Source organism: Glaesserella sp. (genome assembly GCF_041814905.1).
Taxonomy (GTDB): Bacteria; Pseudomonadota; Gammaproteobacteria; order Enterobacterales; family Pasteurellaceae; genus Glaesserella.
In genome coordinates this window covers 1-48,740 of sequence record NZ_JBGXYA010000027.1, presented here as the reverse complement: position 1 = coordinate 48,740, position 48,740 = coordinate 1, and the positions used below count along the sequence as shown (strand labels likewise).

The 48,740-nt window shown below is 41.3% G+C and carries 45 protein-coding genes and 5 tRNA genes; 27 read left to right on the top strand and 23 right to left on the bottom strand.

From position 1 onward, the window contains the following. Positions 1-234: 234 nt before the first annotated feature. The 8 genes from ACEYJ7_RS04420 (at position 235) to ACEYJ7_RS04385 (ending at position 9,603) form a co-directional block, all read left to right on the top strand. The gene (locus ACEYJ7_RS04420) at positions 235-2,739 is read left to right on the top strand and encodes a class I adenylate cyclase (RefSeq protein WP_373777856.1); all 2,505 of its coding nucleotides are present in this window, start codon (positions 235-237) and stop codon (positions 2,737-2,739) included. A gap of 131 nt (positions 2,740-2,870) precedes the next feature. Then, positions 2,871-4,787: a heme lyase CcmF/NrfE family subunit gene (locus ACEYJ7_RS04415; protein WP_373777855.1), complete on the top strand. Its 1,917-nt coding sequence runs from the start codon at positions 2,871-2,873 to the stop codon at positions 4,785-4,787. Beyond that, positions 4,784-5,317 carry a redoxin family protein gene (locus tag ACEYJ7_RS04410; RefSeq protein ID WP_373777854.1) on the top strand — a complete coding sequence of 178 codons (534 nt, stop codon included), beginning with the start codon at positions 4,784-4,786 and terminating at the stop codon, positions 5,315-5,317. The genes ACEYJ7_RS04415 and ACEYJ7_RS04410 overlap by 4 nt, the downstream gene beginning before the upstream one ends. Beyond that, a complete protein-coding gene (gene nrfF, locus ACEYJ7_RS04405; RefSeq protein ID WP_373777852.1) occupies positions 5,317-5,727 on the top strand; it encodes a heme lyase NrfEFG subunit NrfF in 411 nt (136 codons plus the stop codon). The genes ACEYJ7_RS04410 and nrfF overlap by 1 nt, the downstream gene beginning before the upstream one ends. Further along, a complete protein-coding gene (locus ACEYJ7_RS04400; protein WP_373777851.1) occupies positions 5,702-6,457 on the top strand; it encodes a tetratricopeptide repeat protein in 756 nt (251 codons plus the stop codon). The genes nrfF and ACEYJ7_RS04400 overlap by 26 nt, the downstream gene beginning before the upstream one ends. A gap of 89 nt (positions 6,458-6,546) precedes the next feature. Further along, positions 6,547-7,491 carry an N-acetyl-gamma-glutamyl-phosphate reductase gene (gene argC / locus ACEYJ7_RS04395; RefSeq protein WP_373777849.1) on the top strand — a complete coding sequence of 315 codons (945 nt, stop codon included), beginning with the start codon at positions 6,547-6,549 and terminating at the stop codon, positions 7,489-7,491. A 9-nt stretch (positions 7,492-7,500) separates the two neighbouring features. After that, a complete protein-coding gene (argB, locus tag ACEYJ7_RS04390; RefSeq protein WP_373777848.1) occupies positions 7,501-8,355 on the top strand; it encodes an acetylglutamate kinase in 855 nt (284 codons plus the stop codon). Between the two features lie 63 nt (positions 8,356-8,418). Next, positions 8,419-9,603: an aspartate aminotransferase family protein gene (locus ACEYJ7_RS04385; RefSeq protein WP_373777846.1), complete on the top strand. Its 1,185-nt coding sequence runs from the start codon at positions 8,419-8,421 to the stop codon at positions 9,601-9,603. 55 nt (positions 9,604-9,658) lie between these two features. On the opposite strand, the gene ACEYJ7_RS04380 is transcribed toward ACEYJ7_RS04385, so the two are convergent. From ACEYJ7_RS04380 to gltX, 21 genes are all read right to left on the bottom strand, one after another. Next, entirely contained in the window at positions 9,659-10,888 is a 1,230-nt protein-coding gene (locus ACEYJ7_RS04380; protein WP_373777845.1) for a uracil-xanthine permease family protein, read from the bottom strand. A gap of 617 nt (positions 10,889-11,505) precedes the next feature. Continuing rightward, a complete protein-coding gene (locus tag ACEYJ7_RS04375; RefSeq protein WP_373777844.1) occupies positions 11,506-11,955 on the bottom strand; it encodes a terminase in 450 nt (149 codons plus the stop codon). After that, positions 11,949-12,533 (bottom strand): Panacea domain-containing protein, encoded by a 585-nt coding sequence (locus ACEYJ7_RS04370; RefSeq protein ID WP_373777843.1) that lies wholly within the window; start codon positions 12,531-12,533, stop codon positions 11,949-11,951. The genes ACEYJ7_RS04375 and ACEYJ7_RS04370 overlap by 7 nt, the downstream gene beginning before the upstream one ends. Positions 12,534-13,206: 673 nt before the next feature. After that, positions 13,207-15,396, bottom strand: coding sequence for a DUF927 domain-containing protein (locus ACEYJ7_RS04365; RefSeq protein ID WP_373777841.1), 2,190 nt, complete (start codon positions 15,394-15,396; stop codon positions 13,207-13,209). After that, positions 15,380-15,787: a hypothetical protein gene (locus ACEYJ7_RS04360; protein WP_373777840.1), complete on the bottom strand. Its 408-nt coding sequence runs from the start codon at positions 15,785-15,787 to the stop codon at positions 15,380-15,382. Before ACEYJ7_RS04360 ends, ACEYJ7_RS04365 begins: the two co-directional genes overlap by 17 nt. Continuing rightward, the gene (locus tag ACEYJ7_RS04355; RefSeq protein ID WP_373777839.1) at positions 15,784-16,119 is read right to left on the bottom strand and encodes a hypothetical protein; all 336 of its coding nucleotides are present in this window, start codon (positions 16,117-16,119) and stop codon (positions 15,784-15,786) included. Before ACEYJ7_RS04355 ends, ACEYJ7_RS04360 begins: the two co-directional genes overlap by 4 nt. Continuing rightward, positions 16,112-16,420 carry a hypothetical protein gene (locus ACEYJ7_RS04350; protein WP_373777838.1) on the bottom strand — a complete coding sequence of 103 codons (309 nt, stop codon included), beginning with the start codon at positions 16,418-16,420 and terminating at the stop codon, positions 16,112-16,114. Before ACEYJ7_RS04350 ends, ACEYJ7_RS04355 begins: the two co-directional genes overlap by 8 nt. Then, positions 16,413-16,685 (bottom strand): hypothetical protein, encoded by a 273-nt coding sequence (locus tag ACEYJ7_RS04345; RefSeq protein ID WP_373777837.1) that lies wholly within the window; start codon positions 16,683-16,685, stop codon positions 16,413-16,415. Before ACEYJ7_RS04345 ends, ACEYJ7_RS04350 begins: the two co-directional genes overlap by 8 nt. Then, a complete protein-coding gene (locus ACEYJ7_RS04340; RefSeq protein WP_373777835.1) occupies positions 16,678-17,262 on the bottom strand; it encodes a host cell division inhibitor Icd-like protein in 585 nt (194 codons plus the stop codon). Before ACEYJ7_RS04340 ends, ACEYJ7_RS04345 begins: the two co-directional genes overlap by 8 nt. 47 nt (positions 17,263-17,309) lie before the next feature. After that, on the bottom strand, positions 17,310-17,987 hold the full coding sequence (locus ACEYJ7_RS04335; protein WP_373777833.1) for a Rha family transcriptional regulator: 678 nt from the start codon (positions 17,985-17,987) through the stop codon (positions 17,310-17,312). A 66-nt stretch (positions 17,988-18,053) separates the two neighbouring features. Next, positions 18,054-18,467: a terminase small subunit gene (locus tag ACEYJ7_RS04330; protein WP_373777832.1), complete on the bottom strand. Its 414-nt coding sequence runs from the start codon at positions 18,465-18,467 to the stop codon at positions 18,054-18,056. Further along, complete coding sequence (locus tag ACEYJ7_RS04325) at positions 18,455-18,928, bottom strand: hypothetical protein (protein WP_373777831.1); 474 nt, start codon at positions 18,926-18,928, stop codon at positions 18,455-18,457. The genes ACEYJ7_RS04330 and ACEYJ7_RS04325 overlap by 13 nt, the downstream gene beginning before the upstream one ends. After that, positions 18,918-19,220 (bottom strand): hypothetical protein, encoded by a 303-nt coding sequence (locus ACEYJ7_RS04320; protein ID WP_373777829.1) that lies wholly within the window; start codon positions 19,218-19,220, stop codon positions 18,918-18,920. Before ACEYJ7_RS04320 ends, ACEYJ7_RS04325 begins: the two co-directional genes overlap by 11 nt. After that, positions 19,217-19,558 carry a hypothetical protein gene (locus tag ACEYJ7_RS04315; RefSeq protein WP_373777828.1) on the bottom strand — a complete coding sequence of 114 codons (342 nt, stop codon included), beginning with the start codon at positions 19,556-19,558 and terminating at the stop codon, positions 19,217-19,219. The genes ACEYJ7_RS04320 and ACEYJ7_RS04315 overlap by 4 nt, the downstream gene beginning before the upstream one ends. 16 nt (positions 19,559-19,574) lie before the next feature. Further along, complete coding sequence (locus tag ACEYJ7_RS04310) at positions 19,575-19,781, bottom strand: helix-turn-helix transcriptional regulator (protein WP_373777827.1); 207 nt, start codon at positions 19,779-19,781, stop codon at positions 19,575-19,577. A 264-nt stretch (positions 19,782-20,045) separates the two neighbouring features. Next, positions 20,046-22,649 (bottom strand): hypothetical protein, encoded by a 2,604-nt coding sequence (locus ACEYJ7_RS04305; RefSeq protein ID WP_373777826.1) that lies wholly within the window; start codon positions 22,647-22,649, stop codon positions 20,046-20,048. 70 nt (positions 22,650-22,719) lie between these two features. Beyond that, entirely contained in the window at positions 22,720-23,127 is a 408-nt protein-coding gene (locus tag ACEYJ7_RS04300) for a hypothetical protein (protein WP_373777824.1), read from the bottom strand. 308 nt (positions 23,128-23,435) lie between these two features. Continuing rightward, on the bottom strand, positions 23,436-24,581 hold the full coding sequence (locus tag ACEYJ7_RS04295; RefSeq protein ID WP_373777823.1) for a hypothetical protein: 1,146 nt from the start codon (positions 24,579-24,581) through the stop codon (positions 23,436-23,438). A 253-nt stretch (positions 24,582-24,834) separates the two neighbouring features. Further along, positions 24,835-26,046: a tyrosine-type recombinase/integrase gene (locus tag ACEYJ7_RS04290; RefSeq protein ID WP_373777821.1), complete on the bottom strand. Its 1,212-nt coding sequence runs from the start codon at positions 26,044-26,046 to the stop codon at positions 24,835-24,837. Between the two features lie 245 nt (positions 26,047-26,291). Beyond that, positions 26,292-26,367 (bottom strand) — tRNA-Ala (locus ACEYJ7_RS04285). 81 nt (positions 26,368-26,448) lie between these two features. Next, positions 26,449-27,888, bottom strand: a complete 1,440-nt coding sequence (gltX, locus tag ACEYJ7_RS04280) for a glutamate--tRNA ligase (protein ID WP_373777820.1) — start codon at positions 27,886-27,888, stop codon at positions 26,449-26,451. Positions 27,889-28,066: 178 nt separating this feature from the next. Here gltX and ACEYJ7_RS04275 point away from each other — a divergent pair. From ACEYJ7_RS04275 to pilW, 6 genes are all read left to right on the top strand, one after another. After that, a tRNA-Val gene (locus ACEYJ7_RS04275) sits at positions 28,067-28,142 on the top strand. A 43-nt stretch (positions 28,143-28,185) separates the two neighbouring features. Beyond that, positions 28,186-28,261, top strand: a tRNA-Val gene (locus tag ACEYJ7_RS04270). 40 nt (positions 28,262-28,301) lie between these two features. Next, positions 28,302-28,377 (top strand) — tRNA-Val (locus ACEYJ7_RS04265). 34 nt (positions 28,378-28,411) lie between these two features. After that, positions 28,412-28,487, top strand: a tRNA-Val gene (locus ACEYJ7_RS04260). 229 nt (positions 28,488-28,716) lie between these two features. Beyond that, positions 28,717-29,886, top strand: coding sequence for a bifunctional tRNA (adenosine(37)-C2)-methyltransferase TrmG/ribosomal RNA large subunit methyltransferase RlmN (locus ACEYJ7_RS04255; RefSeq protein ID WP_373777819.1), 1,170 nt, complete (start codon positions 28,717-28,719; stop codon positions 29,884-29,886). Between the two features lie 57 nt (positions 29,887-29,943). Then, complete coding sequence (pilW, locus tag ACEYJ7_RS04250) at positions 29,944-30,507, top strand: type IV pilus biogenesis/stability protein PilW (RefSeq protein ID WP_373777818.1); 564 nt, start codon at positions 29,944-29,946, stop codon at positions 30,505-30,507. Positions 30,508-30,569: 62 nt separating this feature from the next. On the opposite strand, the gene plsY is transcribed toward pilW, so the two are convergent. After that, positions 30,570-31,187: a glycerol-3-phosphate 1-O-acyltransferase PlsY gene (gene plsY / locus ACEYJ7_RS04245; RefSeq protein ID WP_373777816.1), complete on the bottom strand. Its 618-nt coding sequence runs from the start codon at positions 31,185-31,187 to the stop codon at positions 30,570-30,572. An 80-nt stretch (positions 31,188-31,267) separates the two neighbouring features. Between plsY and folB the strand changes: the two genes are divergently transcribed. The 11 genes from folB to pepT all read left to right on the top strand — a co-directional run bounded on the left by folB (position 31,268) and on the right by pepT (position 43,691). Next, positions 31,268-31,624: a dihydroneopterin aldolase gene (gene folB, locus ACEYJ7_RS04240; protein WP_373777815.1), complete on the top strand. Its 357-nt coding sequence runs from the start codon at positions 31,268-31,270 to the stop codon at positions 31,622-31,624. Between the two features lie 17 nt (positions 31,625-31,641). Beyond that, positions 31,642-33,630, top strand: a complete 1,989-nt coding sequence (locus ACEYJ7_RS04235; protein WP_373777814.1) for an SEL1-like repeat protein — start codon at positions 31,642-31,644, stop codon at positions 33,628-33,630. A 16-nt stretch (positions 33,631-33,646) separates the two neighbouring features. Next, a complete protein-coding gene (cdd, locus tag ACEYJ7_RS04230; protein WP_373777812.1) occupies positions 33,647-34,531 on the top strand; it encodes a cytidine deaminase in 885 nt (294 codons plus the stop codon). Positions 34,532-34,718: 187 nt separating this feature from the next. Continuing rightward, the gene (gene arcA / locus ACEYJ7_RS04225) at positions 34,719-35,438 is read left to right on the top strand and encodes a two-component system response regulator ArcA (protein ID WP_373777811.1); all 720 of its coding nucleotides are present in this window, start codon (positions 34,719-34,721) and stop codon (positions 35,436-35,438) included. Between the two features lie 193 nt (positions 35,439-35,631). After that, positions 35,632-36,975, top strand: a complete 1,344-nt coding sequence (gene dnaA / locus ACEYJ7_RS04220; RefSeq protein ID WP_373777810.1) for a chromosomal replication initiator protein DnaA — start codon at positions 35,632-35,634, stop codon at positions 36,973-36,975. 9 nt (positions 36,976-36,984) lie between these two features. Further along, on the top strand, positions 36,985-38,085 hold the full coding sequence (gene dnaN, locus ACEYJ7_RS04215; protein ID WP_373777809.1) for a DNA polymerase III subunit beta: 1,101 nt from the start codon (positions 36,985-36,987) through the stop codon (positions 38,083-38,085). 52 nt (positions 38,086-38,137) lie between these two features. After that, entirely contained in the window at positions 38,138-39,223 is a 1,086-nt protein-coding gene (gene recF / locus ACEYJ7_RS04210; protein ID WP_373777808.1) for a DNA replication/repair protein RecF, read from the top strand. A gap of 258 nt (positions 39,224-39,481) precedes the next feature. Then, entirely contained in the window at positions 39,482-40,468 is a 987-nt protein-coding gene (locus tag ACEYJ7_RS04205; protein WP_373777807.1) for a FecCD family ABC transporter permease, read from the top strand. After that, positions 40,468-41,256, top strand: a complete 789-nt coding sequence (locus tag ACEYJ7_RS04200; protein ID WP_373777806.1) for an ABC transporter ATP-binding protein — start codon at positions 40,468-40,470, stop codon at positions 41,254-41,256. Before ACEYJ7_RS04205 ends, ACEYJ7_RS04200 begins: the two co-directional genes overlap by 1 nt. Before the next feature lie 9 nt (positions 41,257-41,265). Beyond that, complete coding sequence (locus tag ACEYJ7_RS04195) at positions 41,266-42,294, top strand: ABC transporter substrate-binding protein (protein ID WP_373777805.1); 1,029 nt, start codon at positions 41,266-41,268, stop codon at positions 42,292-42,294. 143 nt (positions 42,295-42,437) lie between these two features. Then, complete coding sequence (gene pepT / locus ACEYJ7_RS04190) at positions 42,438-43,691, top strand: peptidase T (RefSeq protein WP_373777804.1); 1,254 nt, start codon at positions 42,438-42,440, stop codon at positions 43,689-43,691. 74 nt (positions 43,692-43,765) lie between these two features. On the opposite strand, the gene ACEYJ7_RS04185 is transcribed toward pepT, so the two are convergent. Beyond that, positions 43,766-44,836: an MFS transporter gene (locus tag ACEYJ7_RS04185; RefSeq protein ID WP_373777803.1), complete on the bottom strand. Its 1,071-nt coding sequence runs from the start codon at positions 44,834-44,836 to the stop codon at positions 43,766-43,768. A 67-nt stretch (positions 44,837-44,903) separates the two neighbouring features. Here ACEYJ7_RS04185 and ACEYJ7_RS04180 point away from each other — a divergent pair, with 67 nt between their 5' ends. Both ACEYJ7_RS04180 and mfd read left to right on the top strand, forming a co-directional pair. Beyond that, positions 44,904-45,368, top strand: a complete 465-nt coding sequence (locus ACEYJ7_RS04180) for a nuclear transport factor 2 family protein (protein ID WP_373766879.1) — start codon at positions 44,904-44,906, stop codon at positions 45,366-45,368. A 103-nt stretch (positions 45,369-45,471) separates the two neighbouring features. Then, the coding region (mfd, locus tag ACEYJ7_RS04175) for a transcription-repair coupling factor (RefSeq protein WP_373777802.1) at positions 45,472-48,740 on the top strand (3,269 nt) is incomplete at its 3' end.

Here is a 48,740-nt window from a genome sequence, read left to right as displayed (position 1 = left end):
GTGAGAGTAGGGCACCATCAGGGTTTTAATACGAGAGAAACCGCAAGTTAGAGATAGCTTGCGGTTTTTTTTATTTTGCGGAAGCAATGAACAGAAGAATAAGGCTGACAAGCGGTCGGTTTGGGGGAATATTTTGCAAATCTATTTTTGATTTTAAGGGTTGGTTGTCCATACTTTACTTTTTTGCTTAAAATGTTACATTGATCACATTTTTGTATTAGAGAATGGTTACAGATGAAAGAGCTAACATTAGTAAGCACAGATAAAGAGATAGCCCTATCGTCTCATTTTTTAGGACGATTGGAATTCGCTAAATCGCGTGTTGATGCGTTAGAAAGTTTTCGCATTCAAAGTGCGTTAAGAAATTGTTCAGAACCGTTCCAACATGTTTTTTCGTTACTTCCATTACTTGTTCAATGTAACCATCCTTTATTGCCTGCCTATGTGGAAAATGCACCCTATGGTATTGCGTATTTTGAATTGACTTCGGCTCAGCAGCAGTATTTGAATACGTTATCAAATAATTTCTCTATGGATAATCAAGATCCTGCTTTTGATGGAATGTATTTAATGGGAAGTATTGGTTCCATTACTCAAACCAGTCTTTCCGATTTGGACTTATGGCTTTGTTACTCAAAAACTTTTAGTAGCGAACAAAAACAATCTATTGAAAATAAGTTAGCAAAAATTAAACTATGGGCAGGGCAACTGGGAATAGAAGTCAATTTCTATTTAATGAATTCGGATGCCTTTAAAGCTCATCAATATAACAGCGGCGTTACCGAAGAACATAATGGATCTGCCCAACATTTTTTATTATTAGATGAATTTTACCGTTCTGCGATTCGTCTTGCCGGCAAGCGAATATTGTGGACTCATATTGCAGATGACCAACAAGATTACCAATTCATCATTCAACAAGCAAAGGAACGTGGTGAATTAGATCTCTCTGAATGGATCGATTTCGGCGATTTCAGTTCATTACCGCTCGGCGAATACTTCGGAGCAAGTCTTTGGCAGCTTTATAAAGGTATTGAAAGCCCGTATAAATCGGCAATTAAAATCATGCTGTTGGAAACTTACGCAGAAACTTATCCCGAAACAAATCTTATCTCTAAAAAATTTAAAACGATATTACTCGCAGCTCATTCGGTGAGCTACCATTTTGATCCTTATCTTGCAATGTTGGAAAAGGTAACGACTTACCTTGAAAAGCGCAAAGAATTCGGAAGATTGGATCGCTTGCGTAACTGTTTTTATATTAAGGCCAGTGATGGTCAAAATGATATTCATCGCAAACAGGTATTGAACGAACTGGTTGCCGGTTGGGGATGGAGTGCTAAAGAAATTGAAATTTTAGATAATCGGAAAAATTGGAAAATTAAGCAAGCGATGCTTCACCAGCAGATGATTGTAGAACAATTATTACAAAGTTATCGCAACTTGATTCATTTTGCCCGTAAGTTTCATATTGATCCCAGCATTATGCCGCAAGATACAGATATTTTGATGCGTAAACTGTATTCCGTATTTGAGGAACAGCCGGGAAAAATTTTGTTAATTAATGAAAATATCGCAACGAAGTTGGCTGAAAGCGAAGTGACTTTTATTGAAGTCGGGCAAGGATTATCAACCAAAGCGGGCTGGTATATGATTAACCATGCGCCGTTAAGTTCTTATGATTCGACCTCGCGTCATGTGCAATATCAGAAAGAGTTGGGGAATTTAGTCGCTTGGGCTTATTTTAATGGCATTATTACTGCAAGTACCCATATTCATCTAGTGAGCCAAACGGTAAGTTTGGTGACGCTACGCCAATTTATCACGGATTTGAGATTATCTTTTCCGGTTAAAGCGCCGGCAATGCGTAGTGATGATCTCTATCATCCGCATGAAATCCGAAATTTAATTGTCGCAATAAATCTGACGCAAGATCCAACTCGAAATATTCCGCCCTATTCTAAAGAACAAATTGCTCAGGTTGATCTTTTCAATTTAAGCTCTTCAGAACCGGGGGTGATTGGTAGTATTAATATCATTTATCGTAATATGTGGAATGAAGTTCTCACGAAGCATTTTGAAGGTAATGATGCGCTTTTAAAAGCGTTAAAGTTTATTTCAAATAAAATTTATCGCAGTTCTGCGCCGCCTCATTCAGTGAATATTTTTAGTTACAGCGGACAATTACGTAACGAACTACAGAAAATTGTGATGGGGTTAGTCAATCGTTGTATTACGGTGCAGACAGGGTCAATCTATCAACGTCAGCAGCTGCAAACGTTTAATATAGCCGGCAAACAGTGGCAATTAGTATTTGACGGGCATCTGGCCTTAAAAGAAATCCAAGCGGTTGAGCAACAGGAAGATAAAGAAGGTTGTTGCGTCACAAAAATCAATACATTGAATGTGGCGATTCCGAAAGAGATATACAGCTTTGCGAGTGAAGGCTTTTTACAGTTCTTCTTTGAAGATAATGAGGATGACAGCTTCAATGTTTATGTTTTAGATAAACAAAATCATTCGGAATGTTACCGTTATTGCTGCGGAGAAAAGGAAGCTAAAGTCAAACAAATCAGTAAGTTATATTCGGAAGAAATTAGCCATAGAGCGGAAAAATCCTTTGAGAGTTTTAATTTCCCTCAGTTTTATCAACTGCTGAAATCGGAAGATACTGTATCTATTGTGCCGTTTCAAAGTAAAAGACATCGTGATTATATCGAGCAACAAGCCGCCGGATAACCAATATGTTATATCGCGTTCAGTAATCGGGTGTTTTAATCGAATCAGGTCGTCCAATAATATTTCGTCCTTTTTTTATTCATTACAAGCGGTTAGAATGACGCCGTTTTTTACAAAAATGTGGATGGATTATGTACCCTGAATTGGGCTATTTTTCGTTGATTTTACTCGTCGCGACTTGTGCGGTTCAAATCGGATTTTCCTTGTGGGGGGAATGGCGTAAGCAGCCGCAATGGCTGGAACTGAACGGCTTATTTACAGGCGTACAGTGCGTATTGGCATTGATTTCATTTGGTTGTCTGGCTCAAGCCTTTATTACTGATGATTTTAGTGTGAAATATGTTGCCGCACATTCTAATAGTCAATTACCCGTTTTTTTCAAATTTGCGGCCACTTGGGGTGGGCATGAAGGCTCAATGCTATTTTGGATGACCGCACTTGCATTATGGTCCGGTGTTTTTTGCATTTTTTCGGGCAAAACTGACCGCTTGTTTGCCAATCGGACCCTTGCTTTTCTTTCTCTGATTCTTTTTGGTTTTGCACTTTTTATTTTATGGGTATCCAATCCGTTTGAACGTTTGTTTCCGGCCGTACCGGAAGGCAGAGATCTCAACCCGATGTTGCAAGATATCGGTTTAATTTTTCATCCTCCGCTACTTTATCTCGGTTATGTCGGTTTTGCGGTGAGCTTTGCGATGGTCAGTGCCACCTTATTGGACGGTGTATTTGATTACGCGGTTGCACGTTGGATTCGCCCGTGGACAATGATTGCCTGGGGTTTCTTAACTGCCGGAATTCTTTTGGGCGCATGGTGGGCTTATTATGAACTCGGTTGGGGTGGCTGGTGGTTTTGGGATCCGGTTGAAAACGCTTCACTTATGCCGTGGCTGTTAGGAACGGCATTACTACACAGTTTAATTGTCAGTGAACAACGTGGTATTTTCAGCTACTGGACGATTTTATTGGCAATTTTTGCCTTTGCATTAAGTCTTCTTGGTACTTTTATTGTTCGTTCCGGCGTATTGACTTCCGTCCATGCTTTTGCTGTTGATGCTGATCGCGGTATTGCTTTATTATTGCTGTTTTTTGCGCTCAGCTTTATCTCTTTGGCATTATTCGCATTGCGGGTTAATTTATGGCAAGGAGACGTCCGTTTTAAACTGTTTTCTAAAGAAACGGCTTTTTTACTGATTAACGGATTATTCAGCCTTGCTTGTTGTGTTGTGATTTTAGGCACATTTTACCCGATGATTTTTACTGCGATGGCGTGGGGATCGATTTCTGTCGGTGCACCTTATTTCAATAGTGTATTTACGCCGTTAGTTTTACTGTTAATGGCAATAATGGGTTTTGCAACAGTATTGCGATGGAAGCGGTTACCTCCTCATACGCAAAAAATTCAGCTTATTTTATTGCCTGTCGCGGTGTTGCTAAGCGTCTTGACGGCTTGGATTGAAGTTTCAAGTCGTAGCTCACCCCATAACATTCAATTTTTACCCACGCTATTTATAAGCCTGGCGTTCTGGATTATCTTGACTCATTTTCCTTATGACAAAGCGATGTGGAGCCTACGTTCGCTGGCTATGCGTTTGGCACATATCGGCTTTGCCGTTGCTGTTTGTGGCGTGATGATGAGCAGTTACTATGCGAATGAAATTGGTGTTCGCTTAAAGCCAAACGAAAATACTGAACTGGCGGGATTTCGGTTTAACTACGATTCTCTCCATCACCAAATCGGGCAGAATTACACGACTGAAAAAGCGTTATTTCATCTTTATGACGCTAGCGGGGATTATTTAGCGACCATTTCCCCGGAACGTCGCTATTATGATATTCGCACGATGACGATGTCCGAAGTAGGGCTGTATCATCACGGTTTGGATGATGTTTATATCGTAATGGGAGACAGATATCCGAACGATGAATATGCTTTCCGCTTACACTATAAACCCTATGTCGGGGCATTATGGTTTGGTGGGCTTATGATGGTGATGGCTTCGATTTTGGCTATATTCGGATATCGAAAACGTAAAAAGGCATCAATATGAAAAAAACGCTCCTTTTCTTACCGCTTGTATTATTACTTGTCGTTGTTTTATTTTTGGTTTTGCAGCTTAAAGATCCTGACGCCATTTCTCCCAGTGAAGATTGGCGAGGTAAACCGTTACCGGAGTTCAGTGCCAAACATTTGTCGGATAATCATGCTGTGTTGACGAAAGACAGTTTGCCGAAAGAACCGTTTATTCTCAATGTTTGGGCAAGTTGGTGTACTTGGTGTATTAAAGAATTCCCTATTTTGCTTGATATGCAGCAAAAAGGCGTACCGATTGTGGGCTTGACTTACGCAGATCGCCCCGATGATGCGCGCAATGCGTTAAGTCGTTGGGGAAACCCGTTTCTTTTTACTATAGATGATTATGATCGTGCATTTTTAATTGGCATGCTGAAAGTAAATTCTGCACCTATCAGCTATTTGATTGATAAACATGGTGTGGTGCGTTACCAGCAAAAAGGTTACCACCCGAATTTTGAGCAGGAATTTATGCCGCGTCTGTTAGAATTGCGTAAGGAAAAATAATGAAGAAATATTTTGCTTTGGTACTGTTATGCTTTGCATGTTTTGTGCGGGCTGAAATGGTTGATACTTTCCAATTTCATTCTGAGGCGGATCGCTTACGAGCGATAGCATTGGCAAAATCACTACGCTGTCTGCAATGTCAAAACCAAAATTTGGTAGAGTCTAATGCGACACAAGCTTATAAAATCCGCCTTGAGGTCTATGAAATGGTGAATCAAGGTAAAAGTAATGAAGAAATTATTACAATAATGACTGATCGCTTCGGCGATTTTGTAAATTATAAACCACCGTTTAATCCGCAAACGTGGATATTATGGGGAACGCCTTTTGTGTTGTTGCTTGTAATGTTGGGCGCGGTATGGTGGCGGGTAAAAAGGAGAAAACATGACTCATCGAGATCAATTAAATAAAGAACATCATCAACAAGCGGTCAGTTTCGCCGAAAATTTTGCAGATAAAGAAAAGCAAGAATTTTTGGAGGAAACCAATTTTCGCGATGCTTTTGAACAAATGCAGTTAGCTAGACGCCAGAAACGAGAGCAAAGAATGAAACCGTTTGCTTTGGGTGTAGCTGCATTAGCCACCATTTTTTTAGCAAGTAGTATTTATTATTGGCAAAGCGGGCGTTATCAGCAAGCAAAGCAGGATCAGGAAGCTTCCGCGCAGTATCAGCAACAGCAGGCAGAAGCAGACAGAGCACAGTATATTATCAGCTTACAAAATCAACTGCGTGAAAATCCGAACAACGGGGAAGCGTGGTATGAATTAGGTAGAACATACTCTTTAAGTAATGATTTTGAGTCTGCGTTAGTTTGTTTTCGTAATGCTCATGCCGTATTGGGAGATAAACCGGCTATTTTCGGTGCAATGGCAACCGCAGATTATTACCGCAACAAGCAAGTGATGACACCGCAAGCGGGAGAATGGATTGAACAAGCCTTAAAGTTAGATCCGAAAGAGAGTTCAAGTATATTGTTGTTAGCATCCGATGCGTTTTTACACAATAACTATCTACTTGCGATCCACTATTGGAAGTTTGTACTCAGCAGTGAAAACCCGGCGATAGATCGTAAAGCCATTATTCAGCATATTGAAATGGCAGAACAGTTGTCAAAGGGTGGGAATATTAATTCAAAATAATTGCATAATTATTCAAATTTAGTTGTCATCTGTGTAAAATCTGCATAAACTAGTTGGTAATACCCTATTCAAAATAACAGGAATTGCACATGACACAATATAAAATTTTCGTGGACGGTGCGGTCGGTACAACCGGTTTGCGTATCCATGAACGTTTATCTGATCAAGCGGATATTCAATTGCTGACTTTGCCAGAGGAACAGCGTAAAGATCTCCATGCCCGCCTTGCCAAAATCAGCGAGGCGGATCTCACTTTTCTCTGTTTGCCCGATGAGGCGTCGAAAGAGATTATTGCTCTCGCACCGAAAAACGTGCGTATTTGTGATACCTCAACAGCTCATCGCGTTAATCCTGATTGGGTTTATGGTTTCGGAGAGCTTTCAGGGCAAAAAGAGAAAATTGCTCAGGCAAATCGTGTTGCCGTTCCGGGTTGCCACGCAACGGGATTTATCGCACTCATCAGACCGCTTGTCGAAATGGGCATCTTAGCCGCGGATTACGCGCTCAGTTGCCATTCTTTGACCGGTTATTCGGGCGGTGGTAAGACAATGATTGCCGAATATCAGGATATAAATCGCCCTTACTCTTTTAATTCACCGCGTGTGTACGGTTTAACGTTAAATCATAAACATTTGCCGGAAATGATGGCTTTAACCGGTATTCAGCACCCACCTATTTTCACTCCGGTCGTTGCTGATTTTTATAGCGGAATGTTAGTTACGGTGCCTGTTAGTTTTAGCGCAATTACTGAAAAATACCGCTCAGGAGAGGCGATTGCTCAGTGCTTAACCGACTATTATCAAGGAAGTCAGCTTATTTCCGTTCATCCGTATGCAACCATACCGAACGATAATATGTTGGCGGCGAATGGTTTGTCGGGTAAAGATAATCTTGAAATTTTCGTCTATAGCAACGCGTCACAATTATTACTTGCTGCCCGTTTTGATAACCTTGGAAAAGGTGCGTCCGGTGCAGCTGTACAGTGTATGAATATTATGCTTGGTAGAGAAGAAACTACAGGGTTAGCGATTTAAGGAATAAATATGCAACAACAAGATATAGGCATCTTCGCTGAATTACTCAGCGATGCCACCCACAAACTTGCCAAGTTCAAAGACAAAATTATCGTTGTTAAATACGGTGGTAATGCGATGGTTAACGAAGAACTCAAGCAAGCGGTGATGCAAGATATACTACTGTTGAACCAAATAGGCTTGAAGGTGGTATTAGTGCATGGGGGGGGACCTGAGATTTCCCAGGGGTTGAAACTGATTGGTAAAGAAAGCCGATTTATCAACGGGCTACGTGTAACGGATAAAGAAACTATCGATATTGTGCTACAAATGCTTGCGGGTAAAGTGAATAAAAGTTTGGTCGCTTTGCTAAACGGCAAAGGCATTGGTTTATGCGGAATTGATGCAGGTTTGTTGCAATGTGAAAAACTTAAAGGCGAGGTCGATCTCGGTTTTGTCGGTGAGATCGTGAATGTTGATACCAAAGTCTTGGAATTAGCATTAAACGCAGATTTGATCCCGGTAATTTCAACGGTCGGCGTAGATAATAACGGGGTTGTATATAATATCAATGCCGATACGGCAGCAAGTGAAATTGCGATTGCGTTGAAGGCGGCGAAGTTAGTCAGTATGACTGACATTGCCGGTTTACTGCGAGACCGCTTTGATGAAAGTACACTGATTGATAATGTAAAGGTCAGTGATGTGCAAGGTTTAATTGATCAAGGCATTATCGCAGGCGGTATGATTCCGAAGATCGCATGTTGTACCGATTTTATCAATGCAGGCGGAGAAGAAGCATCCATTATTGACGGGCGTATCGCCCATGCAATTTTAATTGAGATGCTAACGGATAAAGGCAACGGTACTTTGTTTTATCAATAAATTCAAATCACGGACGAATACGTTCCATTCGAGCATTACAATTTTATATACAGGATAACAACAATGAATAGCCAGCAAATAAAACAACTTGATCATGACTATCTCGCGCAAACCTACGGGCGTTTTGATTTGGCGCTTTCGCACGGTAGAGGTTGCGATGTATGGGACTTTGAAGGCAATCAATATCTTGATTTCGGTAGCGGGATCGGCACAAACAGCTTAGGGTGGGCGGATGATACTTGGCTTAAAGCCGTTACCGAGCAAGCAGGGAAATTACAGCATAGCTCTAACTTATATTATACCGAGCCATCCGTCGTTCTTGCCCGAAAATTAGTGGCTACAAGCGGTCTGAAACGCGTATTTTTTTGCAATTCAGGGGCTGAAGCGAACGAAGGGGCAATCAAAACCGTACGTAAATACAGCTTTGATAAATACGGTGAAGGACGTTCAACGGTTATTTCTCTACAAAATTCTTTTCACGGTCGGACTATTTCAACATTAGCGGCAACAGGGCAAGAAGTATTCCATAAATTCTTCTTCCCATTCACTCAAGGTTTTGAATTTCTTCCTGCCAACAATATTCAGGTGCTGGCTAAGCGTTTGGAACAAAATAATGTTTGTGCAGTTATTGTTGAAATTGTACAAGGCGAAGGCGGAGTTTGTGCGTTAGATGCGGATTATTTAAACGCAATACAGCAGATCTGCCAGCAAAAAGATGTGTTGTTCGTTATTGATGAAGTCCAGACCGGCATTGGGCGTACCGGTTCTATGTTTGCTTATCAACAATTTGGATTGACGCCGGATATTATCACGCTGGCTAAAGGTTTGGGCGGAGGTTTGCCTATCGGAGCATTTGTACTCGGTGAAAAATGCCAAAATACTTTAGGTAAAAGTGATCATGGTTCGACTTTCGGCGCTAATCCGGTTTGTTGTGCTGCTGCCAATGCAGTATTAGACCGTTTCACGCCTGAATTTTTAGCGGATATTCAAGCTAAAGGAGAAAAATTGCGTCAAGCCTTGTTAACTTTGCCGAAGGTGAAATCTGTCAGCGGTTTGGGCTTAATGCTCGGGATAGAATTTGAAGACGGGGTAATCGCAGGAGATATTGCAGCCGAAGGAATTAAAAAAGGTATTTTAACCTTAACGGCAAAGCATAAATTACGTCTTTTACCACCGTTAATCATTTCTAATCAACAAATTGAGAAAGGTATTTCTGTATTAAGGGAAATATTGGAAGCGCAGGCATAAATAGTAAAAATGGCACGGTTATCGTGCCATTTTGCTAAGTATCTGAATTAATTCATTATTGATTTTCTTTTTCTACCGGCTCTTTTGGCAATATTAAGTTTAATAAAATAGCGACAATCGCACACAAACTGATGCCTTTGAGTGAGAATTCACCCACATTAATCAGCATTCCGCCGATACCGAAAGTCATGACTACCGAGACGATACATAAATTACGCGGAACGCTCATGTCCACTTTTGCGCGGATTAAGGTGCTCATTCCCACCGCGGCAATGGAACCGAACACCAACATCATAATACCGCCCATCACCACCGCCGGAATGGTTTGTAAGAATGCGCCTACTTTACCGCAGAAAGAAATTGCAATCGCCCAACAAGCTGCCCAAGTCATAATTCTCGGATTAAAGTTCTTGGTGAGCATAACGGCTCCGGTTACTTCGGCATAAGTCGTATTTGGCGGACCACCCACCATTGCTGCGGCAGAAGTCGCCAAACCGTCACCGAGTAGAGTGCGATGTAAACCCGGTTTATTCAGGAAGTTTTTGCCTGTAACCGAGCTGATCGCCATAATACCACCAACATGTTCAACCGCCGGAGCAAGAGCAATCGGCAGTAAATAAAGAATCGCTTCCAATTTAAATTCCGGAGCGGTGAGATTCGGCATACTGAACCATTCAGCATCGTATACCGGTTGGAAATTCACTAATCCAAAGAATAGCGACACAATGTAGCCCACTACAATGGCAAACATGATCGGAACTAATTTCATTATTCCCTTCGCAAAAACCGCCACGATGAGCGTTGTGATAAGGGTAATCATGGAAACCGTAACAGCTGTAGAATAAGGAATTTCGGTACCTTTGCCGATCGCCATATCTACGCCGATCGGAGCTAATCCTAATCCGATAATAATGATGACCGGACCAACAACCACAGGCGGGAATAGGCGGTCTAAGATTGCTACACCTTTGAGTTTTACCAATGCGGATAAGGCAAAGTAGATTAACCCGCTACAGACGATCCCACCCATTGTAACCGGGATTCCCCACGTTTGTACGCCGTATTGGATCGGAGCAATAAACGCAAAAGAAGACGCAAGGAAGATAGGTACTTGTCCTTTAGTACAGATTTGGAAGATTAAGGTGCCGATACCGGCGGTAAGCAGTGCCGTATTAGGATCGAGCCCTGTAATTAACGGCATGAGAACCAAAGCACCAAATGCGACGAAAAGCATTTGTAAACCGACGAAGGCTTGCTTCGGTGTGCTGATATTTTCTGTTGTCATTTTTCAACTCTCTTATTTTTTGATAGTCGCCGGGCTACCTTAGCGATAACCCGGACGCGCATTATATAGAAAAACGAAAAGAATTTCAGAAATATTTGTAATAAAAAAGCCTCGAATCATAAGATTCAAGGCTTTGAAATTGGGATAATCTCAATCGAACTCGTTATATAACACATTGATGTATAAAGGGTAGGGTAATTACATTTTAATTTTGTATAACTAAACGTATAACTAAAACCAAAAGTCATGTATAGAATAGGTTGTTATTTAATCAAATTTCTAATGGCTTAATACTGTCATATTTTGCAGTAATATTTTTCAATTCATCACTTACATAGGGTTGTTTTTAAAATTGGCGGATCAGGTGAAGAAAGTTCACTTTTTACTATGGTGATATAACTATGCTTCGGTGTTATCTCCTATTTTGTATAAAACCCTCCTAATTCTGGAGTCCATAAAAAAGAGAAGTTGTCAGTAAATAACTACTTTCTATTCAATCCTCGCGCGCGCGTACTGCTCCAGAAAGTCCGCCAAAATATGTAGCATAAAAGGGGAGGTTATCAGCAAATACTAAAAAGCTACCTATTCCATTTGGAAGTAGATAGCTTTGAATGTTATTAGGGTTTACTAAATATATCTAAACACGCGCCTTGAGAGATTGCGCCTCTTAAAAATCTTAAATACTTACGCTCTGTCATTCTTGATTTAAATGCGCCTTCTAAAATCCTTTGATAAAGTTCGTTATTGATAATTTCTTTTTTAATGAATCGCTTTTCGCTTATTCCTTTCTCGATACTAAAAAGGCTCTCTATTCGCATTTCTTTATAGTAAATATAGCTCTCTCGTATAATAAAAGGATGTTCTCCAACACTTAATACACACGTTTCATCATAAGGTCTATCGGGGTTGATTGAAGAACAATTCACGAGTAAAAGCATGTCGCTACGATTATATTCATAATCAATACATGGATCAGTTAGAATGAAAAATAAATGCTTTAATTCATCGCTACTTCCTTTAAAAGTAGGGAGTAGAAGCGTGATTTTTCTCTCTATTTTGCCTACCATTCACTGGCCCTAAAAAGATTGTTAATGCGCTCTTTTTCTGCGTGCTCGTCAAAAATAGCTTTGATGTGTGCTTTACTTTTACCTAAGTGTGTTAATAGTTTATCTAAAGTGATAGGCTTTGCTTTACCTTTTGGATCTTCCCATTCTGGAACATATCTAGGGTCATGTGTTAGCTCTACCAATTCAAAACGATCAAAGTGTCCGTATTTATTGAAAATTCGCTCTAGAATATCTGTGTCGCTAAATGAAAGCTCGCTCCAAAAGTATTCATCATTTTCATCTACTTGTTTAGCAATGCTTACTTGATGATTTTCTTTATCGCTAACCCATTCTTCCCATATTGTCGGGATATGGTTTAACGTTTCACCTCGTATTAAATCAAGCGTTTTTGATAATACCGGTCCATAAGGTAGAGAATAATAAGTATCCCCACTAATAGCGCAATCTCTTTCTAACCAACTCAAACGATCCGCCAAATAAAGCAACTTCATTAGCTTAATATGGTGCATTGTTCCACCGGCTTTATATAGCAAATAAGCGCTTGCTTGTGCTGTTTTTAGTTCATTAAATTTGAGCATATAACCGCCTATAACTTGAGATAGTGATAGATTATATCAAATAGATTAGCTTATACAATCATAACCCCTTGTATCTCACCATAACAAAAACAATAAAAGCTACCTAAGCTAGAATAGATAGCTTCATGAAGTTTATTAGCTTTGTCACTTGTTAAAAGTAATGTAGCATAAACAGAGAGATTTTCAGCCAAAAACAAAAATCTACCTATCCGCCACTTTTACGGTTTCAAAAAATTTTTTTTATATTTAGTAAAAAACAGTAGTCCAATTCGTCCAATTAGTCCAATCCTTTAAAATCAAATACTTAAGAGGCGTTTTTTGGACTAATTGAGTAGTCCAATGTAGTCCAAAATTAGTCCAAAACTAACCCAAAACTCTTTCTGTTCATTTTTTGAGTAGTCCAAAACACCCCAAAATTAGTCCAAAACACCCTAAAAATAGTCCAAAAAAAGAAAAATTAGTCCAATAAATTTTATGTAATATATTGATATATAAAGATATTATTTTTTAAATAGGTATTTTGGACTAATTGGACTACTAAAAAACTACGCGTATGGAAAAAAATTTTTTTGCAAAGATAAAAAAAGAGCTAACCATTTCTGGAAAGCTCTCAAATTATCAATGTAGCATACAATTTACATTTGTTTTCTAATGTTATGGTTTGTTATGGTTTTTATGCTTCATCACTTTCAACAAGTGGGAAAGCTAGATAACATCTATTGCGTTTAAGGTCTATTCTGTGCGGTATTCTTACTAAGTATCTATAGCCATTTTCGCCTTTAGATAGCATTCCTTTGTCTGAAAGGATTTTACAAGCCTGTTCCTTTGGGTGTCCTTTTATCGCTTCCTCAAAAGCTAATGGGTAAACATAAAAGCATTCTTTAGGGTTACTGTCAGTAATAGGCATTCGATAACCTGCAATATTACTTATCGTCTGCCTTTGTCTTTCGTCAAAGGGATAACGAATAAACCGCCCCTCAGCATTCGCTAATAGCCACCCGTTCACCTGCTCAATGATTTGCTTTTCTTCTTGGCTATGTAGTCCGAAGATATTCACCCATTCATTAAAGCAGTGTAGCAAGGCTTCACTATTGGCGGATTCATTCCAACCTGTAAGAAAACTCGCCAACTGTAAGGCGGTTTCGAGAATAGCAAAACGGCTCGCCACTCGTTGAACCTGTGGACTTGCGTCACTTGGTAAGCGATTAATCCACTTGGTTTTCATTTGGCTGTGAACATTGATTAGCGTTTTCTGATTGTCCGCCACCGTCAGCCATTTAATCCACGCCCTTCCAACCGCTCCGTAATGTTGTTTGCTCGCATAGTTCAAATGGTCAGCGTGTGCCTTACCGTCAGGGAATGAATGATAGACTTTAGCCCTAGTAATCGGCACATTCAGCAAACGGACTAATTGCCCCGCATTTGTCTTAATGCCACCCGTAGACAAATAGCCCTCGAGGTCAATTTCACCGGTAGAAAACGCCATAATCCGCCACCGCTGAAGCTCTCTATTACCACCGTCTTTCGCTCCCTGTATTTTGCCCACGCCATTAAATAAAGCGTAGGCGGTTTGCTCGATATGCTTGCGGTTTGAGCCTTGTCCGATTTCATCAAGGGGCATAAAGTTATCATTTCTTGCGGAAGCCTCATTGATTAAACCTAACCCCGTCGCATTCCATGATAAGCGGATTTTGTCGGGGTGTCCGTATAGACTGCTGGCAATGTTAGCGGTGGTGGTTTTGCCGGCGGTTGAGCCACCGAATAGATGAACCCCAAAACTCTCCGCCTCAATGATGTTCATTATCGGGGCGGATAAAGCACAAGCCACGCCTAACATCATAGAGGGATTGCCTAGCACGTTATCGGCGATTTCTTGCTTCCAGCTCTCTAACGTGCCTTTGGTGTCGTATCCGCTCGCGGTGGCGGATTGCCGGTTAAATAGTACGGGTGTTTCAGGTTCGCCCAACACTTCGCCATTTGGCAAAATATACGCCCCGTTATGCCACCCTGTAGCGTTGGTAATGTGCCATAGGGTACGTTTCCCGCTACTTTGCAAATAGTCCGCTAGTTCATTGCGTAGGTAGGTACGAGTAGTTAAGCGTAGCCCTTTGGCTTTGAGCTGTCGCCACCCTTCGCGCTCGCCTAAATCCCCCAAGGATAACGCCTCTTTGACTGGTTGCGATTTGCCCTCAGGTGTCCATTCAAGCACAAGGTAATGCTCGGCCTCACTCTGACCTATGCCCACTACTGCGATTTCATCAGAAAGCCATTCTGTGCGTTCTGAGAGCAGTTCGCCTGTGTCCTTGTCGTATTTCGGGGTAATGCGATAAAGCCCTTCTACGCCGTTTTCTGTGCGTTTTTCGATATAGGGTTTATGTTTATCTATGTCAGCATTAACATCATCGCTAGCGGTCATTTCCGCCACGTTTTCCGCCATTGCTTCACCTTGTCGGATGCGCTCAATATATCCGCTTAAATCTTCAAGGTGTTGCTCGGCTTCGTCAATGTAGTGAATGGCTTTAGCCTGTGTATTGTTAGCAAGGTTTAAGCAAAGTTTAGCCATAATCTCGCCGCTTACATCTTCGCTGTGATTAGCTCGCTGTAGCGTGATAGTTTGAGCCGGTTCAGGTGCAATTCGGTATTGATGAACGTTTTTCAATATATCCGCAGTAAGCACAATCGGGGGCGATTTCTCACCCTGTGGTAACACTTCATCAAGTGTTATTTCGTCCTGTGTGCGTTCAGCTTGGCGGACTTTGGCAAAATCCCACGCTTGAGCGCCGATAATGATATAAGCATTCTCCGCATTAGGTTTTTGCAGTTTCATATTTGGGGCGTTTGTTAGCTTAGTGAATGTTTTCATTTTCACCCCCTGTTAAGCCCATTTCTGCCATTTGGCTAGCTCTGTTACATTGAGCAATGATTTGATGAAATTGACTAACAACAAAATTAATCACTATGTTTTGTAATAACGTTTTCTGTACTTCTTCAGCGCTCATATCTTCTTGATTTGCCATACTTGGCGAAAGCTCTAGCAACACTTTTGTAATGCAATGTAGTTCACCGCAAAAACGGTGTGATAGCTCAGGCTTTATCATTGCTACACCGGCTAATAGCTCTCCGAATGCATCAAAAGCAACATCACATCTCGGAAATATCGGCTCTTCTGTGCCGTCTAGCATATTCTGATAAGCAATTGCGATAGCGCCTTTTTCGGCTTCGCTGAAGTTATCCCAGTTTAATTTGTCGTTCATACATTCCCCCTTAGCAACTGCTCATCTTGCCGGTTTAATGTTTCATAGGATTGCGCTGTAAAAGCGTATTTAGCTTGCTGTTTTTGCAAAACCTCGTCCGCTTTATCAATCAGGCGATTAATTCTATAAACATGGTTTTGCAATACCTCTAACTGCTCTGATTGTTCGCCTAAATGCCACTGAATAACGCTTAGAGCGTGTTTTAATAGCTCACCTGTGTAAGCAGTCGGATTCTCCGCCATTGCGTTAATTTGGGCGTTTATGCGTGCGCAATCGACGTTCATTCGGTCTAATAGCGACAATGGGATTTTGATATGCTGAATGCTACTCATCGCCCAGCCCTCCTATGTGAACCATTTCAACGGTTTTGTATTGTGCCTTGAGAGCGTGATAGGCTAGGTCTGCCTGTGTTTTGGCTTGGTATATGCCGCATTTAACCAGCTCGCCTTTGTCGTTGAAGCAGTTGATTTGATACTGGTAAACCTTAGCAATGCGGAAATCAATATAAACATTCTGCGGATCGGCTTTTCGTGATTGCATTTCCGCCACCGCTTGTCCGTGCTTGTCAAACGTGCCTAATCGTACGCCTTTGCCGTTGGCGGTGTAGCCTGTAAGTTGGTATGGGTTATTCATTTTCACCCCCATTTTTAAAGCTCACATATACGCCGCCTTTACTGTTTTCCTCGATTTCTTTAAGGAAATGATTGGCCGCTCTTAAGGCTGTTCTAATGGTTTCATGATTAGTGAGAAAATCGTCACTTTCTCCGCTAAAACCTTCCAAATAATCATTTGAAATAAGCGTTAGGATTGACTGCGCATAGTCTGTATAACGTTGGATATTGCCTACTTTGCCTTGTTCTAACGCGTAGTGGGTTGGAACTTCGTTTTGATTACGCATAAATACCTCCTTTTACTTGGTTACAAGCGGTCTGATTTGCTCGGAATTTTGCGATAGGACGATCAAGCAACAAACGATAATCCGCAGATAGCTGTAAGCGTGCCTGCTCTTCGCTGTCGGCTTGAACGTATAAGGTTTCTTGGTTGTAGGTGTGCTTAGTGCGGTTTAAGCATAGGAATTTGTAGATCATAGCTAATAGCTCCGTGTAAATGATTTCAGGAACTACCGCAAGTTTCCACGCTTGGCGGTAGAACGTATCGGGGTGGAAAACTACCATACACGGAAAGTAGCCAACGATTAAACGTTGCCCGATACGCTCTACCATAGAGAAAATAATGCTCAAGGCATTTTCTTTAGGTGTGCGTATGCTACGAACAAAAAAAGCACGGTTAAAAGGCGTGCTATTGTCCGCCGTGTATAAATCATTCGAGTTTCCACGCTCGGTTGTAGATTTTGCTACAACGTGAGCAGAATAAACCTCGCTTAGAATTTTGAAAAATGAAATATTTTCATTAAGATTGATTTTTGAATGAAATAGGGTAATATCTCTATTGACGTTAATAAGACTGTTTTTCATAAGTATGTTCTCATTGCCCCTTAGTGTTTCTGCTAAGGGGTTTTGTTTTATGCCGCCATTGGTAGATGGCGATTGCGTAAGAAATACAAGGCAGATTGTTCTAACTTGGCTTTTCGTTCGTGATAGCTCATTCCTAACTTAATCATCACCGCATTTTCTGAAAGTAAATCATCTAGTAGGGTGAGCTGTGTTTCAGTGAGATGTTGGCGGATTTCGTCATCCGGTGAATAGCCGTTATTCTCTAACCATTTCTTACGAGATGAACCTAAAACCACGATATACACGAGATTATTTTCTCGGCTGTAAATGTGTTCGTCCTTTTTGCCTGTGCTTTCAAGGTGCAATTTAATTGCTTCATTCATTCGGTGCTGGTCGTGTGATGCTTTCCGTTTGGCTTCAATCCATTTGTTCATTGAATTAAATTGCTTGATGTATGCTTCCTTGAATTGCATTGCTTTCCTGCCCGTAAAACCCATCACTAACAACGTGAAGCCGTCTTGGGTCATTAGGTACATTGGACGCTTTTCGCCTTTTTCGTCGATATATTTAACGGGCTTAAAATTGAGCCGGTTAAATTCATCTGAACAATTCAATCCTTTAATAATTCGTAGTAGGTTTTTATGTTGTTTACCAAAGTATTCCGCTACTTTTAGCGTATCCGTCATAGATACGGTTTCTTTGTGGAATACCTTTGGGAATACTGCGTTTAATAGTTCTGTTGTCATTGTGTTGTTCCTTAAATGACAGGTTTTGTAAGGTTCTAGGGTTTTTCTCATTTTTGAGTAAAACCACTAAGCTGTACTTTCATTCGGTGCGACCAATTCAATAATAGTAGGGCGAAGTGAGCCGTCAGAGCTTGTATGATCTATGGTTTGTTTATCTAACCCAAGTAACTTTGCTTTGCCCATTGTGGCTGATACTGCGACGCTTAATTGCCCTCGCTCTAAAGCCTTTTCTCTTGCTAGCTCTAGCTCATCTAGTAAATCATCTACGGTTAGTTTGTGTCGCTCTATGTGTTCTGCTTGTAGCTCCTCAATCCTTGCCGTGATCTTGCCGTTATCCATTAGCTCTTTTGCTTTGCGGTGAATCGTTTCGGGTTTCATTCCGTCCGCTTGATAAGCCTTGCGATAGGCTTCGCTTGCGTTGCCCGTTTCTACAAAATACTGAGCAAAGTTTTCTTGTTTGGGTCTGTCTAGTGCCGGCATAGCTCCCCCTTGATGCGTTTTTCCATAAAGAGCATATCTACTTGTTCTCGATTATCCTTAGCCATCATTTCCAACGTGATTTCATTACCCGTATAGTGTTCAATCAATGGATTGACGCCGTCACCATATTGAGAACACTCGTAGAAATATCTGATACTGGCCGCCACTTCATCATCAATCAATAACGGGGTTTTGGTGGTTTGTTGTTGATAAGCAATAATCGCTAGAGCTTCTTTAAATGCCGTAGCTCCCGCCATTTCAATAATGATTTGATCGCCCATTTCTAACCACAAAATACCGATATAAAACAGCTTGCCGTTGTCGTCCTCTTGTTGCTCAATGCGGATATAGGGGAAATCTAAACTGCTTAAGGTTGCTTTGATCGGTGCTTTCATTAGCTCGCCAATTCCAGCAGGTGATAGGTCATATTTAAGTTTGTTTTCGTGTGCGTTATTTGTCATGGTGTTGCTCCTTAACTGAAATTTTGTGCAAAGTATTAAACTTCTTCCGTAGTAGTGATAACTGAATTGCCAGGCTATCGCTTAGCATTGCTTCAAATTCTCTCTCTAACGCTCCTATTCGCTCATATAACACGATTAGCAATTCATCTAAGGGATAGGCTTCATTATCTGAATACAAGCTCTTAAACGTGAATAGAGGCGTTTTAGAGCCGTTTTCAATGTAATGCTTGATTGCCATATCCATTACAAGCGGGTTCGTTTTGGCGATTACGCATTTAATTACTGCGGTCATGCTTCCGCCTTAAACTGTGATAGATAGTGTTGCGTTTCGTATTCGGTCAGCATTGGTAAACCGCATTTGATACGCTCACCATTTAGCAAGGTGATAGCTTTTAAAGCTTCTTTTGCATTGGGTAAGCGGTAAATCGTGTAAGTACCTGTTCCGTATTGGTTTGGTCTTTCGGTTTTGTGAATGGCGATATTGTGTAGCCTTGGTAATTCCGTCACCTCATTACGCCCGCTATTGATGAAGTATTGAAAATCAATCTCTCGCCCGCTTATGCCGTGAGGGTGTTCAAGTAGGGCGGTGATAGATTTCGCTTTTCGGGTTGGGTAGATAAGCTGTTTCATAAGCACGCTCCTTGCCTTACTGTTGGAATGAAGATAACCACGCTTTTACATCGCTCTCTTTCCAACGAGAAGAACGCCCCCATTTCTCAGGCTGTGCTAGTTTGCCGTTTTTAATATGGCGATAAATGAAAGCGTGTGATACTCCGCTTAATGCTTTTAATTCCGCCATTGAGTAGCGTTTCTCTACGGCTTCGGTTGTGGTTTGGTTTTGGATTTGTTCCATATAAATACCCCTGTTATGTTGGTTTACGGTTGGAAATGTAGGGGTATTAAATCGCTATCGGCTTTGGATGTATGGGAAGTTCTCAAAACAAAATGGGAAGTGAATTTGGGAAGTTCGCTCAAGCCTTGTAGCTGTTTGGTTTTATATGTTTTGAGAAGTTATAAAATAATTGGGAAGTAATTTATAAAGAGCTACAAGCGGTCTGATTTGCTTGGAATTTTGCAAAAAAAAGCGCAATTTAATGCGCTTTTATTCGTATGGATACTAAGATAACCCGTAATTGAATTGCATTGCTTTCATGCTGGTTTCTATGCCTCCGGTTAAATCTTTTGCTGTACCATTTAACGTATTGGATGATGAATTAACATGGATTCCGCCATTAAATACCATATCTACCTTGTTGTTATGGATAGGTTGAGCATATACGAGATTTGCCATGTTTTTTGTAGCAAAGGACGCCGCATTTGCAAATTTTGTATCCACCAAGGGTTTTGAGATGGAATTTGAAGCGAATTTCAGCAGATCGATAATTTTCTGATTGGCGGGTTGTTTTTTCATATTTTCTTTCAATATCCGTTCTTCCTCGGAGGATAAAGGCACATCATTTCTAATCTCTTGTTTAGCCCGCTCTTCTCTCGCTTCTTTAATGCCTAGAGAGTTAGCTTCTCTATAATGCCGGTTAAATCTATCTCTTTGATACTCCCAAAACTGATAAGCATCTTTCCCCTCACCGCCATTTGCATCCATATTTTTTCTAGTATCTTCCGAAAATGCCTGTTTTCCGTGAATTGCAAGCACAAAGCCGGCGCCCATATTGTGAGCCATATAGAGATTTTCACCGGATACATCAATTCCGTTTGTTGTGAGAGTGCTTGCGTTCTTTCTAGCAAGTAGTGCGGTTGCTAGGGTATTTATACGATTGTCTTTTCTTGGATCGTGTTCAGTTCCTTTGTTTGCTTTGGTTACAGGTATCATGCCAATTTCTTTTCCCTCTTTCATTTTGGCAAGCCAGTTCCACGTTCCTACCGTAAATTGCCCTACGCCTGTTGCTCCTGTCGGGGAAATGTTCCCATACCACCCGTCTTCCATTTTTACAAGCCCTCTTAATGTGCTTTCATCGATAGAATAGCGTTTTGAAGCCTCTTTGATATAGCCATCAATTTCTTTTCCAAAACCCGTGAATTTTTGTTTTGATTTTGGCGGTTCTTTCCCTCTAGCAACCTCTACCGTACCAATTACACGATTTGTAATGCCTTCGGTCACATCTGATAAATACTCGGATAATTTTGTTTTTAAATCCCCAAGCCCTTCACCCATTAAGGCAAATGCACCTTTTTTTCCAAAAAATCTTCCTTCCCCTATTGCTTTGAAGATTTCCGACAATCTATCGAACAATGGCATTACAAAACTAACAATATCATTCGCTAGGTTTTTAAAGCCCTCTCGGATTGAATCAATAGATACTTTCCCATCTTTTAAAAAGCCCTTTAGACTTAGCCAAGTCTGCCCACCTTTGACAAAACTATCCCAATCTTTATAGCCGGTCAGTAAGAATAAAAGTGAGCTTGCAATATTGCGTAAAGAAAAATCAGATTCAGAAAGCCATTTATTAAAGTCTTTCCAGTCAAAAAGCGATTTTCCGCCGCTAGCCCATTTTCTATAGTCATCATAGAGAAGCCCTACCGCGCCAATTAAACCGCCGAAAAGCAATAGGCTAGGCAACATTGAGGCTGTAAGAGAAAGAACAGCGCCAACGCTCGCTAACACTGCGGGAACAAGTAGAGTAGTAAAGACTGTGCTTACGCCTGTAATGACTTTTTTCAATAAATCTTCGTTGTTTACTATCTTATCAACAAATTTTGAAATTAAATCCGTTATCTTAATCAATACGGGGGCAAGCAGATTTCCAATACGTAGCTTTAATGCGCTAAATTGTTGATTTAAGATTGCGGTCGCTTTGATTAGTTTATTGGAGTTCTCAACATCCTTTTCACTAGAACGATAAATCGCATTTTGTCTGTTGATTTCATCCTGTAAACTTTTGCGCCCTTTGACTAATACGTTAAAGGTTTCATCATCAATCCCCATTCCTTGAGCAATCGCAAGGGCAGTTCCACGATCCATAGAGCTAAATTTGTCCGCAAGATCTAACATGATGTCTTCAAGTTTTCGGATGTTGCCCATAGCATCTAACGGGGCAACCCCTAGAGTATTGAAGAAAGGAATGATTGATGCATCGCCCATGACTTGAAAGCGTGTTAGAGCACTAGATAAACCGCTTAACGTGTTAGCCATACCGCTAGCACTTCCGCCCATTGCTTCGCTTGCCCCTTGCCAGATTGAAAGAGAGTTTCTGCTCATTCTGATATTTTTGGATAAATTGTCTAATTCATGATTTGTCTTTGATGCGTTTGTCGCAAGGCGATCAAAACCTGTGCTTGCCATAATCAGCGTAGTAATAGCTCCGAACGCTTTCGTAAAACCGACAACACTTTCTACAAGCCCTTGCATTGATTTTGCAGTGCTTTGAGCTTGTTTTTCCGCTTTTTTATTGGCTTTGGTTGATTCTTTGGTTTCTTTCGCTGATTCCTTTTTAGCTTTGGCGGATTCTTTGTGAGAGTCCGATAATTCTTTTGTTGATTTATTCGCTTTCTCTTGGGATTCTATGGTTTCCTCGAGAGATTCTGCTAATTCTTCTTGCTGTTCCTTTAAACTTTGCAATTCAGCTTCATTTTCAGACGCTTGCTTTGTCGTTTGTGCTAGCTGTCTTTCCATGTTTTCTAGCACGTTTAAAATACGTTGTGCTGCCGAACTAAATTTGTCATTCGCAACAATATCTATCGCTAGTGTGTCAATTACATCAGCCATTTTTTTACCTCTTGATTACATATTATTAAAATGAAAAAAGGCAGTTGCTAATTACTGCCTTACTTAATATCTACTTATTATCGTCAACCAGTGCGCCAATAAGGAAATCTACATGGAGCATCAACGCCTCTTTTCTCAGTAGCCAAAGCGTCGTTAAATCTCTCACATCCCCAATGTTTAAATCCAATGGGCGTTCATGTCCGCTTTCGGTAATGATTTGTACGCAGTTGCTTAATAATTCATTTGATAGTTCTAGGAATTTCTCCTCAGAAATATGTTTAAGCGTTCCCAATGCGGCGCGGGCAATTCCTAATATTCCCTCGTGTGCTTCAGGAACATCAATTCCGCCGCCGGTAAAAGCTAATAATGCTCGCGTAGCCCAACTGTCCGCCTTGGCTATAGGCATTTCGGTAATTTTGAATGTCGTTCCCGCATCTCTACCTTTTTCAATGGTGATTGTTTTGGTTTTTAAAGTCATAGAATTAATCCTCTTGTTAAAATAAAGAAATTACTAACCGTTTATGGCTAGTTATGTAGAGGTATTAAATCTCTTTCAGAGCTAGAATAGTGGGAAGTTCCCGAAAGTTTTTGGGAAGTAAATTTGGGAAGATGTTTTAAACAGGTGGAATTCAGCAAATTTAATAGCATACAGTCGGATTTGTTCCTAAAACATCATGTTTTTTATTAGATTAGTATCTTTTAAGCATTTATGGGACTTAATGTGTTTATTAAAAAGATTAAACAAGTGATATGGTTTGATAGTTAGGATATAAATAAAAAAGGGCTTTAATCGCCCTTATAATATTGACTAGCTTCGCCTAATCTCTTGCGATAAGTATCAACACTTTTTGCCGTTACTGCCTCTATTTCGATTTCTTTCGCAAGCCTTTCTAACAGTTCAGACAAATTTAAATGATTAGGTAAACCAGTAGATTTTTTTAGGTATTTCCCATTTTTTGATTTAGCTAATTCCTCCGCAAGTATTGCAATCATTTGTAAGTGCGTATTACGTTCCGTTGGGTTGTAGTTTTGGCTATTTCCCACCGTTGGCGATTGTGTTGCTTGAGCCAGCTTCTGTTTCAGTTCTTCAAGTTGTTGCTCTAGTTCGGCTATGCGTTTATCTTTTTCTTCAGATTGTGAGTCAGCAGTTTGGTTGTTTAGGTATGTTTTCTCAATAAGTTCATCTATATGCTCACGATAAAAGAAAAATATATCACCAATATTTTCCTCGTCAAAAATATCACTTTGTTCTTGATAAATCTGATAACAAATTTGTACTGGCATATCCACTGTAAAAAAAGCACTATCAAATAAATTTACAGTGAAAGTCTCTAAAAAATAAGGATATTCCTCACCTTTAAATAAGAAAAATCTATTTAACTCTTTTTCTAACAAATAAGGGGTGGGGGTATGTAATTCTTTTAATGGTTTGATAAAAGGACTTTTAATAATACCATTAAAAATACCTTCAGCGTTTAATTCTGAATATGGGGTGTTTATTGAATAAAAATTTGCTGCGTAATGGTTGTTTGCATTATTTTCTATATCTCCTAGAATGATCCTTGTATCAAAAATTAGCTCATATCTTGGATCGTTAAGTTCTTTAGTTTTAAAATGCTTAACAATAGAAAAGCTACTTTTTTCACAATGTTCTTGGCTAAAAACAGATCTATCATTTATTAAATGGTTAGCAAGTTTTTGAACATCTAATATTCCTATATCTTCATACAATCCTTTTATCCCATTGATTTTATATAAATTACGCCCCCATTTATCACTTGTGGAACCTACATATCTAAGATAATTAAAAGCAGGAAAACAGCCTTTTATTGCCAGCAAGATTACATCCATTTCATCAACATGACTAATATTAGCTTTATTATTTATATATTCGGCTGTATCTCTAGCCGTCATAAATAGATTAACTGCCATAAAACGCCCCTATGCGTAGCCCTATTTGGTGAGGAAGTGGAAAAGAGCAAATAGGGTTACTCTCTTTCGGTTTGGTAGCTACTCCGTACCTATCCACTTCAATTCGAGTTACAAGCATTTACGCCTGTTTACGTTGAGAATAATTCTACTGATTTTTAAAACAGTTTCAAGGCTGTTTATTAGACTAAGCAATAAGATTTTTTTGCAGAAAAAAGTAATAAAAAAGTCTAGCTGTAAAACTAGGCTATATTTATTACAAGGTGCTAACAGTTGAACATCGTTCTACATAATCCCCCCATAATTGCATTATAGACTTACGCTGTTCTAAATAGGTGGAGTGATTATAGGCTAAACTTACATTGCCCCCTGTTTTATGCGCTAAACAGGCTTCTGCGTGTTCGTGTGTTATGCCTTGCTCTGCTAGGTAAGTTCTTGCTAAACCTCGCAAGCCATGTGCGGTCTGTTTTCCGTCATACCCCATACGTTTTAAAGCGGTGTTGGCGGTAGCATTGCTCATAGGTTCTCTAGGGTTGGTGCGTTTAGGGAATAAGTAAACATAATGCCCGGTAAATTGTTTTAATCTCTCTAATACTTTGATCGCCTGTGTTGAAAGTGGCACTTTGTGGACTTCTCTTGATTTCATTCTTTCTGCGGGAATTATCCATAGTTTATCGGTAAAATCAATTTCTTCCCATTTTGCTTCGCGAGCTTCCACTCCTCTTACCATCGTTAATAGTTGGAATTGTATTAGTAACTGCGTTTGTAACTCTATTTGAGCAGTAGATAGCTTACGCATTAATTCTGGTAACTCTTCACTTGATATTCTTGGATTGTTGCTTTTCCGGTGCTTCTTGAATGTGCTAGCGATATTTGAACAAGGATTAAATGGAATGAATCCATTGTTTACTGCAAATTTTAGAATGTCGTTGATATATTGGCTCAAGCGGTGAACCATATCTAAAGCCCCTCGTTCTTCTACTTTACGCAAAACAGGGATAATCAATGTCGGCAAAATATCTGTGATAGGGTAGTTTTCTATATAGGGTAAAACGTGAAGAGAAAGACTGGCCCAATATTTTTTCAAGGTTTTTGGCTCTATTTCCCCCTCTTTCTTCTCTTTCCATTGCTCCGCCACTTTCCCAAAAGTATTTACTTGAGCTAACGTCTTTTGGTGTTCTTGTTGTAATCTATGCGTTTGCGGATCTATTCCTTGTGCTAGAAGTGTTCTATATGTTTCTCTAATTTCTCTTGCTTTAGCTAAAGATATTTCCGGGTAAGCGCCTAAGCCAATTAAAGCACGTTTTTTATTAGTAGTAGGCTTGTAATAATTAAACCGCCACAATTTAGCCCCATTAGCCTTAATCAACAAATAAAGCCCTTGCCCATCAGTAAGCGTGTAATCTTTATCTTTAGGCTTAGATTTATCTATTTCTGTGTTTGTAAGTGGTTTAGTTATACGAGCCATAATAACCGCCTTTTATTGCGCATAACTAAAAGAAAATTAAATGGGCAATAAAGCCTTAAATAGCAAGGATTTTGAAATTTTTAGTTATACGGGTTTTGTTTAGGGGAGAGCAGTATAACTAAACGTATAACTAAAAGTCTATTATTTCCGTTTACGTTGAGTTACACTGGGAGAAACAAAAAAGCCTTGAAACGTTGTGCTTCAAGGCTTCGTGTTATGTTCGTTTAAGTCTGTTTAGGTTAATTTGGTGGAGATAATCGGGATCGAACCGACGACCTCTTGAATGCCATTCAAGCGCTCTCCCAACTGAGCTATATCCCCAAAACGCGAGAAATAATATGATCTCGCTTTTTTTCTGTCAATCTTAAAAAAGCAATCTGCCGTCAATTGCTCAAAAACTGACTAGGCTTGCGCTTGAATAAATTCAATTGCTTTTTGAATACGTACAAGCGTTCGATTTTTACCGACTAATTTAGCGGTAATATCCATAGACGGTGATTGTCCAGAACCGGTGACCGCTAAACGGAACGGCATACCGACTTTTCCCATACCGATTTCAAGTTCTGCCGCTGTTTGGTTCATCGCATCGTGGATATTTTCAACCGTCCAATCATCACAAGCGGTCAGTTTTTCCGATAATTTTGCAAGTGGTGCAATCGCTTCCGCTTTGAAGTTTTTTGCGACCGCTTTTTCTTCGTAGCTATCAAATTCTTGATAGAAATAACGGCTTTGGCTCGCTAACTCTTTTAAGGTTTTTGCACGTTCACTTAAGACTGGAATGATCTCTGCTAATGCAGGTCCTTGAGAGAAATCAATTTCTTGATCATTCATATGCCATTCAAGGTATTTTGCGACATAGTCCGCAGGCAAACTACGCATATAGTGTTGGTTTAGCCACTGTAATTTTTCAGTGTTAAAGGCACTTGCCGATTTGCTTACCGAATGAATATCGAATAATTCGATCATCTCTTCACGAGTAAAGATCTCTTGGTCGCCGTGTCCCCAACCTAAACGTACAAGATAGTTGATCAATGCTTCCGGCAAATAACCGTCATCTCTATATTGCATCACACTAACCGCACCGTGGCGTTTTGAGAGTTTTTGACCATCGTCACCGTTAATCATCGAAACGTGGGCATAAACCGGAATCGGAGCGCCTAACGCTTTTAAAATATTGATTTGGCGAGGTGTATTGTTAATGTGGTCTTCTCCGCGTACCACGTGGGTGATTCCCATATCCCAGTCATCCACCACAACACAGAAATTATAAGTCGGTGAGCCGTCGGTACGACGGATAATCAAATCATCTAATTCACTATTACTGATTTCAATGCGTCCGCGTACAGCATCATCAAAAATCACCGAACCTTCCTGTGGATTTTTGAAACGCACAACATGCGGTTCGTTTGGAGAGTGAGAATGGTCACCTAAGCAATGGCGGTCGTAACGCGGTTTTTCTTTATTTGCTTCTTGTTGCGCACGTAATGCATCCAGACGTTCTTTACTACAGTAGCAGCGATAGGCTAAACCTTGTTCGATCATTTGGTCGATGACTTGATTGTAACGATCAAAACGTTTAGTTTGGAAATACGGTCCGTGTTCCCACGCTAAATTCAACCATTCCATTCCTTCGATGATTGCCGCGGTTGCTTCAGGAGTCGAACGCTCTAAATCAGTGTCTTCTATACGTAAAACAAATTCACCTTGGTTGTGTTTTGCATATAACCATGAATAGAGAGCGGTTCTGGCACCGCCAACGTGTAAATAGCCGGTTGGGCTTGGCGCAAAGCGTGTGCGCACTTTTACATTCGGATCTAAAGGGAAAAGGTTTTCAATTTTCATACTATTGGTATACCTGTTTAAAATATTGGACAAAAAGATTTCGTTATTCTACTACGCTTAAAATGGAATAATAGTAAAAAATCAGGAGTTCGGGCGAAAATTTCAACGAAAGGTCCAAAAATAGAAAAAAGGCGTTGACTGATTTTCTCAGTTCCCTATAATGCCTCCCCACGACAACGGGCGATTAGCTCAGTTGGGAGAGCACCTCCCTTACAAGGAGGGGGTCACTGGTTCGAGACCGGTATCGCCCACCACTTCAATTTTCGAAGTCCTGTTGTTGTATGCTTAAACTCATGAGGGCGATTAGCTCAGTTGGGAGAGCACCTCCCTTACAAGGAGGGGGTCACTGGTTCGAGACCGGTATCGCCCACCACTCTATAGTTTAAGTTTCCCTTTGATTTTAAGTCTCAAGTGGGCGATTAGCTCAGTTGGGAGAGCACCTCCCTTACAAGGAGGGGGTCACTGGTTCGAGACCGGTATCGCCCACCACTTAAGACTGAAATCATAAACTTCATATTATGAAGGGCGATTAGCTCAGTTGGGAGAGCACCTCCCTTACAAGGAGGGGGTCACTGGTTCGAGACCGGTATCGCCCACCATCTTAATATTTCTCTTGAGTTCAATGATTCGATTTGCAAATTTTTGCTCATTTCTGACCGCTTGTTAGACTATTTTTGTGATCTGCGTCGACAAACTTAATCTCCAAACTTTTACACCTTCCAAAAAAACGCTAGCCTAAATCCGTATAGAACAGTACAATTCGCGCTTTTATAAAATCCGCAAAATTAATCTTTTGCCGTAAAACGTGTAACAACGAGGCTTTCAATTATGTCTGAATCTGTTCAAACGGCTCCTGCAACGCAGGCGGGCTGTGACTCTGCAAAACAAGAGAAAATCAATTTATTAAATTTAAACCGTCAGCAAATGCGCGAATTGTTCGCTGAAATGGGGGAAAAACCGTTTCGTGCGGATCAACTAATGAAATGGATCTATCACTTCGGTGAAGATAATTTCGATAATATGACCAATATTAACAAGGTATTACGTGAAAAATTAAAACGTATTGCTGAAATTAAAGCACCGGAAGTGGCGGTGGAGCAACGTTCCTCCGACGGTACAATTAAATGGGCGATGTGGGTGGGTGATCAACAAATCGAAACGGTCTATATTCCGGAAGATGATCGCGCAACTTTATGTGTCTCCTCACAAGTCGGCTGTGCGTTAGCCTGTACTTTTTGTTCAACCGCACAGCAAGGCTTTAACCGTAATTTAAGTGTTTCGGAAATTATCGGACAGGTATGGAGAGCGTCCAAAATTATCGGTAACTTCGGTGTAACCGGTGTGCGTCCGATCACTAACGTAGTTATGATGGGAATGGGAGAGCCGTTACTGAATATGAACAATGTGATTCCTTCGATGGAAATTATGTTGGACGACTTCGCCTACGGTTTATCTAAACGTCGCGTAACGCTTTCTACTTCTGGTGTTGTGCCTGCATTAGACAAAATGCGTGAACAGATCGACGTGGCATTGGCGATTTCCTTACATGCGCCGAATGATGATTTACGTAATGAATTAGTGCCGATTAATAAAAAATATAACATCAAAATGTTAATCGATTCGGTGAATAAGTATTTAGAAGTTTCAAATGCAAATCACGGTAAAGTGACGATTGAATATGTCATGCTTAATCAAGTCAATGATGGCGTCGAACACGCTCATCAACTTGCTGAAGTATTAAAAAATACACCAAGTAAGATCAATTTAATCCCATGGAATCCGTTTCCGGAAGCGCCTTATGCAAAAAGCTCGAATACTCGAATCGATCGCTTCCAAAAAACCTTGATGGAATACGGCTTTACCGTGACAGTGCGTAAAACCCGCGGTGATGATATTGATGCCGCCTGCGGACAGTTGGCGGGCGATGTGATTGACCGCACTAAACGAACGCTGGAAAAACGTAAGTTTGGGGAAGGAATTGCGATTAATCGTCACTAATTTGTAAGTGTTGATAGGCAGGGCAAAACCCCTGCCTTTGTATGAAGGAAGAAAACAATGAATTTTGCAAAATTTTTCCGAAATCTGACCGCTTGTTTGTTAATGTTATGGCTTGTCGGTTGTGCTCAAACTAAACAAAGTGATAGTGAAAAAGCAGAAGCCGTAACGGCACGTATTAAATTGGCATTTGCTTATCTTGATTATAACGATTATGCAAAAGCGAAGGAGAATATTGATAAAGCACTTCAACACGATCCTAACCACTATTTACCTCATTCGGTATTGGCTTACTACTATCAGCTGGTCGGTGAAACGAAACAGGCGGAAGCCGTCTACCAAAAAGCGCTGAAATTCAGTGAAAAGGACGGGCAGGCTCGGCCGGATGTCCTGAATAATTACGGTACTTTTTTGTGTAAACAACATGAATTTGATAATGCTTACAACCAATTTGAACAAGCGCTGACGAGTAAGCAGCCTTATTATAATCAAGCCGATACCTTGGAAAACATTGTGCTATGTGCCAATTTGGCAAAAAACGCCGTGAAACAGAAAGAGGCATTGAAACAGCTTGAAAAACTGGATAAGGCGAGAGCGGATGAGCTAAAAAAGACGCTGGAATAAATTAAATAAAGTGACGGAAATTATAAGGCGGGAAAACTCTCGCCTTATATTCATCAATGTTCTCAATAGTTCGTATTCTTACGATTCTTCTTCAATTTATCCCATATTTTATCTTCTTGCCCACGCCACAAACGTTGAATATTATCGTGATGACGATAAATCAATAAGCAGCAGACCAAGGCTACCGGAAAGGTAAATTCCGGTTTAAACCACCACACATACAACGGCACGGTTAATGCGGTGATTACCGCACTTAAAGACGAGTAACCGGAAATTAAAAAAACGAGCACCCAAGTTCCAACGGCTAATCCTGACACGGCATAACCAATTGGCGCAATTGCTCCGAACGCTGTAGCCACACCTTTCCCGCCTTTAAATTGGAAGAAAATAGGGAAAATATGACCTAAGCAAGCAGCCAAGGCAATAAATCCAATCTCAGATGGGGTCAGCTCTAAATAAAAACCAATCGAAACGGGAAGTAATCCTTTTAATACATCCGCCATCAATACACCGAGAGCCGCTGATTTTCCACCGAGGCGTAACACATTTGTCGCCCCGGGATTATGTGAACCGTGTTCCCGCGGATCCGGCAAGCCGGCTAAACGACAAAAAATGACTGCACTTGAAATCGAACCAAGTAGATAGGCGCCCAAAATCAGTAAATAGGCGATCATACTCATATTTTTTCCTTATTTATCTTTATTATGATTATGTTATATTCTAGCGTAACTTTGTGAAAGAATAATAAAGGAAAGATCCGATGACTGATAAAGTTTTTATTCGTGAACTTACGGTTTTTGCCTCTATCGGTGCTTATGATTGGGAGCATACCATCAAACAACGCTTGTTGTTTAACATTGAAATGGCATGGGATTTTAGCCGGGCAGCAGAAACGGAAGATGTACAATATTGCTTGAATTATGCCGATGTATCACAAAGAATTTTAACGTTTGTCGAATCTACACCTTTTAAATTGGTTGAAACCGTAGCATATCGTGTAGCCGATTTATTACAGCGGGAATATAAAGTCCAATGGCTACGGATTGAACTGCACAAGCCTAAAGCGGTTGCACAAGCCTCAAGTGTTGGGGTCATTGTTGAACGTGGTCAATTTTAAGCACTAAAAATAGGTATATGATGAAATTAAATAAACTTGTTATAGCACTGGTTTTCACTTTTTCCGCAATAGTTTGGGCGGAACCTCCTGCGCCTCCGGTGTTTTCGAATTCACTGACAGCCGTAGAGCAGGATAAACTCACACTCAGTGATGTGCTTAACGTGATGGATAACGATCAAGTTAAAGGTAGAGAATTACTTATCCGGCTTGCAGAAAAAGGTAACAGTGAGGCACAAAAATTTTTAGGCGATTCTTATTTTGCAGGTACCTATGGATTAGAACAAGATACAAAAAAAGCCTTTGATTGGTGGGAAAACGCGGCTCAAGATCCACATAATACCGATGCAATGCAAAAGCTCGCCGATGTGTATCGTTACGGCAATGAGGTTGTACCTGCGAATACGGTTTTGGCATTGGAATGGAGTAAGAAAGTAGCGGATGCCTCGGATTACGCTCAAGAAGCGATGTTATTTGTCGGTAAAGCTTATCTTGACGGGGTGGTAGTTGAAAAAGATCCTAAACAAGCGGTCTTTTATTTAGAAAAATCTGCAAAAAATGGCAATTCGGAAGCCTCTGCGTTGCTTGGAAAAATATATGAAGATGGCATTTTGGTAACGAAAGATGAGAAAAAGGCGTTTGAGTATTATGAAAACGTTGATACAAGTACATTATATCATGATAGCGGAGAGGTGAATTACCGAAAAGCGCAGATGTTAGAAGAAGGGCGAGGTACAGAAAAGAATTTTATTGCAGCGTTCGAGGCTTATTTTAACGTTTTCAATTTCAGTTCCGAGCCATTCAAAGATAAAGCAAAAGATCGGCTTACACAACTTTTACCTACCCTTATCGACGAAGCGGAAAAGGGTAACTATACCTATAAATTGATGTTGGCAGATCTCTATGAGCAGGGTGGTATCGTCCCCAAAGATTATTTAAAAGCTGATTCGTTATATAGAGAAATTTATCAGCAAGCCGATAATATGTTTGATAGTAGTGATGCCTTTGCCAGATTGGATGCACTACGTAAGCGCATTTCCGATATTAACCGCCCGGTAAAAATTATCGAAGCTACGGAACAAGACAAGGCGGAATTATTGAAGGTAGACGGACTTCTTGAACAAAATCAGTATGATAAAGCCTGCTACACTTTAGTTCCTTTGGCTGAAAAAGGAATTGCTCAAGCACAGTACCAATTAGGTAGTTTATATATGAGTGAACAGTGTAAATCGGAAGATGACGATTCGCTTAAAAGAGCCTTTCATTTGATTTCAAGTGCTGCGAGACAGCAAAACATTGAAGCTCAGCTTACTTTAGGACAGATGTACAAAGAAGGTTTGGGAACAACGGAAGATTGGTGGTACTCCGCTGCTTGGTATAATAAAGCGGCGGAAAAAGGGAATTCCGAAGCGGCTTATCGTTTAGCCGGGTACTATGCTGATGGTATAGGAGTACAGATAGATGCAAATTTGGCGATAAAATTCTATGAGATCGCCATCAAAGACGGGAAAATAGAAGCGTTTAATGATTTAGGTACGCTTTATGATGGAGATCATTTTGATATGCCGGATTATGCAAAAGCACGGGAATATTATCTTAAAGGTGCAGAACTCAATGATTCTCTGGCAATGAATAATATCGCAGTACTTTATATGAACGGTAACGGTGTTGAACAAGATTATCGCATGGCGAAAATGTGGCTGGAGAAAGCAGCAGATATGCAAGAGCCTTATGCTTTATATAATCTTGGTTTGCTTTATCAAAACGGCTGGGGTGTCGCGGAAGATCAGAAAAAGGCATACGAATTATTTGAAATGGCCGCCAATTTAGACCAAGCGGATGCAGCTTGGAATATGGCATTAGCTTATGAACAGGGAACAATAGTAAAAAAAGATCTGGATAAAGCCATTTATTATTATCAGATTGCCCGAGATTCAAATGTTGAGCTGGTTTCCATACCTGCGGCTGAAAAATTAAAACAATTACGCAGTTCGGATTGGAAAAAATAGTACGATAGGAGGCAATATGTCAGTAAACATTAAAACTGCATTAATCAACCTAGCACAACAAAAAAAGGGGATTATTCTTGAAGTGGTCGAGTTGATTATTTCACAGCAGTTGCAAGGGATCATTGAAAAAGAGAATGTGGACTATCTATGCAAACAACATCAACTCTCCCCGGTTCAATTAGCGTTAGCGTGTTTACCGATTGCAGCTTGTTATGCTTCTCCTCCGGTGTCTAAATTTTATGTCGGAGCCATTGCTATCGGTGAGTCCGGAACATTTTATTTTGGCGGTAATCAAGAATTTGCTCACGATGCTATACAACAAACAGTACACGCAGAACAGAGCGCTATCGCTCATGCGTGGTTATCCGGTGAAAAAAAGCTGACGGATATAGTGGTTAATTACACACCGTGTGGACATTGCCGTCAATTTATGAATGAATTAAACAGTGCAGCACAATTAAAAATTCATTTACCGCACAGCCAACATAATTTGTTGCATGGCTATCTTCCGGATGCTTTCGGCCCGAAAGACTTAAATATTGAAAAGGTCTTATTTGATTCACAACATCATTATTTTATATTGCGTGGTGATGAGCTTACTCAAGCGGCTATTAGTGCGGCAAATCAATCTTATGCTCCTTATAGTCAGGCCTTCAGCGGCATTGCACTACAAGTCGGTGAACGGATAATTACCGGGCAGTATGCCGAAAATGCAGCATTTAACCCGAGTTTCTTGCCACTGCAAAGTGCATTAAATTTCCGCAGGCTGCGCGGGTTGGATGAGATCGAAGTTTCCCGTATTGTTTTTGCTGAAAAAGATGCCCTGTTAAGCCATAAGACAATAACGGAAGCACTTGCAAAAAGTTTCTTTAATTTATCTGTGGAATATATTAATATTTAACAAAAATAAAACAAATTATATACAAATAGGCATATATTTCTTACCAAAATTTGATTAAAGCTAATTAATTGTTAAGTAAAGCATTCCTGATGCTACAAATGCCAAGTAGAATGGTACAACTTTGCAACATTTCTCATATCAATTTGTTGTAGCTAGATTTGTTAAATTATTGTTATAAGGTTGGAAGATGCAAAACCCACAAGTCCTTATTGTTGAAGATGAAGCAGTGACCCGAAACACTTTAAAGAGTGTCTTTGAAGCAGAAGGGTATGATGTTTTTGAAGCAACGGATGGTAACGAGATGAATGAAGTGTTGGAACACCAAGAAATTCACCTCGTCATTATGGATATCAATTTGCCGGGCAAAAACGGTTTAATGCTTGCACGCGAGTTGCGTGAAAATATGGATATTGCATTAATGTTTTTAACCGGACGGGATAACGAGGTAGATAAAATTCTTGGCTTGGAAATCGGAGCGGATGATTATATTACCAAACCGTTCAATCCGCGCGAACTTACCATCCGAGCGAGAAATTTATTACAACGCACAATGGCTGAGAAAGAAAAAGCGGTGAAAGAAGATCCGCAACATATCGAAAGTTATCGTTTCAATGGTTGGTGCTTAGATGTGAATAGCCGCAGTTTGATTAATCCGGAAGGAGATGTGATCAAATTACCGCGTAGTGAATTTCGTGCGTTACTCCACTTCTGTGAAAATCCCGGCAAAATCCAGACTCGTGAGGATTTACTTAAACGTATGACGGGACGTGAATTAAAGCCCCATGACCGAACTGTTGATGTGACGATCCGTCGCATTCGTAAGCGTTTTGAGGAGCATAGTAATACGCCGGAAATTATCGTTACTATCCATGGCGAAGGCTATCGTTTCTGCGGTGAGTTAGACTAACTTCCCGCTGCTTTCAGTATTATACAAGCGGTCAGATTCTCTTAATGTTTTGCAAAAAAGTTAAGGGCTGACCGCTTGTTTGTTTATTTAAAACGGGTTTTGAACGCCGCACCAAACAAAAATTTACAAGATCTCCGTGCAATTTTGGGGTATGATGATCGACCCTTTGATAGCATTTTAATAACAATAAAATTTGGAGAGTCCCGTGTCTTCCCTCTGGTCAGATTGTTTAAGTCATTTGCAGACGAAAGTTCCTGCAACGGAATACAGTACTTGGTTACGTCCGTTGCAAGCGAGTTATGCAAGTGGAGAGCTTGTTCTTTATGCACAAAACCAATTTGTAGCAAATTGGGTAAAAGATAAGTTTCTCGGGGAGATCGTCGGTTTAGCCCGTTTTCTATCAAAAAATGAAGAACTGCAAGTGGTGATCCGAGTCGGAATCAAGCCGGAAGAAACACAGGTTCAGGAACATACTATCAGAGAAGGACAGGAGTTGCCGGCTACAAACCAATTACGTACCGGTTTGACCGAATCTCTTACTTTCAATAATTTTGTGCAAGGTAAATCAAATCAATTGGCGAAAGCCGTTGCTCAACAAGTGGCGGCAAACCCGGGTGAAAGCCATTGTAATCCGTTCTCTCTTTATGGTGGAACAGGTTTAGGTAAAACCCACTTATTGCACGCTATTGGTAATGAGATTTTAAGTTATAATCCGAATGCTCGTGTAGTTTATATCCATTCGGAACGTTTTGTGCAGGATATGGTCAAGGCGATCAAAGCCAGCACTATTGAAAATTTTAAAAAATTCTATCGCTCTCTTGATGTGTTGATGATTGACGATATTCAATTTTTTGCCAACAAAGAAGTCACTCAGGAAGAGTTTTTCCATACGTTCAATTCATTATTCGAACGTAGTAAACAGATTATTGTAACATCCGATGTTTTCCCGAAAAATATCGAAAATATTGAAGAGCGTATCCGTTCCCGTTTAAGTTGGGGGGTTAATGCTGCAATTGAACCGCCTGAATTAGAAACTCGCGTTGCGATTTTAATGAAAAAAGCCGAGGAGCGCGGGGTTGTGCTCAACGAAGATGTGGCATTTTTCTTAGGTCAAAAATTACGCACCAATGTACGTGAATTGGAAGGGGCATTAAACCGTGTAATTGCATGGAGCAATTTTACCAAGCGTCAAATTACGATTGATGCGGTACGCGAAGCACTAAAAGATCTGATCGCTTCTTACGATCACTTGATTACGATCGAAAATATTCAGAAAACCGTTGCAGAATACTACAACATTAAAATGTCGGATCTAAAATCCAAGAGCCGAACCCGTTCAGTAGCCCGCCCGCGTCAGATGGCGATGGCACTGGCAAAAGAGCTGACCAACCATAGCCTGCCGGAAATCGGGCGTGAATTTGGCGGCAGAGACCATACAACCGTGATGCACGCTTGTAAAACGATTAACGAATTTAGGGATACTGATAGCAGTATTCAAGAAGACTACATCAATTTAACACGCAAACTATCGTCCTAAGGAATTGTTATGCAATTTACTATTACCCGTGAACAGCTACTTAAACCTTTACAGCAAGTATGCGGCGTATTAAGCAGCCGTCCGACTTTGCCGATTATTAATAACATTTTGCTTGAGATAGACGGCAATCGTATTTCATTAACCGGTACTGATCTTGAAGTTGAATTGACAACCCAAGCTGAATTGTATGAAGCCGTTGCAGAGCAAGGAAAATTTACTATTCCAGCTAAAAAGTTCCTCGATATTTGCCGTAGTTTACCGGACGATAGCGTTATTTCGGTGCAGTTCGAAGATGATCGTGCATTAATTCGCGCTGATCGCAGTAAATTCAACTTAGCGACCTTACCTGCTGATGATTATCCGAATTTGATGGATTGGAAGCCGGAAGTAGATTTCACCATCGAACAAGGGATTTTGGCTCGTTTAATTGATTCAACCCAATTCTCAATGGCAAATCAAGATGCGCGCTACTTTTTAAACGGTATGAAATTTGAAACCGAAGGCAATCTATTAAGAACGGTCGCAACTGATGGACACCGTTTGGCCGTTTGTACTATTCCTTTAAACCAAGATTTACTGACCCATTCGGTGATTGTTCCGCGTAAAGCCGTTTTGGAATTATTACGTTTAGTCGGACACGAGGGTGACGCTCGTTTAGAAATTGGTACCAGCAACTTACGCGTTTCGATGAACGGTGTGGTATTTACTTCCAAATTAATTGACGGGCGCTTCCCGGATTATCGCCGTGTGTTGCCACGCAACGCCGATCGTATACTTGAAGCCGATGCCGATGTATTAAAACGTGCGCTGGTGCGTGCAGCAATTCTTTCCAACGAACGTTTCCGTGGTGTGCGTTTGGCGTTAAATGAAAACTTATTGAAGATCACGGCAAATAACCCTGAACAGGAAGAAGCGGAAGAAATTATCGATGTTTCTTACCAAAATGCCGAGATGGAAGTCGGCTTCAATGTCAGCTATCTGCTTGATGTGTTAAATACCTTGAAATGCCAGCGCGTACGTATCAGTCTGGTGGATGCCAGTTCTAGCTGTTTAATTGAAGATTGTGATAATTCAACGGCAGAGTATGTCATTATGCCGATGAGATTGTAATTTAATAGCAACGTGAGAGAGAAAATAAAGCACCGAGTTTATAAAAGCAAAAATGCCCCTATCCCGTTTAATTATCAACAATTTCCGAAATCTCACTGCCGTGGATCTTGATTTGAGCCACGGCTTTAACTTTTTGGTCGGGGAAAACGGTAGCGGTAAAACCAGTTTACTCGAAGCGATTTTCTATCTTGGGCACGGGCGCTCGTTTAAAAGCCATATTAGTAACCGAATTATTCACTATGACTACGATCATTTTGTATTGCACGGCAAGGTTGAAGAAGCGAAACATACATGGTCAGTCGGTTTGAAAAAATCGCGGCAAGGTGACACAACACTGAAAATTAACGGCGAAGACGGTAAGAAAATCTCCGATCTCGCTCATCTGCTTCCAATGCAAGTGATCACGCCGGAAGGGCTTACATTACTGAACGGTGGGCCAACTTTTCGCCGTGCATTTCTTGATTGGGGACTATTCCATCAACATACGGAATTTTATATTCACTGGTCTAATCTTAAGCGTTTATTAAAACAGCGTAATTCGGCGTTAGCGCAAGTTCGCCGTTATGCGGAGCTAAGGCCTTGGGATATGGAATTATCCAAACTCGCACAGATCGTCAGTCATCTCCGCGCCGGTTATGCGGAAGCATTGCGTCCTGAAATTGAGAAAACCTGTCAATTTTTTTTACCGGAGCTTGAAATCAGCGTGAGTTTTCACCAAGGATGGGAAAAGGGGTGCGACTATGCCGAAATGCTTGAACAAGGGTTTGAGCGCGATCGTAGCGTCGGCTACACGATGGTTGGACCGCAAAAAGCGGATTTTCGTTTCCGAGCTAACGGTTTACCAGTGGAAGATGTGCTTTCGCGCGGACAGCTTAAGTTATTAATGTGTGCATTGCGTTTGGCGCAAGGGGAATATTTGGTTGCTCAGAAAGAGCGCCAATGTTTGTTTTTAATCGATGATTTTGCGTCCGAACTTGATCCGACTAAACGAGCTTTACTTGCTCATCGCCTGCGTCAAAGCGGTTCTCAAGTTTTTGTAACTGCGATTACTCAAGATCAACTTCGGCAGATGCAATGGAGTGAACAGGTGGACGATAAGCTGTTTTCCGTTACCCAAGGAGCCATTCAGCCTGTTTAAAGGCTTTTTTACCACTGACTTGAAACGATAAACATGCAAACACGGGTTGTTGGGTGGTAGAAATCGAAGTTCGAAATATTCGTCCTTATCAACTAAACAAGCGGTCACTTTGTTGAGGAAATTTGCAAAAAACTTCCGCAAAGTGACCGCTTGTTGTTTGAGCAAGCCATCTGACTTTTCATTCATCCTATCAGTCCGGTTAAAATAGATTCGTTATATAAATTAACTTATAATGAATCTTATTTTATCGGAAAGTTTATGTCCAAATACACCTTTACCCTGTGGGGATTAAGCGCATTACTGTTGATTTTGGCGCTGGCGGCACTTTCTGTCGGTCGTTTTTATATTGCACCGGGCGATGTTGTAGCTGCATTGTTTCAGCAAAGTGCCAATGATATGCAACATAACGTTATCTTCAATTTGCGTTTACCGCGCGTTATCGGCGCCATTTTGGTCGGCGCTGCACTGGCAGTTGCGGGAACGACTTATCAGGGCATTTTCCGTAATCCGCTTGTTTCCCCCGATCTGCTTGGTGTGTCGAGCGGCGCTTGTATTGGGGCTGCATTTGCCATTCTACTCGGTTTGGGGCTACTCGCCGTGCAGGGTTTTGCTTTTATCGGCGGGCTATCAGCAGTGCTGTTGACTCTTGCTTTACCGAAATTGGTGCGGCGCGAATCGACTATTATTTTAGTGCTATCAGGCATTATTGTGTCGGGGTTTATGATGGCAACTTTAGGGTTGATGAAATATCTTGCCGACCCTGAAACTCAGCTTGCTGATATTGTTTACTGGCAGTTGGGGAGTTTGAACAAAGTCAGTACGGATAATTTATATTTATTAGCCCCGATTATCGTTGTTACCGCGGGGCTGTTATTGCAGATGCGCTGGCGAATCAATGTACTTTCTTTAGGTGATCGCGAAGCGCGTCTGATTGGAGCTAACGTTCGTGTGGAACGTACGCTGATGGTAGTGTTAGCCACATTGCTGACGGCATCGTCTGTTTGTCTAAGCGGTACGATCGGCTGGGTTGGATTGATTATTCCGCATCTGGCGAGGTTATTGTTTGGTGACAATAATCTTCACACCTTGCCGCTTGCTTGTCTTATCGGTGCGATTTTCTTATTAGTTATCGACACACTTGCCCGTAATATTTATATCCAAGAAATTCCGTTAGGTATTTTAACCGGCTTTATCGGCGCGCCGTTCTTTGCTTGGGTTTTGGTTAAACAGAAGGTGGTGGATTAATGTTACAAATCAGTGATCTTCATTTTCGCTACAATAACGCTATACCGTTGTTAAACGGTATTCATTTGACGTTACAAAAAGGCGAACAATTAACTATTCTCGGAGCCAACGGTACGGGAAAATCGACATTATTAAACTGTATTGCCGGTATTTTACCGTTTAAACAAGGGCAGATTTTGCTGAATAATCAGCCTGTTGCCAACCTTTCTCCCAAACAGATTGCACAACACATTGCTTATGTGGCACAGCATTCCCCGCAAACCTATCAATATCAAGTATTAGATTATGTTTTGCTAGGCCGAGCTTCTCATTTAGGCATGTTCAGTAAACCGCAAGAACAGGATTATGCTTTAGCAGAACAAGCATTGGATAAACTCGGGATTCGCCATTTTGCCGATAAAATCTATATGCATATGAGTGGCGGAGAAAAGCAGTTGGTTAATTTAGCCAAAATTTTGGTACAGCAGCCACAGCTGATTCTGTTTGATGAACCGACTTCCGCTCTCGATTACGGTAACGTATTTAAAACCTTAAGTTTGATTAAGGAGCTTTCACAACAAGGTTTTTCGATCATTATGACAACCCACAATCCTGATCATCCGATGTTATTGGATGAGGTTCTTTCTCAAAGTCGGGTGGCGATCCTTACCCAACAGGGAAAGTTGAATGTGGGATCAACTCAAGAAATTCTCACCGAAGAGAACTTAAAAGCACTTTATCAAACCGAATTACGTTTGATTGATGTGCCGGAACTGCAACGTAAAATTTGTGCGATTACGCATATTTAAGAGGAAACCATGATGTTTAATATTAGTAAAAAACTGACAACGCTCTGTCTTACCGCAATGTTAGTGCTGTCTGCCCACGCAAAAATAATTGAGGATGTAAAAGGCAACCGTGTGGAGGTACCGGATGAAGTCACTCGTATCGCTGATTTATGGCATGCCAATAACCAAATCGTACTGCTACTTGGCGGTGCGAACAAATTAGTCGCAACGACGACGAATATCCAAACAAGTGCGTGGTTTAACGAAGTGTATCCGAATATTAAAAATGTGCCGGCACTGACTAATGGGCAAACTATTCAAATGGAGGAACTGTTAAAACAGAATCCGCAGGTAGTGTTGCTTTCTAACCCGACGATGTATGAAGAAGTTACCCGTGCCGGTTTGGCGGCAGTGAATGCCAGTTTTCAGGATTTCGACGGTTTGAAGCGGACGGTGAAGCTTACCGCAGAGGTAATTGGCGATAATGCGCCGCAAATTGCCAATGCGTATCTCGCCGAGCTGGACGGTAATATCCAATTTGTCGCTGAACGAATCAAAAATGTTGAGGAATCACAAAAACCAAATGTGATGCATATCACCAGTTCGGCAAATATACTGAAAATTGACGGCGGTAAATCAATGATTGGCGACTGGATTGTGAAAACCGGTGGGCGTAACGCTTTTCCTGACACGGCAAATATGATCGAAGTCAATATGGAAGATATACTGGCTGCAAATCCTGATGTGATTATTATCGGCAGCCAAAATGCCCAAAAAGGTATCGAGCAAATCAAAAAGGATCCAACATGGCAAAGTATCAGTGCAGTGAAAAGCGGACGTATTTATGCGAATCCGCTCGGGACTTTCCCGTGGGATCGCTACAGCGCAGAAGAGGCGCTTCAAATTTTGTGGGCGAGCCAATTGTTCCATCCGGAATTATTCAAAGATGTGAACATGGTGGAAAAAACACAACAATTTTATAAGAAATACTACAACTATATGCTCTCTGAAGAGAACGCGAAACGTATTCTTCAAGGATTGGATCCGGCTGAAAAGTAGGATAATCATAAACCAAACTGTTTATGGATTAAAAATTTTCAAGAAAGATAAAAAAACACCAATGAATTCTAGCAAGCGGTGAGATTTTCTTCTATATTTGCAAAATAAGAACAATATCTTACCGCTTGTATTTTAAGGAATTTATGATGACTATTGTTGTAGCTAAGCAACCGATTCTTAACCGCTTACTCCGTTACACCCAAATTTATACCACGTCAGACCCAACGAGCTCCAGCGTACCGAGTACGCCGCAACAGTGGGATTTACTGCATTTATTGCGTGATGAAGTCAGCCAAATGGGGCTAACCGAAATTCATTTAGACGAGCATGGCTATCTGTTCGCTACTTTACCGGCGAATACCGACAACGCTATTCCCGTATTAGGGTTACTGGCTCACGTCGACACATCGCCCGACTTCAACGGTAAAAATGTTAAACCGCAGGTGATCGAACATTATGCCGGTGGCGATATTCTGCTCAAAGGTAGTGGGCATCACCTTTCGCCGCAGGATTTCCCGAACCTAAACGGTTTAGTCGGACATACGCTTGTGACCACCGACGGCACAACCTTGCTTGGTGCAGATGATAAATCTGGGATTGCGATTATTCTGTCAGCGGTAGAATACTTGTTAGCACACCCTGAAATCAAACACGGCAAAATCCGTATCGGCTTTACTACTGATGAAGAGATCGGGCGTGGAGCGGATCATTTTGATGTCAAAGCCTTTGGCGCTGATGTTGCTTACACCTTAGACGGCGGACCGCTTGGGGAATTGCAGTACGAAAACTTTAATGCCGATGCCGCAACCGTCACCTTCTATGGACGTAGCGTTCACCCAGGCACCGCCAAAGGCAAGATGATCAACGCCTTAGAACGAGCTTGTGAGTTCCAAAACAGCCTACCACCACATTTAACTCCAGCAACAAGTGAAGGGCGTGAAGGCTTTATTATGTTGCACGACCTTGAAGGCGATTTAAGCGAATGTAAAATCCACTACATTTTACGCAGTTTTGAGCGTGAAGAATTAGCAAAATTCGGCAATGATCTCACCGCTACAATGGCACAAATGCAACAAAAATATGGCGAACAGTGTGGCAAAGTCGAGATTGTCGAGCAATATCGCAATATGTATGAAGTGGTCAAAGATTATCGCTATCTGGTTGATATTGCTGAAAATGTCATGAAAGCACAAGGTATCACGCCAAACCTAGAGCCAATTCGTGGCGGTACCGATGGCTCTCGCCTGTCATACATGGGCTTACCAACACCAAATATTTTTACGGGCGGCGAAAACTTCCACGGACGTTTTGAGTTTATTTCCGTTGATGTGATGGAACAGGCAGCGAATGTGGTGGTAGGAATTGCCAAAGCCTTTGGGGAGCATAAATTTAATTGAACGAATGTCGACAAGCGGTCTGTTTCCCCCGATTTTTTGCGAAAAAATCAGATAAACAGGCCGCTTGTTAACGCTTAAATCAAAAACACAAACGGCAACGCATTCATCACGCCGGTGGTGGTGACGGCTAAAATCATTTTCGACATCCCAAACATCAGCCCTTGATTTTCACCCTTATCCAATTTCACCAACACATTTGCCAATGCCGTATTAGTAAACAGTATTACCAATGCAAAAATCACTAAGTAGGCAAAGGCAGAGATGACAGAAAGCGATTGCAGAGTATAGAACCACGGCAGGAGCAGCAACATGATCAAAATCGGGCTGATATAGACCAATTTCGCGATACCGAGATTGAGTTTGCGGGAAAAACGGGATTGCAACAAAACAGCGATCAGATTATTTACAAAAAACGCAATGGAAACTAGCTCTTGTCGGTCGAGCAAATTGGTGAAAATATACGGAAAAATCACATAAAAGGCGCTTCCCAAACCTAACGGAATAAAGAGCAGTAAATGGACAAAAACAAACCGCTTGGTTAGTACCGCTTTCACTTCACTGAATTTAAAGCGTCCGCCTTTGGCGGTTTTACACTCATCTTTCGGCATGGCTTTGAGCATAAACAGCAACATCGCCATTTCAATAAAACAGCTCACCCAAATCAACCATTCCGCTTTACGATAGAAAATAAACGGTAACGACAGCAGCGGTGCAGCCATGGATGCAAGGCTGGAGATTTTTAAAAACTTGCCTTGAGCATTGGCTTTTGAGGCGTAGTTATCGTCCGTATTGGTGAGTAAAAACGCTCTAGCATTCGTGCTGAATAAAGTGCTGCCTAAACCGAAGCAAAATGTGGCTAATAATAAGAAAATATATTGATTGGTCAGCAATAACAACAAATAAGCCAAGGTATCTAGCAAACAACCGAGCAACATAATATAAGAACGTCCGAAGCGGTCGCCCCATGAACCGGCAAATAACGAGAAAGCTTGGCTGGAAAACACCAATAATGAAAACGCTGTGGCGATTTGGCTTGCTTCAAAGCCTTTATAATATTGCAAATAGATAAAAAATACACTTTGCATTGCGGTGTAAGCTAATCCGGAGAAAAATTTACGCCACAAAATCATATTTTGTACATTCATTACATAACCTGAGTATGAGAAACAAAAAATTCGCGTATAATATACTCAAATTCTCGAGGAGATAGAAATGAAAAAAGTAAAATTCTGGCAGCCGATTATTGCTGTTTTGCTCGGATTAAGCGCGTCTATTGCGGGGAGTTATCCTGCGATTCAATCTATTAAAGCGGAACGGGAAATGACCAAAGCTGAGATTGTAGAACTAAATCATCAGCTACATAATGCGTTGTTACATCGGGATTTTCCGGCACTACAAGCATTACTTGCCGATGATTTTGAAATTCATGTCGGATCGGATTTAGTACTTTCAAAACAAGAATGGATAAAAAATATTCAGAAGAAAAACGCAAATTACAGTGAAATCCAAGAATTAAGTAATTTTGATTTCCAAGGTAATCAATTTACCAGTCTATCTAATGTTTCCGGCGAATTTTGCGGTGTGGAATCGGCTTCTTTAGTCGAAGCCACCATTACGACTGTTGAACGTAAAGATAAACGCCAAATTAAGCGGTTAATCATTAAGAAGCTCGCCTGATTGTTAATACAAGCGGTCTGATTTTCCCTATTTTTTGCAACAAACTCCCATAGCGGGTACAATCCCCTCATTTGCAATATTTCGGATAAATCAAACCGCTTGTATGTCATTTGAACTTCAATTTCGTCTGCCGAAAGCGGACAGCACACATCAAGATCATCAAACTTTAGGTAATTTAATCGGGCATTCGGATACCCTTGCGATTGTGCAGGCAAGCCAGCAATTTCAAGGCTTGACGGTGGTGGTTACGCCTGATACCCGCACGGCGTTGCGGTTGGAAAAAAGTTTGCCGAGCTTCACCAAACTGCCTGTACAGCTTTTTCCTGACTGGGAAACCTTGCCTTACGACAATTTTTCGCCACATCAAGATATTATTTCCGCCCGTTTATCTGCACTATTTCAGTTGCAACAAGGGCAGAAGCAGATTTTCCTGTTGCCAATCACTACCTTATTACAAAAAGTTTGTCCGCCGAGTTATTTGGCAAACAATGTGTTGTTGATTAAAAAAGGCGACCGCTTTTCGATTGAGAAATTACGCTTACAGCTGGAAAATGCCGGCTATCGAGCGGTAGAACAAGTACTGGAATATGGTGAATATGCGGTGCGTGGGGCGTTGCTTGATCTTTATCCGATGGGAGCTGACTCGCCTTATCGTTTGGACTTTTTTGATGATGAAATTGATACGATCCGTACCTTTGATGTGGATAATCAACGCACCATTGAACAGATTGACGAAATCAATTTATTGCCAGCTCACGAGTTCCCGACAGATAGCAACGGGATCGAGTATTTTCGTGGCAAGTTCCGTGAACAATTTGGGGAAATCCGCCGTGAACCTGAACATATTTACCAACAGGTAAGCAAGGGCATTTTGAATGCTGGGATTGAATATTGGCAACCGCTCTTTTTTGAGCAAATGGCGAGCTTGTTTGACTATCTTCCTGAACAGACGCTGTTTATTACCTTTGCCGATATTCAGCAGAAAGCCGAGCAATTTCAACAAGATACGGCAAGACGTTATGAAAGTCGCCGTGTCGATCCGATGCGACCGTTGCTCCCACCTGAACAGCTTTGGTTCAATATCGATCAGATTAACCAACAGCTAAAAGGCTATCCACGTTTAACTTTAACCAATGAGAAAGTCCGCAGTTCGGTGGCAAAGCAGAACGCCAACCTTGAGCCGTTGCCTGACATTGCGGTGCAGTCCAACCAAAAAGAGCCTTTTGCCTCTTTTTTACAGTTTCAGCAGACATTCAAAGGGCAAATTCTCTTTTCGGTGGAAACGGAAGGCAGACGGGAAACCTTGCTGGAACTACTTGCACCGCTGAATATCAAGCCAAAGCAAGTGAAAAAGCTAGCAGACATCGACTCGCAAATTTCTTTACTGATCTCACCGCTTGATCAAGGATTTATTATTGATACAAGCGGTCAAAAACTGGCGATAATTTGCGAAACGGATCTGTTAGGTGAAAAGGTACAGCAAAGTCGCCGACAAGAGAAAAGCCGTAAAACCGTTAATCCTGATACCTTGATCCGCAACCTTGCCGAGCTGAAAATCGGGCAAGCGGTGGTGCACTTGGAAAATGGCGTGGGGCGTTATGGCGGTTTAACCACCCTTGATGCAGGCGGTATTAAGGCGGAATACCTTGTGTTGCATTATGCCAACGATGCTAAACTTTATGTGCCGGTGGCATCGCTCCATTTAATTAGCCGTTATATCGGTGGCTCGGACGAAAATGCTCCGTTACATAAACTGGGATCGGAAGCTTGGGCGAAAACCCGTCAGAAAGCGGCGGAGAAAATTCGTGATGTGGCGGCGGAATTGCTTGATGTCTATGCGAAACGCGAGGCACAAAAAGGTTTTGCGTTCGAGTATGATCGTGATGCGTTCGTGCAATTTAGCAACACGTTCCCGTTTGAAGAAACCGAAGATCAGAAAACGGCGATCAATGCGGTGATTAGCGATATGTGCTTGCCGAAAGCGATGGATCGCCTTGTGTGTGGCGATGTCGGCTTTGGTAAAACCGAAGTGGCAATGCGAGCAACCTTTTTGGCGGTGATGAACCATAAACAAGTGGCGATCCTTGCCCCGACAACCTTGTTGGCACAGCAACATTTTGAGAATTTTAAAGATCGTTTTGCTAATTATCCGATCAATGTCGAAGTGCTTTCCCGTTTCAAAACCGCCAAAGAGCAGAAAGAGATTTTGGCGAAAGTGGCGGACGGCAAGGTCGATATTTTGGTCGGCACGCATAAATTATTGCAAGAAGATGTGCAATTTAAAGATCTTGGCTTACTGGTGATTGACGAAGAACACCGTTTCGGCGTGCGTCAAAAAGAGCGAATTAAGCAACTGCGAGCCAACATTGATATTCTCACCCTCACGGCAACGCCAATTCCAAGAACGCTCAATATGGCGTTGAACGGAATGCGAGATCTGTCGATTATCGCCAGTCCGCCGGCTCGTCGCTTGTCGATCAAAACCTTTGTGCGACAAAGCGATGATACGGTTATCAAGGAAGCGATTTTGCGTGAAATTCTGCGTGGCGGACAAGTCTATTATCTGCATAATGATGTGGCGACCATTGAAAATACTGCTCAACAGCTTGCCGAACTGGTGCCGGAAGCTCGTATTGTGATCGGACACGGGCAGATGCGAGAGCGTGAGTTGGAACGGGTAATGTCCGATTTCTATCACCAACGTTTTAATCTGCTGGTTTGCTCAACCATTATTGAAACCGGGATTGACGTGCCGACCGCCAATACCATTATCATTGAGCGAGCGGATAAATTCGGCTTGGCACAGCTACATCAACTGCGTGGGCGTGTCGGACGTTCGCACCACCAAGCCTATGCCTATATGCTGACGCCACCGCCAAAAACGCTAACCAAAGATGCACAGCAACGGCTTGAAGCGATGAGTAGCATTGACAATCTTGGGGCAGGCTTTGTGCTGGCGACCCACGATCTTGAAATTCGTGGAGCAGGGGAATTACTCGGCAGTGAACAGAGCGGACAGATTGAGAGTTTAGGTTTTTCACTGTATATGGAATTGCTTGAAAATGCGGTCAAAGCCTTGCAAGAAGGGCGTGAACCGACTTTAGATGAAATTACCCAACAGCAAGTGGAGATTGAATTACGCGTGCCGGCGTTACTGCCTGATGATTATCTGCCTGATGTGAATATGCGTTTATCGTTCTATAAACGGATTGCCAGTGCAGAGAGTGATGAAGCCTTAAAAGATCTGAAAATCGAGCTGATTGACCGCTTCGGTTTACTGCCGGAAGCCACGAAAAACCTGTTCCAAATTACCCAATTACGCCATTTGGCAAAAGGGTTACAGTTGAAAAAAGTCGATGCAGGGATCAACGG

What these genes read in the sequence shown, in the direction of transcription:
- ACEYJ7_RS04420 (WP_373777856.1), top strand. Translation starts at nt 235, where the DNA reads ATGAAAGAGCTAACATTAGTAAGCACAGATAAAGAGATAGCCCTATCG.
- ACEYJ7_RS04415 (WP_373777855.1), top strand. Translation starts at nt 2,871, where the DNA reads ATGTACCCTGAATTGGGCTATTTTTCGTTGATTTTACTCGTCGCGACT.
- ACEYJ7_RS04410 (WP_373777854.1), top strand. Translation starts at nt 4,784, where the DNA reads ATGAAAAAAACGCTCCTTTTCTTACCGCTTGTATTATTACTTGTCGTT.
- nrfF (WP_373777852.1), top strand. Translation starts at nt 5,317, where the DNA reads ATGAAGAAATATTTTGCTTTGGTACTGTTATGCTTTGCATGTTTTGTG.
- ACEYJ7_RS04400 (WP_373777851.1), top strand. Translation starts at nt 5,702, where the DNA reads ATGACTCATCGAGATCAATTAAATAAAGAACATCATCAACAAGCGGTC.
- argC (WP_373777849.1), top strand. Translation starts at nt 6,547, where the DNA reads ATGACACAATATAAAATTTTCGTGGACGGTGCGGTCGGTACAACCGGT.
- argB (WP_373777848.1), top strand. Translation starts at nt 7,501, where the DNA reads ATGCAACAACAAGATATAGGCATCTTCGCTGAATTACTCAGCGATGCC.
- ACEYJ7_RS04385 (WP_373777846.1), top strand. Translation starts at nt 8,419, where the DNA reads ATGAATAGCCAGCAAATAAAACAACTTGATCATGACTATCTCGCGCAA.
- ACEYJ7_RS04380 (WP_373777845.1), bottom strand. Translation starts at nt 10,888, where the DNA reads ATGACAACAGAAAATATCAGCACACCGAAGCAAGCCTTCGTCGGTTTA.
- ACEYJ7_RS04375 (WP_373777844.1), bottom strand. Translation starts at nt 11,955, where the DNA reads ATGGTAGGCAAAATAGAGAGAAAAATCACGCTTCTACTCCCTACTTTT.
- ACEYJ7_RS04370 (WP_373777843.1), bottom strand. Translation starts at nt 12,533, where the DNA reads ATGCTCAAATTTAATGAACTAAAAACAGCACAAGCAAGCGCTTATTTG.
- ACEYJ7_RS04365 (WP_373777841.1), bottom strand. Translation starts at nt 15,396, where the DNA reads ATGAAAACATTCACTAAGCTAACAAACGCCCCAAATATGAAACTGCAA.
- ACEYJ7_RS04360 (WP_373777840.1), bottom strand. Translation starts at nt 15,787, where the DNA reads ATGAACGACAAATTAAACTGGGATAACTTCAGCGAAGCCGAAAAAGGC.
- ACEYJ7_RS04355 (WP_373777839.1), bottom strand. Translation starts at nt 16,119, where the DNA reads ATGAGTAGCATTCAGCATATCAAAATCCCATTGTCGCTATTAGACCGA.
- ACEYJ7_RS04350 (WP_373777838.1), bottom strand. Translation starts at nt 16,420, where the DNA reads ATGAATAACCCATACCAACTTACAGGCTACACCGCCAACGGCAAAGGC.
- ACEYJ7_RS04345 (WP_373777837.1), bottom strand. Translation starts at nt 16,685, where the DNA reads ATGCGTAATCAAAACGAAGTTCCAACCCACTACGCGTTAGAACAAGGC.
- ACEYJ7_RS04340 (WP_373777835.1), bottom strand. Translation starts at nt 17,262, where the DNA reads ATGAAAAACAGTCTTATTAACGTCAATAGAGATATTACCCTATTTCAT.
- ACEYJ7_RS04335 (WP_373777833.1), bottom strand. Translation starts at nt 17,987, where the DNA reads ATGACAACAGAACTATTAAACGCAGTATTCCCAAAGGTATTCCACAAA.
- ACEYJ7_RS04330 (WP_373777832.1), bottom strand. Translation starts at nt 18,467, where the DNA reads ATGCCGGCACTAGACAGACCCAAACAAGAAAACTTTGCTCAGTATTTT.
- ACEYJ7_RS04325 (WP_373777831.1), bottom strand. Translation starts at nt 18,928, where the DNA reads ATGACAAATAACGCACACGAAAACAAACTTAAATATGACCTATCACCT.
- ACEYJ7_RS04320 (WP_373777829.1), bottom strand. Translation starts at nt 19,220, where the DNA reads ATGACCGCAGTAATTAAATGCGTAATCGCCAAAACGAACCCGCTTGTA.
- ACEYJ7_RS04315 (WP_373777828.1), bottom strand. Translation starts at nt 19,558, where the DNA reads ATGAAACAGCTTATCTACCCAACCCGAAAAGCGAAATCTATCACCGCC.
- ACEYJ7_RS04310 (WP_373777827.1), bottom strand. Translation starts at nt 19,781, where the DNA reads ATGGAACAAATCCAAAACCAAACCACAACCGAAGCCGTAGAGAAACGC.
- ACEYJ7_RS04305 (WP_373777826.1), bottom strand. Translation starts at nt 22,649, where the DNA reads ATGGCTGATGTAATTGACACACTAGCGATAGATATTGTTGCGAATGAC.
- ACEYJ7_RS04300 (WP_373777824.1), bottom strand. Translation starts at nt 23,127, where the DNA reads ATGACTTTAAAAACCAAAACAATCACCATTGAAAAAGGTAGAGATGCG.
- ACEYJ7_RS04295 (WP_373777823.1), bottom strand. Translation starts at nt 24,581, where the DNA reads ATGGCAGTTAATCTATTTATGACGGCTAGAGATACAGCCGAATATATA.
- ACEYJ7_RS04290 (WP_373777821.1), bottom strand. Translation starts at nt 26,046, where the DNA reads ATGGCTCGTATAACTAAACCACTTACAAACACAGAAATAGATAAATCT.
- gltX (WP_373777820.1), bottom strand. Translation starts at nt 27,888, where the DNA reads ATGAAAATTGAAAACCTTTTCCCTTTAGATCCGAATGTAAAAGTGCGC.
- ACEYJ7_RS04255 (WP_373777819.1), top strand. Translation starts at nt 28,717, where the DNA reads ATGTCTGAATCTGTTCAAACGGCTCCTGCAACGCAGGCGGGCTGTGAC.
- pilW (WP_373777818.1), top strand. Translation starts at nt 29,944, where the DNA reads ATGAATTTTGCAAAATTTTTCCGAAATCTGACCGCTTGTTTGTTAATG.
- plsY (WP_373777816.1), bottom strand. Translation starts at nt 31,187, where the DNA reads ATGAGTATGATCGCCTATTTACTGATTTTGGGCGCCTATCTACTTGGT.
- folB (WP_373777815.1), top strand. Translation starts at nt 31,268, where the DNA reads ATGACTGATAAAGTTTTTATTCGTGAACTTACGGTTTTTGCCTCTATC.
- ACEYJ7_RS04235 (WP_373777814.1), top strand. Translation starts at nt 31,642, where the DNA reads ATGATGAAATTAAATAAACTTGTTATAGCACTGGTTTTCACTTTTTCC.
- cdd (WP_373777812.1), top strand. Translation starts at nt 33,647, where the DNA reads ATGTCAGTAAACATTAAAACTGCATTAATCAACCTAGCACAACAAAAA.
- arcA (WP_373777811.1), top strand. Translation starts at nt 34,719, where the DNA reads ATGCAAAACCCACAAGTCCTTATTGTTGAAGATGAAGCAGTGACCCGA.
- dnaN (WP_373777809.1), top strand. Translation starts at nt 36,985, where the DNA reads ATGCAATTTACTATTACCCGTGAACAGCTACTTAAACCTTTACAGCAA.
- recF (WP_373777808.1), top strand. Translation starts at nt 38,138, where the DNA reads ATGCCCCTATCCCGTTTAATTATCAACAATTTCCGAAATCTCACTGCC.
- ACEYJ7_RS04205 (WP_373777807.1), top strand. Translation starts at nt 39,482, where the DNA reads ATGTCCAAATACACCTTTACCCTGTGGGGATTAAGCGCATTACTGTTG.
- ACEYJ7_RS04200 (WP_373777806.1), top strand. Translation starts at nt 40,468, where the DNA reads ATGTTACAAATCAGTGATCTTCATTTTCGCTACAATAACGCTATACCG.
- ACEYJ7_RS04195 (WP_373777805.1), top strand. Translation starts at nt 41,266, where the DNA reads ATGATGTTTAATATTAGTAAAAAACTGACAACGCTCTGTCTTACCGCA.
- pepT (WP_373777804.1), top strand. Translation starts at nt 42,438, where the DNA reads ATGATGACTATTGTTGTAGCTAAGCAACCGATTCTTAACCGCTTACTC.
- ACEYJ7_RS04185 (WP_373777803.1), bottom strand. Translation starts at nt 44,836, where the DNA reads ATGAATGTACAAAATATGATTTTGTGGCGTAAATTTTTCTCCGGATTA.
- ACEYJ7_RS04180 (WP_373766879.1), top strand. Translation starts at nt 44,904, where the DNA reads ATGAAAAAAGTAAAATTCTGGCAGCCGATTATTGCTGTTTTGCTCGGA.